This window comes from Croceicoccus ponticola (assembly GCF_004004515.1).
GTDB classification, from domain to species: Bacteria; Pseudomonadota; Alphaproteobacteria; order Sphingomonadales; family Sphingomonadaceae; genus Croceicoccus; species Croceicoccus ponticola.
The window spans coordinates 1,024,868-1,081,043 of record NZ_RXOL01000001.1; the positions used below are offsets into that span (position 1 = coordinate 1,024,868).

58 protein-coding genes (2 of these 58 cut by a window edge) are annotated in these 56,176 nt (G+C 63.0%); 32 read left to right on the plus strand and 26 right to left on the minus strand.

Going from position 1 to position 56,176, the window contains the following annotated elements:
* The 3 genes in view from rpsF to rplI are tightly spaced (at most 12 nt apart) and all read left to right on the plus strand, a layout consistent with a single transcriptional unit that may run on beyond the window.
* Nucleotides 1-169, plus strand: partial view of a 30S ribosomal protein S6 gene (rpsF, locus tag EKN06_RS04875; RefSeq protein ID WP_127611692.1) — the final stretch only. It extends 188 nt beyond the left edge of the window; only the last 169 of its 357 coding nucleotides appear in the window; the start codon falls outside the window, past its left edge; it ends in the stop codon at nt 167-169.
* Nucleotides 169-393, plus strand: coding sequence for a 30S ribosomal protein S18 (rpsR, locus tag EKN06_RS04880; RefSeq protein WP_066554477.1), 225 nt, complete (start codon nt 169-171; stop codon nt 391-393). The genes rpsF and rpsR overlap by 1 nt, the downstream gene beginning before the upstream one ends.
* A gap of 12 nt (nt 394-405) precedes the next feature.
* Nucleotides 406-1,014 (plus strand): 50S ribosomal protein L9, encoded by a 609-nt coding sequence (gene rplI, locus EKN06_RS04885; RefSeq protein ID WP_127611693.1) that lies wholly within the window; start codon nt 406-408, stop codon nt 1,012-1,014.
* Nucleotides 1,015-1,113: 99 nt separating this feature from the next.
* Here the strand turns inward: rplI and EKN06_RS04890 are convergent, their stop codons facing one another.
* From EKN06_RS04890 to EKN06_RS04915, 6 genes are all read right to left on the minus strand, one after another.
* Nucleotides 1,114-1,620 carry a nuclear transport factor 2 family protein gene (locus tag EKN06_RS04890; protein ID WP_127611694.1) on the minus strand — a complete coding sequence of 169 codons (507 nt, stop codon included), beginning with the start codon at nt 1,618-1,620 and terminating at the stop codon, nt 1,114-1,116.
* Nucleotides 1,617-2,666: an NADP-dependent oxidoreductase gene (locus EKN06_RS04895; protein WP_127611695.1), complete on the minus strand. Its 1,050-nt coding sequence runs from the start codon at nt 2,664-2,666 to the stop codon at nt 1,617-1,619. Before EKN06_RS04895 ends, EKN06_RS04890 begins: the two co-directional genes overlap by 4 nt.
* A 40-nt stretch (nt 2,667-2,706) precedes the next feature.
* The gene (locus tag EKN06_RS04900) at nt 2,707-3,006 is read right to left on the minus strand and encodes a putative quinol monooxygenase (RefSeq protein ID WP_127611696.1); all 300 of its coding nucleotides are present in this window, start codon (nt 3,004-3,006) and stop codon (nt 2,707-2,709) included.
* 14 nt (nt 3,007-3,020) lie between these two features.
* Nucleotides 3,021-4,205, minus strand: coding sequence for an aromatic ring-hydroxylating oxygenase subunit alpha (locus tag EKN06_RS04905; RefSeq protein WP_127611697.1), 1,185 nt, complete (start codon nt 4,203-4,205; stop codon nt 3,021-3,023).
* Nucleotides 4,206-4,260: 55 nt separating this feature from the next.
* Nucleotides 4,261-4,899 (minus strand): Dabb family protein, encoded by a 639-nt coding sequence (locus EKN06_RS04910; RefSeq protein WP_127611698.1) that lies wholly within the window; start codon nt 4,897-4,899, stop codon nt 4,261-4,263.
* Nucleotides 4,900-5,035: 136 nt separating this feature from the next.
* On the minus strand, nt 5,036-5,623 hold the full coding sequence (locus EKN06_RS04915; RefSeq protein ID WP_127611699.1) for a TetR/AcrR family transcriptional regulator: 588 nt from the start codon (nt 5,621-5,623) through the stop codon (nt 5,036-5,038).
* Nucleotides 5,624-5,744: 121 nt separating this feature from the next.
* Here EKN06_RS04915 and EKN06_RS04920 point away from each other — a divergent pair, with 121 nt between their 5' ends.
* A complete protein-coding gene (locus tag EKN06_RS04920) occupies nt 5,745-7,184 on the plus strand; it encodes an AMP nucleosidase (RefSeq protein WP_127611700.1) in 1,440 nt (479 codons plus the stop codon).
* A gap of 8 nt (nt 7,185-7,192) precedes the next feature.
* On the opposite strand, the gene EKN06_RS04925 is transcribed toward EKN06_RS04920, so the two are convergent.
* From EKN06_RS04925 to EKN06_RS04950, 6 genes are all read right to left on the minus strand, one after another.
* Nucleotides 7,193-7,942, minus strand: coding sequence for an alpha/beta fold hydrolase (locus EKN06_RS04925; protein WP_127611701.1), 750 nt, complete (start codon nt 7,940-7,942; stop codon nt 7,193-7,195).
* Nucleotides 7,942-8,967: an aspartate-semialdehyde dehydrogenase gene (locus EKN06_RS04930; protein WP_127611702.1), complete on the minus strand. Its 1,026-nt coding sequence runs from the start codon at nt 8,965-8,967 to the stop codon at nt 7,942-7,944. The genes EKN06_RS04925 and EKN06_RS04930 overlap by 1 nt, the downstream gene beginning before the upstream one ends.
* Nucleotides 8,968-9,101: 134 nt before the next feature.
* Nucleotides 9,102-10,100, minus strand: a complete 999-nt coding sequence (gene egtD, locus EKN06_RS04935; RefSeq protein WP_127611703.1) for an L-histidine N(alpha)-methyltransferase — start codon at nt 10,098-10,100, stop codon at nt 9,102-9,104.
* Between the two features lie 14 nt (nt 10,101-10,114).
* On the minus strand, nt 10,115-11,344 hold the full coding sequence (gene egtB, locus EKN06_RS04940) for an ergothioneine biosynthesis protein EgtB (protein ID WP_127611704.1): 1,230 nt from the start codon (nt 11,342-11,344) through the stop codon (nt 10,115-10,117).
* A gap of 73 nt (nt 11,345-11,417) precedes the next feature.
* On the minus strand, nt 11,418-12,791 hold the full coding sequence (locus EKN06_RS04945) for a class II 3-deoxy-7-phosphoheptulonate synthase (RefSeq protein ID WP_127611705.1): 1,374 nt from the start codon (nt 12,789-12,791) through the stop codon (nt 11,418-11,420).
* A 168-nt stretch (nt 12,792-12,959) separates the two neighbouring features.
* The gene (locus EKN06_RS04950) at nt 12,960-15,908 is read right to left on the minus strand and encodes a M16 family metallopeptidase (RefSeq protein ID WP_127611706.1); all 2,949 of its coding nucleotides are present in this window, start codon (nt 15,906-15,908) and stop codon (nt 12,960-12,962) included.
* 176 nt (nt 15,909-16,084) lie between these two features.
* Between EKN06_RS04950 and EKN06_RS04955 the strand changes: the two genes are divergently transcribed.
* The 12 genes from EKN06_RS04955 to EKN06_RS05010 all read left to right on the plus strand — a co-directional run bounded on the left by EKN06_RS04955 (nt 16,085) and on the right by EKN06_RS05010 (nt 25,629).
* Entirely contained in the window at nt 16,085-16,660 is a 576-nt protein-coding gene (locus EKN06_RS04955) for a NifU family protein (protein WP_127611707.1), read from the plus strand.
* A 22-nt stretch (nt 16,661-16,682) separates the two neighbouring features.
* Nucleotides 16,683-17,309, plus strand: coding sequence for a tRNA (adenosine(37)-N6)-threonylcarbamoyltransferase complex dimerization subunit type 1 TsaB (tsaB, locus tag EKN06_RS04960; protein WP_127611708.1), 627 nt, complete (start codon nt 16,683-16,685; stop codon nt 17,307-17,309).
* 26 nt (nt 17,310-17,335) lie between these two features.
* Nucleotides 17,336-17,779, plus strand: a complete 444-nt coding sequence (locus tag EKN06_RS04965) for a GNAT family N-acetyltransferase (RefSeq protein WP_164843931.1) — start codon at nt 17,336-17,338, stop codon at nt 17,777-17,779.
* Between the two features lie 209 nt (nt 17,780-17,988).
* Nucleotides 17,989-18,423, plus strand: coding sequence for a Ros/MucR family transcriptional regulator (locus EKN06_RS04970; protein WP_127612003.1), 435 nt, complete (start codon nt 17,989-17,991; stop codon nt 18,421-18,423).
* Nucleotides 18,424-18,536: 113 nt separating this feature from the next.
* On the plus strand, nt 18,537-18,956 hold the full coding sequence (locus EKN06_RS04975) for a Fur family transcriptional regulator (protein WP_127611710.1): 420 nt from the start codon (nt 18,537-18,539) through the stop codon (nt 18,954-18,956).
* Nucleotides 18,957-18,960: 4 nt separating this feature from the next.
* Nucleotides 18,961-19,686, plus strand: a complete 726-nt coding sequence (locus EKN06_RS04980) for a lysophospholipid acyltransferase family protein (protein ID WP_127611711.1) — start codon at nt 18,961-18,963, stop codon at nt 19,684-19,686.
* An 85-nt stretch (nt 19,687-19,771) separates the two neighbouring features.
* Nucleotides 19,772-21,100 carry a tRNA (N6-isopentenyl adenosine(37)-C2)-methylthiotransferase MiaB gene (gene miaB / locus EKN06_RS04985; RefSeq protein WP_127611712.1) on the plus strand — a complete coding sequence of 443 codons (1,329 nt, stop codon included), beginning with the start codon at nt 19,772-19,774 and terminating at the stop codon, nt 21,098-21,100.
* Between the two features lie 62 nt (nt 21,101-21,162).
* Nucleotides 21,163-22,065: an META domain-containing protein gene (locus tag EKN06_RS04990; RefSeq protein WP_127611713.1), complete on the plus strand. Its 903-nt coding sequence runs from the start codon at nt 21,163-21,165 to the stop codon at nt 22,063-22,065.
* Between the two features lie 238 nt (nt 22,066-22,303).
* Complete coding sequence (locus tag EKN06_RS04995) at nt 22,304-23,254, plus strand: PhoH family protein (RefSeq protein WP_127612004.1); 951 nt, start codon at nt 22,304-22,306, stop codon at nt 23,252-23,254.
* Nucleotides 23,251-23,748, plus strand: a complete 498-nt coding sequence (gene ybeY, locus EKN06_RS05000; RefSeq protein WP_127611714.1) for an rRNA maturation RNase YbeY — start codon at nt 23,251-23,253, stop codon at nt 23,746-23,748. Before EKN06_RS04995 ends, ybeY begins: the two co-directional genes overlap by 4 nt.
* A gap of 46 nt (nt 23,749-23,794) precedes the next feature.
* Nucleotides 23,795-24,745 carry a hemolysin family protein gene (locus EKN06_RS05005; RefSeq protein WP_127612005.1) on the plus strand — a complete coding sequence of 317 codons (951 nt, stop codon included), beginning with the start codon at nt 23,795-23,797 and terminating at the stop codon, nt 24,743-24,745.
* On the plus strand, nt 24,745-25,629 hold the full coding sequence (locus EKN06_RS05010) for a LysR substrate-binding domain-containing protein (RefSeq protein ID WP_127611715.1): 885 nt from the start codon (nt 24,745-24,747) through the stop codon (nt 25,627-25,629). The genes EKN06_RS05005 and EKN06_RS05010 overlap by 1 nt, the downstream gene beginning before the upstream one ends.
* Here the strand turns inward: EKN06_RS05010 and EKN06_RS05015 are convergent, their stop codons facing one another.
* Nucleotides 25,630-26,508, minus strand: a complete 879-nt coding sequence (locus EKN06_RS05015; RefSeq protein ID WP_127611716.1) for an alpha/beta hydrolase family protein — start codon at nt 26,506-26,508, stop codon at nt 25,630-25,632.
* Nucleotides 26,509-26,577: 69 nt separating this feature from the next.
* A complete protein-coding gene (locus EKN06_RS05020) occupies nt 26,578-27,042 on the minus strand; it encodes a peptidylprolyl isomerase (RefSeq protein ID WP_127611717.1) in 465 nt (154 codons plus the stop codon).
* Nucleotides 27,043-27,330: 288 nt separating this feature from the next.
* Here EKN06_RS05020 and mgtE point away from each other — a divergent pair, with 288 nt between their 5' ends.
* A complete protein-coding gene (gene mgtE, locus EKN06_RS05025) occupies nt 27,331-28,827 on the plus strand; it encodes a magnesium transporter (protein ID WP_127611718.1) in 1,497 nt (498 codons plus the stop codon).
* A 23-nt stretch (nt 28,828-28,850) separates the two neighbouring features.
* Entirely contained in the window at nt 28,851-29,243 is a 393-nt protein-coding gene (locus EKN06_RS05030; protein ID WP_127611719.1) for a DUF1489 family protein, read from the plus strand.
* On the opposite strand, the gene nudC is transcribed toward EKN06_RS05030, so the two are convergent.
* Nucleotides 29,240-30,103: an NAD(+) diphosphatase gene (gene nudC, locus EKN06_RS05035; protein ID WP_240654602.1), complete on the minus strand. Its 864-nt coding sequence runs from the start codon at nt 30,101-30,103 to the stop codon at nt 29,240-29,242. The genes EKN06_RS05030 and nudC overlap by 4 nt on opposite strands.
* Nucleotides 30,104-30,175: 72 nt before the next feature.
* Nucleotides 30,176-31,189 carry an A/G-specific adenine glycosylase gene (mutY, locus tag EKN06_RS05040; protein ID WP_240654603.1) on the minus strand — a complete coding sequence of 338 codons (1,014 nt, stop codon included), beginning with the start codon at nt 31,187-31,189 and terminating at the stop codon, nt 30,176-30,178.
* A gap of 57 nt (nt 31,190-31,246) precedes the next feature.
* Between mutY and EKN06_RS05045 the strand changes: the two genes are divergently transcribed.
* From EKN06_RS05045 to EKN06_RS05070, 6 genes are all read left to right on the plus strand, one after another.
* Nucleotides 31,247-31,804: a DUF721 domain-containing protein gene (locus EKN06_RS05045; protein ID WP_240654604.1), complete on the plus strand. Its 558-nt coding sequence runs from the start codon at nt 31,247-31,249 to the stop codon at nt 31,802-31,804.
* A 98-nt stretch (nt 31,805-31,902) separates the two neighbouring features.
* Entirely contained in the window at nt 31,903-32,502 is a 600-nt protein-coding gene (locus tag EKN06_RS05050) for a thioredoxin domain-containing protein (RefSeq protein ID WP_205693807.1), read from the plus strand.
* A gap of 113 nt (nt 32,503-32,615) precedes the next feature.
* Nucleotides 32,616-33,380 (plus strand): DsbA family protein, encoded by a 765-nt coding sequence (locus EKN06_RS05055; RefSeq protein WP_127611723.1) that lies wholly within the window; start codon nt 32,616-32,618, stop codon nt 33,378-33,380.
* Nucleotides 33,381-33,423: 43 nt separating this feature from the next.
* Entirely contained in the window at nt 33,424-36,849 is a 3,426-nt protein-coding gene (locus EKN06_RS05060; RefSeq protein WP_127611724.1) for a chromosome segregation SMC family protein, read from the plus strand.
* Between the two features lie 10 nt (nt 36,850-36,859).
* Complete coding sequence (locus EKN06_RS05065; RefSeq protein WP_127611725.1) at nt 36,860-37,324, plus strand: PH domain-containing protein; 465 nt, start codon at nt 36,860-36,862, stop codon at nt 37,322-37,324.
* Nucleotides 37,325-37,392: 68 nt separating this feature from the next.
* The gene (locus tag EKN06_RS05070; protein ID WP_240654631.1) at nt 37,393-38,853 is read left to right on the plus strand and encodes a PH domain-containing protein; all 1,461 of its coding nucleotides are present in this window, start codon (nt 37,393-37,395) and stop codon (nt 38,851-38,853) included.
* On the opposite strand, the gene soxR is transcribed toward EKN06_RS05070, so the two are convergent.
* Nucleotides 38,854-39,294, minus strand: coding sequence for a redox-sensitive transcriptional activator SoxR (gene soxR, locus EKN06_RS05075; protein WP_127611727.1), 441 nt, complete (start codon nt 39,292-39,294; stop codon nt 38,854-38,856). It abuts the gene before it with no gap.
* Nucleotides 39,295-39,434: 140 nt separating this feature from the next.
* Between soxR and EKN06_RS05080 the strand changes: the two genes are divergently transcribed.
* Nucleotides 39,435-39,812, plus strand: a complete 378-nt coding sequence (locus EKN06_RS05080; protein WP_127611728.1) for a VOC family protein — start codon at nt 39,435-39,437, stop codon at nt 39,810-39,812.
* Between the two features lie 26 nt (nt 39,813-39,838).
* Here EKN06_RS05080 and EKN06_RS05085 read toward each other — a convergent pair whose 3' ends face one another.
* Complete coding sequence (locus EKN06_RS05085) at nt 39,839-40,447, minus strand: SOS response-associated peptidase (RefSeq protein ID WP_127611729.1); 609 nt, start codon at nt 40,445-40,447, stop codon at nt 39,839-39,841.
* Nucleotides 40,448-40,453: 6 nt separating this feature from the next.
* Nucleotides 40,454-41,362 carry a 4-hydroxybenzoate octaprenyltransferase gene (ubiA, locus tag EKN06_RS05090; protein ID WP_127611730.1) on the minus strand — a complete coding sequence of 303 codons (909 nt, stop codon included), beginning with the start codon at nt 41,360-41,362 and terminating at the stop codon, nt 40,454-40,456.
* A gap of 185 nt (nt 41,363-41,547) precedes the next feature.
* On the opposite strand from ubiA, the gene EKN06_RS05095 reads away from it, so the two are divergent.
* Nucleotides 41,548-42,312: a 16S rRNA (uracil(1498)-N(3))-methyltransferase gene (locus EKN06_RS05095; protein WP_127611731.1), complete on the plus strand. Its 765-nt coding sequence runs from the start codon at nt 41,548-41,550 to the stop codon at nt 42,310-42,312.
* Nucleotides 42,313-42,370: 58 nt separating this feature from the next.
* Nucleotides 42,371-43,744, plus strand: coding sequence for a glutamate--cysteine ligase (locus EKN06_RS05100; protein ID WP_127611732.1), 1,374 nt, complete (start codon nt 42,371-42,373; stop codon nt 43,742-43,744).
* Nucleotides 43,745-43,846: 102 nt separating this feature from the next.
* Here EKN06_RS05100 and EKN06_RS05105 read toward each other — a convergent pair whose 3' ends face one another.
* The 4 genes from EKN06_RS05105 to EKN06_RS05120 all read right to left on the minus strand — a co-directional run bounded on the left by EKN06_RS05105 (nt 43,847) and on the right by EKN06_RS05120 (nt 48,257).
* Entirely contained in the window at nt 43,847-45,199 is a 1,353-nt protein-coding gene (locus tag EKN06_RS05105; protein ID WP_127612007.1) for an outer membrane protein assembly factor BamB family protein, read from the minus strand.
* Nucleotides 45,200-45,213: 14 nt separating this feature from the next.
* Nucleotides 45,214-46,023 carry a tetratricopeptide repeat protein gene (locus tag EKN06_RS05110; RefSeq protein ID WP_164843935.1) on the minus strand — a complete coding sequence of 270 codons (810 nt, stop codon included), beginning with the start codon at nt 46,021-46,023 and terminating at the stop codon, nt 45,214-45,216.
* Between the two features lie 146 nt (nt 46,024-46,169).
* Entirely contained in the window at nt 46,170-47,318 is a 1,149-nt protein-coding gene (locus EKN06_RS05115) for a glycosyltransferase family protein (RefSeq protein ID WP_127611734.1), read from the minus strand.
* A gap of 12 nt (nt 47,319-47,330) precedes the next feature.
* On the minus strand, nt 47,331-48,257 hold the full coding sequence (locus tag EKN06_RS05120; protein WP_127611735.1) for an alpha/beta fold hydrolase: 927 nt from the start codon (nt 48,255-48,257) through the stop codon (nt 47,331-47,333).
* Nucleotides 48,258-48,325: 68 nt separating this feature from the next.
* On the opposite strand from EKN06_RS05120, the gene EKN06_RS05125 reads away from it, so the two are divergent.
* Together EKN06_RS05125 and astD are read left to right on the plus strand one after the other, a co-directional pair.
* Nucleotides 48,326-49,762: a protein adenylyltransferase SelO family protein gene (locus tag EKN06_RS05125; protein WP_127611736.1), complete on the plus strand. Its 1,437-nt coding sequence runs from the start codon at nt 48,326-48,328 to the stop codon at nt 49,760-49,762.
* Between the two features lie 53 nt (nt 49,763-49,815).
* A complete protein-coding gene (astD, locus tag EKN06_RS05130; RefSeq protein WP_127611737.1) occupies nt 49,816-51,219 on the plus strand; it encodes a succinylglutamate-semialdehyde dehydrogenase in 1,404 nt (467 codons plus the stop codon).
* Between the two features lie 86 nt (nt 51,220-51,305).
* Here astD and EKN06_RS05135 read toward each other — a convergent pair whose 3' ends face one another.
* Complete coding sequence (locus tag EKN06_RS05135; protein WP_127611738.1) at nt 51,306-51,788, minus strand: glycine zipper 2TM domain-containing protein; 483 nt, start codon at nt 51,786-51,788, stop codon at nt 51,306-51,308.
* Between the two features lie 142 nt (nt 51,789-51,930).
* Here EKN06_RS05135 and rarD point away from each other — a divergent pair, with 142 nt between their 5' ends.
* A complete protein-coding gene (gene rarD, locus EKN06_RS05140) occupies nt 51,931-52,854 on the plus strand; it encodes an EamA family transporter RarD (protein WP_127611739.1) in 924 nt (307 codons plus the stop codon).
* On the opposite strand, the gene EKN06_RS05145 is transcribed toward rarD, so the two are convergent.
* Nucleotides 52,851-54,179, minus strand: a complete 1,329-nt coding sequence (locus EKN06_RS05145) for a dihydroorotase (RefSeq protein ID WP_127611740.1) — start codon at nt 54,177-54,179, stop codon at nt 52,851-52,853. The genes rarD and EKN06_RS05145 overlap by 4 nt on opposite strands.
* A 46-nt stretch (nt 54,180-54,225) precedes the next feature.
* Here EKN06_RS05145 and ygfZ point away from each other — a divergent pair, with 46 nt between their 5' ends.
* Nucleotides 54,226-54,987: a CAF17-like 4Fe-4S cluster assembly/insertion protein YgfZ gene (ygfZ, locus tag EKN06_RS05150; protein WP_127611741.1), complete on the plus strand. Its 762-nt coding sequence runs from the start codon at nt 54,226-54,228 to the stop codon at nt 54,985-54,987.
* 16 nt (nt 54,988-55,003) lie between these two features.
* Here the strand turns inward: ygfZ and EKN06_RS05155 are convergent, their stop codons facing one another.
* The gene (locus EKN06_RS05155; protein WP_127611742.1) at nt 55,004-55,600 is read right to left on the minus strand and encodes a TetR/AcrR family transcriptional regulator; all 597 of its coding nucleotides are present in this window, start codon (nt 55,598-55,600) and stop codon (nt 55,004-55,006) included.
* Between the two features lie 94 nt (nt 55,601-55,694).
* Between EKN06_RS05155 and EKN06_RS05160 the strand changes: the two genes are divergently transcribed.
* A protein-coding gene (locus EKN06_RS05160) for a metal-dependent hydrolase (RefSeq protein ID WP_127611743.1) crosses the window boundary here: on the plus strand, nt 55,695-56,176 show its 5' portion. It continues 343 nt past the right edge of the window; only the first 482 of its 825 coding nucleotides appear in the window; its start codon is at nt 55,695-55,697; its stop codon lies beyond the right edge, outside the window.

Below are 56,176 nucleotides of genomic sequence, written 5' to 3' on the forward strand. Positions count from 1 at the left end.
GAACATCGATGCCCCCGCCGGCGTCGTCGCGGAACTCGAACGCCAGACCCGCATCAACGAAGACGTCATCCGTTACATGACCGTCCGCGTCGACGAGCTTGAAGAAGGCCCGTCGGTCATGATGCGCAAGCAGGACCGCGAACGCCGCGGTCGGAGGGAGCAGCGCTGATGGCCCGCCCGTTTTTCCGCCGCCGCAAGTCGTGCCCTTTCTCTGCGAAGAACGCGCCCGCGATCGACTACAAGGACGTACGTCTGCTGCAGGGCTTCATGTCCGAACGTGGCAAGATCGTGCCGAGCCGGATCACCGCCGTTTCCGCCAAGAAGCAGCGCGAGCTGTCGAAGGCGATCAAGCGCGCGCGCCAGATCGGCCTCCTGCCCTACATCGTGAAGTAAGGAGCGGATATCATGAACATCATTCTGCTCGAACGTATCGAGAAGCTCGGCTCGATCGGTGACGTCGTCACCGTGAAGGACGGCTACGCCCGCAACTTCCTTCTTCCCGAGAAGAAGGCCCTGCGCGCCAATGCAGCCAACAAGAAGGTCTTCGAGGCCAACCGCGAACGCCTGGAACAGGAAAACTCCGAGCGTCGCTCCGAAGCCGCGAAGGCCGGCGAAAAGCTCGACGGCACAGAGATCGTCCTGATCCGCGCATCGTCGAACGCCGGCCAGCTTTACGGCTCGGTCAGCGTCCGCGACGTGACCATGGCGCTCGCCGAAAAGGGCTTTGAAGTCGACAAGAAGCAGGTCATCCTGGGCTCGCCCATCAAGACCATCGGCATGTTTGACGTGATCATCGCCCTGCACCCCGAAGTGCGCGTTACCGTAAAGGCCAACGTCGCCCGTTCGGACGACGAAGCCGCATTGCAGACCGAGGGCGTCGACGTCCTTTCCGCGATGTTCGAAGAAGAATCGCAGAATCAGGGCGGCTTCACCGAAGCGTTCAATCCGAATGCGGAACCTGGCGAAATCGCCATGGAAGACGACGCTGAAGACGAGGGCGAAGAGGAGGCCTGAGCCGACTCAAGCTTATCGAGCGACCAATAGAAAAGGGCGCGGCAGGGAAATCCCGCCGCGCCCTTTTTTGTCGTCCGCCGTCAGTGTGGCAGCAGGTTTTCAGATTCGGGCCAGCGACCGGAACGGGTGAGCGGCGTCCAGTCCGTCGCCGAAATTGACCGGCATCGCCGCGTCATCGTCGCGACGCTCTGCCCGTTCGTAAAGATTGAGCACATAAGTCAGCTTGGAAAAGCGCCACTCGCCATTCCGACGCTCCGCCGAAAAAAGGTAGCGGCCCCAGAAGGTCTCATCCACGCCCGGCGCCGGCTCCGCCGTTCGGCATTTGATGATCGATCCCGCATCGATGCGCGCTTCATCTCCGGCGATGGTGATAACGGGTATACCGCTAAGGTGGAGCCTTCGAAGATATCCCGATTCCAGATCGCGAACGAACACTTTGGTCTCGGTCAGGTCGCCCTTGAACATCCCGTAATCGAACTGCGCTTCCGGCCAGAACAGGGTGTCGAACAGGTGGAGGTCAAGCCAGTCGTTGATGCCCGAATAAGCAGCGACCATGTCCTGCAGCCGTACCCGACCGCGTAATTCTTCCACCGAACCCCTGTTCATTCCCGCGCCTGCCAGTCCGCCAGTGTCGACACGCTCTCGTCGAGCCGCACCAAAGTCTTGCCTTGCGTCTGCCCGCTCATCAGCCGGATAAAGGCATCGGGCGTTGCGTCGAGACCGGTCGCGACATTCTCGGTCGCGATCAGTTTGCCGTGGCGCACCCAATCGGCCAGCGCGTCTTCGGCTTCATGCAGCATGTCCGCCGCCTCGTAAGCGAGGAAACCGCGCATGGTTATGCGATTGACCAAAACCTGCCACATGTTGCGGATCGGGTAAGGCTCAGTCTGGTTATTGTAGTTCGCGATCATGCCGCAGACCGGGATCCGACCGAAAGCCTTCATTCGCGGCAACACGGCATCGAGCGTCGCGCCGCCGACATTTTCGAAATAGAGGTCGATGCCTTCGGGGAAATGCTTGTCCATTTCGGCGCCAAGGTCTTCGCAGTGGCGGTAGTCAATCGCACCGTCAAAACCCAGTTCCTCGGTAATCGCTCTCGCCTTGTCGGCCGACCCGACCGTACCGACGACGCGACAACCCGATAGCTTCGCGACTTGCCCCGCCACGGAACCCACAGCGCCGGCTGCCGCGCTGATGAGGACTTCATCGCCTTCGCGCATTTCGCCATATTTCTTGAGCCCGACATAAGCGGTGATCCCCGACCATCCGCATGCGCCCATATATGCTGTCAACGGCAGGTCTTCGGCGATGCGCACGTTTTCGAACCCGACCGATCCTGGTGCGATGACCGAGTGGGTTTCCCAACCGATGAAGGCGCGGCCATAGTCGCCTTCCTTGAAATCGGGATTGCGCGATTGCATGACGCGGCCCAACACCATGGTCGGGATCAATCCGCCGATCGGCACGGGCGGAAGGTAGCTTTTCACATCGTCGAGCATGCCGCGCACCGCCGGGTCGATTGCGAATACACGATTTTCGAGCAGGACCTGCCCTTCCTCCAGCTCCGGGATTTCCACTTCCTCGATCCGGAAGTTGTCGTGCGTCGGCACGCTGGTCGGTCGCGATTCAAGAATGATTCGCCGATTCTTCATGAACTCTCTCCGATGCGATGATGCAGGTGGCCGATTTGGATCAGTCCATCAGCCCGCGCGGATTGACCGCGTCGAACTTGGTTACGTCCATCTCCACCTTGTCGCCCCAGTCGCCCAGCAACGTGCCGACGTGAGGAGCCGACAGGTGCGCGGTCAACGCGTCCTGGCTGGCCCAGCGTTCGTAGACCAGAATGGTGCCGGCAGCGGGATCGTCGATGGCAAAGTGGTAATCGATGCAGCCTTCTTCCTGCAGCGTAGGCCCTTTCAGCGCGCTCAGCGCCTTGTGCAGATCCTCGACCTTTGTAGGGTCGGTCTTGATGTGTCCGGCGATGACAATCATGTTGTATCCTCTCTTCAATCTTGTCGCAGGGTCGGTTCGGGCAGCTCGCCTTGCGCGAGATAATAATCGACCCACTTGTGAAAATACTGGTTGCCGAGCTCGTTGCACCCGAATGTGATGTGCCCGGTGCCCATTGCCTCAAGCCCCTGCTGCACACGCATCCCCATGAGATAATCCTCTTTCTCGACCACGTCGAAGAAGAAGTCGCTCATTTCGTCGAGCCGGGCGAGATCTTCGTCGGACTGCGGCGCGTTGGGAAAGATGTAGTTCATCACAGTCACGTTCCGGCCCGGCGCGTCACCGGGCCAGAGCTGCGCGACCTGGCACATTTCGGGCGCGAGGAAGAGCGCGAAATTGGGAAAGAGCATGCGGATGAAGTCGTAGTTCAGGTTCTCCCGCTCACCCCATTCATTACGCGGCAGATCCTTTAGCTCGACGATGCGGTGCTGCGGATAGCTCAACCGGATGTGCGGGCCGAACGCTTCATAGAACGCGCGATTGGATGGCGTGCGCGGCATCACAGTTTCGGGATGCGCGGCCTGAAAATGATAGCCTTCGAGATAGCCGTCATAGGCGACTTTCCAGTTCGCACCCTCCATCTTGCGGGACTTGTGGTAGTACCAGTTTTCCAGCTTCAGTGCGGCCAGATCGTCCAGCATACCGCCGAGGAAGGCCGGAACATCGATGGCGAGGCCCGGCGTGAGGATCGCGAAGATCATCCCCGCCACTTCCTCGCACGGCAGTTCGGTCAACGACATCGCCGCCTTGTCCACGTCGCCGAACGTCGACGCCTCGGTCACCCCGATGAGGCGCCCGTCATTGGCATAAGTCCAGCCATGATAGGGGCAGGAAAACCGTGAACAGTTGCCCTTGCCCTCTTCCGTCAGCTTCATCGCGCGGTGGCGGCACACGTTGAGGAATGCCCGCGCCCGGCCCTGCCCGTCGCGCGTAATGAGCACCGGGATGCCCATCGGCTCCATCGCCTTGTAATCGCCGTTCTTCGGCAACTCGATGGAGAACGCCATCATCAGCGGCAGGCGGCGAAAGATCAGGTCGATCTCCCGCTGCCAGCGCGCCGGGTCGAGATAGGCCTCGATCGGCACATCCATCGTCGCGCCGGTCTGGTCGGTCGTGCGGCCTTCCACAAAATCGAGCAGCTTTTCGGCCACGTCGCCATAGGCGTCACGCATCTGGCTCATCGCATCGCTCCCCGCTCGGGAATCGTAGCCAATCCGGAGCTCACCAGGCCGGCCGTCACCAAGCTGGTCCGTCACCTCCCGGCGTGGCGGGGCCAGTCAGCCAGTCGCCGGTGATGCCGATCCTGACTTCTGTCCCCTTGGCGACTTCGGCTTCGGGTTCCGGTGTCTGGAACATGATGCGGTTGGGTGCCCAGACCGAACCCATGATCTCGTCTTCGTCCGACGACAGCTTCAGGCCGACCGTCTCCAGCATTTCCTTGGCCCGTTCGCGGGTCTGACCGCGGATTTCGGGGACGTAGGCCTTGGCTGCGTCGTCGTGCAGCTTGATGACGCGAGCCTTTTCCTTGACGGCCTCTTCCCTCGCCGCTTCCTCGTCGAAAGCCGGACCTTCGTAATCGATCACCCAATCGAACGAGATCATGTTTTCCAGAATGTCGGGCAGGAACGGCGTCATCCGCAAATGCGCCCAGTGCGACATATAGCGGTCCATCGCTTCGTAGGTGTCGATGTCGCAGCAATTGGCGAAATCGAAATCGCCCGAATGATAACGCGGCTCGCGAACACACAAGCCGTGGCTGTAGTCGCGAATTTCCTTATTGAGATGCGGGAGCTTCTTCACTTCCTCAAGGAAGATGTCGATCTTGTCCTGCGGTGCGTCGTCCTTGAACTTGATCATCACAACATGGCGAATCATGACTTGCTCTCCATCGCGTTGGGGCCACTCGGCCGGGGCCCTTTCATCGTAGCAGAGGCTAGCACCGCATTTTTGTATATCGACTGTCAGATTAAACAGGTGCCGGTGCTGAAGCCGGTGGTCGCAGCGCGCCGGTTCAGGCGGCCTCAGGAAGTCCGATGGCAAGAAATTGCGCCTCCAGAACCTCTCTCATCCTAGGCACGGTCCAATCGTCGGGTGCAAAGACGGCCTCAAGTGCGATGCCCGCCACCGCGGCGATCAGGCAGCGAGCCCGAAAAGTCAGCAGATCGGCATCGACCGGCACGGCATAACGCGGCGCGATGATGTCGCGATAGAGAGCGAGGCTTTCTTCCGCTGCTCGGCGACGCTCCTCAAGATATTCGGGGCTGAGATGAGCTCGCGCCCAGAACGCGATCCACACCTGCCAATTGCGGCGCGCATCCGCGCTTGTCGGCAAGATTTCGGCGAAACAGTCGAACAGAGGCGCTTGCGCAACGACAGCGGCCATCAGCCTTTCGCGCGCGCGCCGGTTGGCCAGCTGATACACGTTGAACAAGAGTTCGTTCTTGTTGGCGAAATAGTGCGAAACGATCGACGTGCTGCAATCGCAGGCTGCCGCGACCTCGCGTGTCGTGACCGCCTCGATCCCGCGCTCAGCCACCAGATCGAATGCGACAGCCTCGACCTCGGCACGGCGCCGTTCCTTGTCTACGACGATTGGCATGGGGTGACTGTCCGAACGGCGGCCGCTCCTGTCAAGCTGGCGGCCCGACGATTTCCGATTTCCACACACGTATCGGCAACGCGCCTTTGTATTGTCATGCACGCGGCGCTAACTTTCCGTCATGAAAAACACCTCTGAAATCATGGCCCAGATCACGCGCATCTATGATGAAGCGCGCAACGCCCTGCGCAGCGATCTGCTCGCCTTCGCCACCGGCAACAGCCGCCCGCCGGCATCGCGCCGGGCTGACGGCACCTATGCCTATCCCGAACTGCGGCTGAAATTTCGCGAAACCGACGCCCCGGCCCCGGTAAGCCGCGCATTCGGTCGCCTCACCCGGCCCGGCACATATGCGACCACGGTTACCCGCCCTCGCCTTTTCGCGACCTATCTCGAAGAGCAGCTCTCGCTTCTTATCGCCGACTACAACGTCGAGATCGAGGTCGGTCGTTCGCGGCAGGAAATCCCGTTTCCCTACGTCGTCGATGGTGAAGCGGGCGCGGTGCTCGCAGGGGTAAGCCCGCTGGAGCTGGCGCGGCATTTTCCCGCAACCGAACTGTCGCTGATCGGCGACGAACTGGCCGACGGCATCGACGCCTTCGAACCTACCGATCCGATGCCCTTGTCGCTGTTCGATGCTTTGCGCACCGATTTCAGCCTGGCCCGGCTGGAACACTATACCGGCACCAACCCCGAACATTTCCAGCGTTTCATCCTGTTCACGAACTATCACCGCTATGTCGACGAATTCGTGGACTGGGCGGGAGCGAACCTGGGCAAAGGCGAATACACCGCGCTGGCCGGCGCGGGCGGCCTGATGGTGACGGAACATACGCCCAACGCCCGCGCGCGACTATCCGACACCGCGTGGCGGCGACACCAGATGCCAGCCTACCACCTCGTCGCGCCCGACCGGGGAGGGATCACGCTCGTCAACATCGGGGTGGGGCCATCGAATGCGAAGACGATCACCGATCATCTCGCCGTTCTGCGCCCCGAAGCATGGCTGATGATTGGCCACTGCGGTGGTCTGAGACCCAGCCAGAAGATCGGCGATTACGTCCTCGCCCACGCCTATTTGCGCGACGATCACGTATTGGACGCGGTTCTTCCACCCGAAATCCCGCTTCCCGCCATTGCCGAAGTGCAGCAGGCGCTGGCTGGCGCGGCCGAAGAAATCAGCGGCACGGCGGGTGCGCATCTGAAAATGAGAATGCGTACGGGCACCGTCGTCACGACAGACGACCGCAACTGGGAATTGCGCGTGACAAAGACGGGGCATCGCCTGTCGCTGTCGCGCGCGGTCGGCATCGATATGGAAAGCGCGACGATCGCGGCGCAGGGCTATCGCTTCCGCGTACCATATGGAACGCTGCTGTGCGTTTCGGACAAGCCGATTCACGGCGAACTCAAACTGCCAGGACAGGCCAATCGCTTCTACGAAGAAGCCATCGCCAGTCACTTGCAGATCGGCATCCGTGCCTGCGAAAGGCTGAAGGCAGAGGGCGACCGGTTGCACAGCCGCAAGCTGCGCGCGTTCAATGAACCCCCGTTCCGATGACGCGCTGATCAGCCCGCGAAGAAGCGGACCAGTTCATCGCCCAGTGCCGGTTCGGAAACGCAGCTCATGTGGGTGCCCGGTATTTCGGCGAAAGTCGCATTGGGCAGCTTTTGGACCAGCGTTTGGGCAGAGCCGTTGTCATGATCCTTGTCGCCGTTGATGACCCGCGTCGGCATCCTCACTGCGTCGAGGTTGGATAGATCGGTTCCGGTCATCGACAAGAGCAGCGCGCGCATCGCGACACGGTCGACCTTCTGGGTTTTCATGAACGATTTGGCAAAGAATGCCGGGTCGCCCATGCGGATGTCGTCGTAGCGGTCGATAGCGTCGATGAAAAAAGCGATGCGCTTGTCCCAATCGACGAGCCCTTCCCAACCCATCCCGACGAGCGCAAGCCGTTCGGGCGTGACGCCTGCCAACACCGCATTCAACGCCGTGCGCGCACCAAGCGAAAAACCCGCAAGGTCGAACTGTCGGAGTCCGAAATGGGCGAGCACATCTTCGAGATCGCTGACGAGCACGCCAGCGCCATAGGAGTCGTGCGGGGCATCGGACATGCCATGGGCCCGCAGGTCGGGCATGATGACGTCGAACCCCGCATCAGCAAGCTTCTGCGCCGTACCGAACTTGATCCAGTTGACCTCGGCACTGGAAAACAGCCCATGGAGCAGCACGATCGGCTTGCCCGCGCCAAGGCGGTGGACGGCCAGCCTGGTGCCGTCCGCAGCCGTGACGTAGGTCATTAGCGGCGCTGTCATCAGCCCTTCTTGAGGTGGCGGCGGCCCAGCAATTCCGCGATCTGCACCGCGTTCAGCGCCGCGCCCTTGCGCAGGTTGTCGCTGACGCACCACAGCGCGATGCCGTTGTCGACCGTGGAATCGTCGCGCACGCGGCTGATGTAGGTAGCGTAATCGCCGACGCATTCGACCGGCGTGATATATCCGCCGTCCTCACGCTTGTCGATGAGCATGATACCCGGTGATTCGCGCAGGATGTCCTGCGCCTGTTCGGCCGAAAGCTCGTTCTCGAATTCGATGTTCAGCGATTCCGAATGGCCCACGAACACGGGTACGCGCACGCAAGTGGCGTGAACCTTGATTTTCGGGTCGAGGATCTTCTTGGTCTCGGCGACCATCTTCCACTCTTCCTTGGTGGAACCGTCGTCGAGAAACACGTCGATGTGCGGGATGACGTTGAAGGCAATCTGCTTGGTGAACTTGCGCGGCTCGACCTGATCGCCGACGAAAATCGCGCGGGACTGTTCGAAAAGTTCGTCCATGCCGGCCTTGCCCGCGCCGGAAACCGACTGGTACGTCGACACGACCACGCGCTTGATCCTCGCCGCGTCATGCAACGGCTTGAGCGCGACGACCATCTGCGCGGTCGAGCAGTTGGGGTTCGCGATGATGTTTTTCTTCTTGTACCCGTCGATAGCCTCGGGATTCACCTCTGGCACGATCAGCGGAACGTCGGGGTCCATGCGATAAAGCGACGAATTGTCGATCACCACGCAGCCAGCTGCCGCCGCCTTTGGCGCATATTCCGCAGTCGGTCCCGATCCGGCCGCGAAAAGGGCGATGTCCCAACCGGTGAAATCGAAATGCTCGATGTTCTTGCATTTGAGCATCTTGCCAGTGTCGCCAAGCTCGACCTCGGTCCCGTGCGAGCGCGAGCTGGCAACAGCCGCGATCTCGTCAATCGGGAACGCGCGCTCTGCCAGGATGGCGAGCATTTCGCGACCGACATTCCCGGTCGCACCGACGACGACTATCCGGTAACCCATTTCGATAACTCGCTGCATGTGTTCACGCGGAAACAACCGCAGGATCGCGGGTCCGCTAGGGGAGCGGTGCCGTTAGCGCCGGTGAGCCCGGATCGCAAGGGCTCGCACATGCAAACCGGTCAATATTGCGCCCATCACGGCGCCATGCGAAACTCACTTGCGTCGGCGAGGATCAACATGAAACGATCGTGCGCGTCACGCCAATGATGCGTCGGCGTCCAACCACCCGCCAGCAACAACGCATTGGCGCTGCGCCGGGTATATTTGTGGCTGTTCTCGGTGTGGATGGTCTCGCCGCGCGCCATGTCGAAGCGTTTGTCGCACACGGTGAAGGACATGTCGCGCTGCGCCTCCAGATGCATTTCGATCCGTGCGATCCCATCGTTCCACAGGGCCCGGTGCGCAAAATAGTCGACAGGAATCGTGCCTGCCAGTTCGCGATTGATCCTGTGCAACAGGTTCAGGTTGAAAGCCGCCGTAACACCCTGCGCATCGTCATAGGCAGACTGAAGCACGGCTGTGTCCTTCACCCGATCCATGCCGATCAGCAGTTTTGCAGCCCGATCGCGACCATCGCACAGCGTTTCACGCATTTCGCGCAAAAGATCGACCGCGGTTCGGGGCACGAGGTTGCCGATGGTCGAGCCGGGAAAGAAACCGAGCCGCGGCAGTCCGTCGATCGCGTCGGGCATCGCCACACGCTTGGTAAAATCTGCTTCCACGGGACAGACCGGCAATCCGGGAAACTTGGCAGAAAGCTGTTCGGCCGATGCGCGCAGGAAATCGCCGGAAATGTCGATCGGAACATAGGCGGCAGGCGCGATAGCCTGAAGCAAAAGCGGCGTTTTTGCCGAACTGCCGGAGCCGAATTCGACGACTGCTGCACCTTTGCCGACAGCGTCCGCAAATTCCGGCCCATTGGCCTTCAGAATTTCGGTTTCGGCACGGGTGGGATAATATTCATCGAGTTTCGTGATATCTTCGAAAAGCTCCGATCCACGCTCGTCATAAAACCATCGCGCCGGAATGGCCTTTTGGCGCTGCGACAGCCCCAAAAGCACGTCAGTGCGAAATGCGCGGTCGATCCCGCTGTCGTCTTCGTCGACGATCCTCATGGCTTCGGTAACGGGCATGGGCGATCCTTGGCCTAGGTGTCTTTGGCAAGGCGCAGGGCAGTGAACTGCCAGCGCTGATGCGGGTGAAAGAAATTGCGGTAACTGGCGCGTGAATGACCGCGCGCAGTGGCGCAGGATGCGCCTTTCAGCACGAACTGGCCCGACATGAACTTGCCGTTGTATTCGCCCACCGCGCCGGCGACGGGCTTGAAGCGTGGATAGGGAAGATATGCGCTTCGCGTCCATTGCCAGCCCGAACCGAACAGCGAAGTCGTCGCACGCGGCATGATCGCCGCAGCTTGGTCCAGCTGGTCACCCCCAGACGGATCTGCCTGCGACGCCAATGCTTCCCATTCGAACTCGGTCGGCAGGCGATGGCCCGCCCAAGCAGCAAAAGCATCCGCCTCGTAATAAGAAATGTGCGTGACCGGAGCATGCGGAACGCGCGACTCCCAACCGGCATGGGTGAACTGATCGTCATCATGCCAATATAGCGGCGCTACAATGCCTTCGGCCTGCACCCAGGCCCATCCATCGGATAGCCAGAGCGACGGTGTACGATAACCCCCGTCAGCGATGAATTCGGCCCATTCGCCATTGCTGACGAGGCTGCGCGACAGGGCAAACGGTTCGAGCAGAACACGATGGCGCGGGCCTTCGTTGTCGAACGCGAATGGCGCGCCGTTATGACCGATCATCGCGATGCCGCCGGGATGTTCGAGCCAACCTGTTGCAGTGTCCTGAGAAGCATGTGCAGCATGGTCGAACATCCCCGGGCCCAGCGGGTTTTGGAACAACGCGTGCTTGATATCGGTCAGGAGCAGTTCTTGATGCTGCTGTTCATGCGCGATGCCAAGGGAGATCAGTTCGGAGCAATCCTCGCGATCGAGCAGCACCTCCATCGCCTGATCGATCGCATGGCGATAAGAAATGACTTCTTCGAGCGTCGGGCGCGACAGCATGCCGCGCGAAAAGCGACCGATGCGCTGGCCCTCTGCTTCGTAATAGGAATTGAACAGGAACGGAAAGCGCTCGTCGTGCAAGCGGAAATCGTTCGATCGATCCCGCAGCAAGAATGTCTCCCAGAACCATGTCGTGTGGGCGAGATGCCACTTGGTGGGACTCGCATCCTCCATCGACTGGATCGTCGCGTCGGCGTCAGACAGGTGCGCGGCTAGCGCCTCGCTCAGCGCGCGGGCATGGCGAAAGCGTTCCGCCAGGGTATAGTCGGCACCGTCGAACGGGCGGTGGGCATGCTCCATGCCCGGTATAATGCACGAAGAGCGTTACAGTTGCGATGCGGGAAAAATTAACCCCGCAGCATGGTACACTGATTCAAGCTGCTTCCGCCTTGCGAACCGCGGCTTCGGCGTTGAGTTCTTCGGCCAGAAGGAACGCCAGCTCGATCGACTGCGCGCCGTTCAGGCGCGGATCGCAATGGGTGCGATAACGGTCTGCAAGGCCTTCGTCCGTGATGGCGACTGCACCGCCGGTGCACTCGGTCACGTCCTGTCCGGTCATCTCGATATGGATGCCGCCGGCGTGCGTACCTTCGGCGCGGTGGACGGCGAAAAAGCCCTTCACCTCAGACAGTATGCGATCGAACGGACGGGTTTTCAGCCCCGATTCCGCCTTGATCACGTTTCCGTGCATCGGGTCGCAGGACCAGACGACGGGGTGTCCTTCGCGCTTCACGGCGCGAACAAGCGGGGCCAACCCAGCTTCGACATTTTCATAACCAAACCGGCTGATGAGCGTCATGCGCCCGGCTTCGCGCGATGGGTTCAAAGTGTCCAGCATCTTGAGCAACGCATCGGGATCGAGGCTCGGCCCGCATTTCATGCCGATCGGATTGCCGACACCGCGCAGGTATTCGACATGGGCCGAACCGTCGAAACGGGTGCGGTCGCCGATCCACAGCATGTGAGCGCTGGTATCGTACCAGTCGCCGGTCAGGGAATCGCGACGGGTCATTGCCTGTTCGTAAGGCAGCAGCAGCGCTTCGTGGCTGGTGTAGAAGCTGGTGCCCTGCAGCTGAGGCACAGTGCGCGGGTCGACGCCGCAGGCTTCCATGAAATCCATCGCTTCGCCGATCCGGTCGGCGGTCTGTGAAAAGCGTTCGCCCCACGGGCTGCGGTCGATATGGTCGAGCGTCCACTGATGCACCTGCCGCAAGTTGGCGTAACCGCCGTTCGCGAAAGCGCGCAGCAGGTTCATCGTTGCTGCGGATTGGCCATAGGCGCGGACCATCCGCTCAGGATCGGGCTTGCGGCCTTCGGCCTCGAACTGGATGTCGTTGATGATGTCGCCGAAGTAGCTCGACATCTCGACATCGCCCTGCTTTTCGGTCGCAGCCGAACGCGGCTTTGCGAACTGGCCGGCGACGCGACCCACCTTTACGACCGGCTGCTTGCTGGCAAAGGTCAGGACGACCGCCATCTGCAACAGGACGCGGAACGTGTCGCGGATATTATCGGGATGGAATTCGGCGAAGCTTTCCGCGCAATCGCCGCCCTGCAACAGGAAACCGCGACCGTTGGCGACTTCGCCAAGATCATGCTTCAACGCGCGCGCTTCACCGGCAAAGACGAGCGGCGGGTAAGTCGACAGGCGCTGCTCGACATCGGCCAGAACCGATTTGTCCGCATATTCCGGCAGATGCCTTCCTTCGAAGGACTTCCAGCTGTCCGGGCTCCAGTTGCTCGCCAATTTACCTGCTCCGCGTGAATTCTATCGGGGTGGTTCCGCGCCGCCGTCCCGAAAGGCGGCGTTCGATATCGTCCGAAATGTCGGAATGGGTGGCCAATACGACCAAGAACCGCGCATTGCAAAGGTTTCAGCCGTAAACAATGCGATCACGACAATCGGCAAAAGCGCTTATCGGGCGACGGTACCCTCCATGCCTTCGGGCACGACCGCGATCTCGAACGCCCGCGAATTGTCGAGGAACGCCTTGGCGAGGATCTGCATCGCTTCGGGTGTCGTATCCGAATAGTCATTGAGGATCGTGCGCACGTCCTTCAATCGTTGGGGATCGCGCGCGCTGCCGGCAAGCTCGCGCAGCCAGAAACCGTTTCCGCTCGACGCGCGACTTATCATCTGGCGCAAAGGCTCGGTTACGCGGGTCAGTTCCTCTGCCGTGGGCGGCGCGGCAACGAGAGCCGCCGCGATCTTGCGCGCCTCTTCATAGAATGCGGGCACGTCCTTGGGCTGCAATTGCGCGTGGGCGAGTATCATGCCGCCGCTCCGCCGGTCGAGCGGCCAGCGCGACCCGACGTTTGGGGCATAGCTTGCTCCCAGCCGTTCGCGCATCGCATCGAACAGCCGGTTGTTGAATACCTCCGTCAAAATCGACAGCTGGCGCGAAATCTGGATTCGGTCGCGGCCCGCGCTCGTCGGCCAGCCGATCACAGCGGCGGCCTGGTTCGCGTCGCCGCGATGAGTCAGCACGACAGGCTTGTCCGAAGGGGCCGGAATCTTCGACAGGTCAGGCTGCAACGGCGCAGCTTCGCGCGGCGGCAAGGCGCCGAACGTGCGGTTGAGCGCGGCGATGCCCTCTGCCCGGTCGAAGTCGCCGAAAATCTCGACCTGAATCGGACCGCTGGCCAGGATCGGCTCCCAGACCCGGCGGAAACCGGCCATGTCGGCTTTTGCCAGCATCGCCGGTGTCGACGTCCCGAAACGCGGGTCCTTGCCGCGCAGCAGGTAATCCAAATCGCGTTCGAACACGCCTTGAGGGTTGGTGCCGAAACTGTCGTAGCCCGATGCCATCGCGGCCTTCGTGCGTTGCAGCGGGCTTTCGTCCCAACGCGGCGTCGCAAGCTTGGCGGCGAACAGGTAAAGCTGGTCGGCAAGGTCCGCCGCGCGCGTCTCGGCGCCGAACACGAAGGTGCTATCCTCGATCCCGAAATCGAGACCGAGCTTGCGGCCAGTGGCCAGTTGGTCGAGATCGTTTTGCGTCAACGGCCCGATGCCCGCCCCCATCAGCGCGAATTCGCCCAGCTCGATATAGGGTGCATCGCCTGCCTTGAACGCACCATATCCGTTGCCGAAACGCACGCGAACCGACACGCGGCCGGGTTCGGCATCGCTGGCCCAGACTAGCGCCTTCACACCGTTGGACAGGGTCAGGGTGTCGATTTCCAGAATTCCTGACGGTTCGGCGGACACGACTGTCCCCGGCGTGCCCAGAGAAGGCAGGTCGGCAAAGGCGATCTGCTTTTCCTCCACCCGCGCCGAACCGTCGGCCTCGACCGGGGCCAGCATCGCGGCGCGGAATGCCGCGACGTCCCCGTCGCTCGCCTTTGGGACGTTAAGTATGCCGCGCAGGACCGAACCGGTGAACAGCTCGCGCGTACGCTTCTGAATCACGTCGGGCGTTACCTTGCCCTTCAGCCCGTGCAGAACGGTCAGCACGGTATCCGGCGCGGCGACGGTTTCACGGATGTCGACCGCTTCGACGATGTTGTTCGACAAGTCCGACGCCTGCTGCACCGCTTGCGTTTCGACGCCGATCGAGAACGCGTTTTCGAATTCCGAAAACTCGCGCGCGATCTCGGCCTCGCTCGGCGGCGTGGCCAGCGCATCGGCGATGACCGCGCGAACGTCGTCCAACGCGGCGCGCCAGTCACCGTCCAAAGGACGGATCGAAACGAACGTCATTTCGGCAGACCGGCTGACGCTGTCCTGCCCGACTTGCGCGGCAAGGTAGCTGCCGCCTGCCCGCGCCCGCCCTTCGAGCCGTCGGTTTACGATCGCCATCGCCAGCTGATCAGTCAGCCGACCCTGATTGTAAACGATGGTGTCGGCCACCTTTTCCCACGGTCGCATGACGACATAGCTGATGTTGGTCGGCAGATCGGGCTCGACCAGCACGTTCAGCCTGTCCACCGGCGCCAGCGCGCCTGCGGCCTGTTGGGCATTGGGGCCGGCCACGGGGTCGCCATAATCTGGCGAGGGTTCAGCTTTGCCCTGTACTTTCCAGCTGCCGAAATGTTTTTCCAGCATCTGGATCATGACCGCCGGATCGGCGTCGCCCGCGACGGAAATGACGGTATTGTCAGGCCGATACCAACGCTTGTGGAATGCGCGCACGCTCGCTTGCGTTGCGCCCTCCAGCGTCGCGACGGTGCCGATGGGCGACCGGTCCGCCAGCCGCATGCCTGCAAAATACGTCTCGCGCGTCGCATCGCCGACACGCTTGCCGGCACCGCCGACTTCGCGCATTTCGGCTAAGACGATGGGCACTTCGGCGCGCACGCCCGCTTCGGACAATGTCGGTGCCGCGACCATGCCTGACAGCAGCTTGAAGGTTTCCTCGAGCTTTGTCGGGTTCATGTCGGGCACGTCGAGCTTGTAAACCGTGTGGGTCGGCGTCGTTTCGGCATTTGTGTCCGACCCGAACGTCGCGCCCAGTTCCTGCCATCGCGGGATCGTCTCCCCGGGCTTGAGATACTTTGATTCGCGAAATGTCAGATGCTCGATCAAATGCGCAAAGCCGCGCTCGCTATCGGTCTCATTCAACGATCCGGCATCGACCCTGACGCGGATCGACAACTGATCCTGCGGCACTTCGTTGAAACGCACGGCATAGCGGATACCGTTGGACAATTCGCCGAACTGCCATTCGGGATCGGGCGGAATGTCGCTGCCGCGATAGATCCATGGCCGATCCAGCTGCACCTTGGGCCATTCGCGCACTGCTTCGGCGGTGGGGGCCGGCTGCGCGAAAGCGGGCGGGGCGAAAACGGGCAAGGCGAAAACCGTTGCGGCAAGAGCAGCGATGATCAGCGCGCCAGCGGGCGCAACGCGGTTCAGGACAGTCATGTGCGGCATATATGGCCGCGATGGGTGAAGCGCCAGTGAACACGCCATCAAACCCGCCGCTTACGCTAATTCCCAAGCGTCAATCCGCTTCGCGATAGCCTCGTCCACGACGCTTGCCCGGTCAGTTTGCGAAATGACCGCTTGAACGGCGCGCCAAGGGGCCTAAATCGGCAGCCATGTTCATTGAAACCGAAACCACGCCCAATCCTGCCACGCTCAAGTTCCTGCCCGGACGGCAGGTCATGACATCCGGCACGCGCGAATTCACCGATCCCGAAGCGGCGGAGATTTCGCCGCTCGCCTCGGCACTTTTTTCGGTTGGAGACGTCACCGGCGTATTCTTTGGCGGCGACTTCATCTCTGTCAGCGCCGCGCCGGGTACCGACTGGTCGCAGTTGAAACCGCAGGTCGTTGCCGTGCTGCTCGACCATTTCGTGACCGAATCCCCGCTGTTCACGGGGGGCGATGCTGCCGGTATCGCGGTCCCGGACGACGATGACGAATTCACCGACGATCCGGCCGATGCCGACGTCATAGCGCAAATCCGCGAACTCATCGAAACGCGGGTTCGCCCCGCTGTTGCCGGCGACGGTGGCGACATCATTTATCGCGGGTTCCGCGAAGGGGTCGTTTTCCTGACGATGCAGGGCGCCTGTGCCGGCTGCCCATCCTCTTCGGCAACGCTGAAGCAAGGGATCGAGGGGCTGCTCAAGCATTACGTCCCCGAAGTGAACGAGGTGCGCGCGGCCTGATCGGTCGCAGCATTCCGTCACGATGAACCGCACGCTTGTCATTGATAGCGCGACCGACGCCTGTTCGGTCGCGCTGTTTCAGGATGACGAACTGTTGGCGGGAGAGTGGGTTCGCCTTGGTCGCGGCCATGCCGAACGTCTGATCCCGATGATCGCCGAACTGCCCGGACGGGGCATGGCAAACCGTATCGCGGTCGCGCTTGGCCCGGGCAGTTTTACTGGCATTCGCGTCGGGCTTGCGGCGGCAAAGGCGCTTGCGGTCGCATGGAATTGCGAACTCGTCGGCTATCCCACGCTCGCGCTCCTTGCCGCGCAGGGACAGAAATTGCACGGCAAGCGCGAACTCGCCGTTGCCAACACCGGCGGCCACGGTGAATGGTTCGTCGAAGAATTCGGAGCCGATGGGGCGAGCCTCGCGCCGGTAAAGTCGCTCACCCCACAAGACGCCGCCGGACTTGTCCGCGCGGACCTGATCGTCGGCAGTCAGGCGGAGGCGTTGGTGGCAAGTCGCGGGCGTGGCACGGCAGCCCCCCTATCGCCCGACGCGCGCCAATTCGGGTCTCTGGCGGAAGCCGCGCTGCTCACTGATTTGCGCCCTCTCTACGGCCGCGGCCCCGACGCCAAGCTGCCAACGAAGCGAGCGTCATGATGGCCACTCGCGCCGAGATTCGCGGCATGATGGACGTGATGCTCGCCGCCTTCGACCCGAAATACGGCGAAGCGTGGAACGAGCAACAACTGACATCGTCGATGATAGTGCCGGGGACGCGTTTTGCGATTATCGACAGCGCTGGTGTCGTTGGTCCGCCGTCCCCATCTGTGCGGACCGCAGGTTTTTATCTTGTTCGGCAGGTAATCGACGAGGAAGAATTGCTGTTGATCGCGGTAAATCCCGAGTATCGGCGCAACGGTCTGGCATCGCAGCTTATGCGGCACCTTTTCGCGAGTGCGGCAGAGCGGGGCACGAGAAGAGTTTTTCTAGAGATGCGCGCCGATAACGAAGCTGGTTATTTCTACGAGAACTTCGGGTTCGAAACCGTCGGCCTGCGCAAAAGTTACTATCGCGGAGCCGATGGCAACATGCGCGATGCAAAAACGCTTTCGGTCCCTATTTCGTAAATGCCGCGAGGTAAAATCAAACAAGTTTGTCTTTTGCTTAAATTTCAAAAAAAAGTTATTAATTTCTCGTCAGTTACTGCGAAAAAGAAGTGGTTGTTGCGACTAGCAAGAGCCTCTATACGGCGAGATAGCCAAGTGTTCGCTCAATTATCCCCCAATCGCTCCCCCGGCGAAAAGCGACCTTGGCCATCAAGACGAGGTATTTGGCAATGGAACAGTCCGAAATGGACATCAAGGAAACCCTGATTACGCTGACGTCCGACATCGTCGCGGCTCATGTGAGCAATAATCCGGTTTCCGTCGATGAAGTGCCGGCTTTGATCAGCAACATCTTCAACGCTCTCGCCGGTCTCGGCACCCAGACCGGCGAGCCCGAGGCACCGCCAGAACCCGCAGTTTCGGTGCGTTCGTCGATCAAACCCGACTACATCGTATGTCTCGAAGATGGCAAGAAGCTGAAAATGCTGAAGCGCCACCTGATGACGCACTACAACATGACTCCGGATGAATATCGTCAGCGCTGGAATCTGCCTGCCGACTATCCGATGGTCGCCCCCAATTATGCGGAAAAGCGTCGCGAATTGGCAAAGAAGATCGGCCTGGGTCGCAAACCCGGTAGCCGCAGGCCTGCAAAGAAGTCCTGATCCCCGACCCAATGGCCTGAATTCGGGTCACGGGCGGTTGCACAATGTGGCGGGCGATCTATGATCGTTCCGCTCAAGGCATCCGCCCGTGACCCGAAGGTTTTTTGCAAACCGTGCCCAATCGTATCGATATCGAAGCCATCTGCGCCGAGCGCGGCCTGCGTATTACGGAGCAGCGCCGGATCATCGCGCGCGTACTTTCCGATAGCGAGGATCACCCCGACGTCGAACGCCTGCACGAACGCGCTTCCGCGATAGATCCACGCATCTCGATCGCCACGGTCTACCGCACCGTTCGCCTGTTCGAGGAAGCAGGCATCCTCGACCGCCACGATTTCGGCGATGGCCGCGCCCGGTACGAAGCATCGCCGGAGGCGCATCACGATCACCTGATCGACGTCGAAACCGGTAAAGTCGTCGAATTCGTCGATCCCGAACTCGAAGCGCTACAACGCCAGATCGCGGAACGGCTGGGCTTTCGACTGGTCGACCACCGGATGGAACTTTACGGCGTTAAGCTGGACCGAGACTGACCTTATGATGCGCCGCTTGCGGATCGGCATAAGGCTGGCCGCGATGGCGGCATGGTTGCTGGTCTGCATTCCGGCCCACCTCGTCATCTATGGCATTTTGCGACGCCGGATCGTGCCGCCAGTTTTTCTGGGCGGCATTGCTCTCATTGCCGGTGTCCGTATCGACACGGCCGGAAAGTTGGCCCGGCCCCGCGCCATCCTGCTTGCCAACCATGTCAGCTGGCTCGACATTCCGGTTCTGGCCGCCACAACCGGGGCGGCATTCGTCGCACATGACGGGCTGGCCGACAGCAAGTTCCTGAAATGGCTGTGCGAGATGAACGATACCGTCTTCATCGCCCGCACCCGTCGCGCCACCGTCGCGCATCAGGTTTCGCAAGTGCGCGAGGCGCTGGACACGATGCACATGCTGGTCCTGTTCCCTGAAGGAACGACCGGCGACGGCAGCGCGCTGCTGCCGCTGAAAAGTTCTTTGTTATCGGCCATCGAACCCACGCCGGAACATGTGAATGTGCAACCCGTACTTGTCGACTACGGCACTGCGGCACGCGAAATCGCATGGGTGGGTGACGAGCCTGGCTTGGAAAATTTCTTCAGGTTGCTTGGCCGTCCACGCGCTTTGCCGGTGACCGTCCGCTTCCTGGAGCCTTTGGCCGGGACCGACCTTGCGGGACGCAAACACATTGCGCGGGCCGCACAGCACGCGCTGACGCGGGCGATTGCCGGGTAATCGCTATCGCGGGCATGGCGCGCACCGCCTGATCCTGGCGCGGCCGATCTTCTATTGTGTGGCGAAAGCGCGTAAGGGCCCGGCCATGACCACAATTCCCACTCCCAAAAGCTTCCGCGTCAAGAATTTCGGCTGCCAGATGAACGTCTATGACGGCGAACGCATGGCGGAATTGCTCGGCGCGCAAGGGATGGAGGCCGCTGCCGACGGCGAGGATGCCGATCTTGTCGTGTTGAACACCTGCCACATACGCGAAAGGGCAGTGGAAAAGGTGTATTCCGAAATCGGACGACTGCGCCGCGACGATGGCAGCGCGCCCATGATCGCCGTTGCCGGCTGCGTCGCTCAGGCCGAAGGCGACGAAATCATGAAGCGCGCCAAGGACGTGCGCATGGTCGTCGGTCCTCAGGCTTATCACCGCCTGCCGCAAATGATCGAGAAGGCCAGTGCCGGCGAGCGCGTGACCGACACCGACATGCCGGCAGAAGCGAAATTCGCCGCCCTGCCCGCCCGCCGCAAACGCGCGCCGAGCGCGTTCCTGACTGTGCAGGAAGGGTGCGACAAATTCTGCACCTATTGCGTCGTTCCCTATACTCGCGGGGCCGAAATCTCACGACCGTTCGCCGACTTGGTGGAAGAAGCAAAGCGGCTGGTCGATCAAGGTGCGCGCGAAATCACGCTATTGGGCCAGAACGTCAATGCCTGGGACGGGGATGACGATCGCGGGCGCGCCGTCGGCCTCGACGGTTTGATCCGCGAACTGGCGAAGCTGCACGACCTCGCCCGCATCCGTTATACCACCAGCCATCCCAACGACATGAGCGACGCACTGATCGACGCTCATGGCGAAATCGACAAGCTGATGCCCTACCTCCACCTTCCGGTTCAGGCGGGGAGCGACCGGATACTGGCCGCGATGAATCGCAGCCACAGCGTCGACAGCTATTCGCGCCTGATTGAACGCGTGCGGGCGGTGCGGCCCGATATTGCGATCAGCGGCGACTTCATCGTCGGATTTCCGGGCGAAAGCGATGCCGATTTCGAAGCTACGCTCCGCCTCGTCGAGGAAATCCGCTACTCCGCCGCCTACAGCTTCAAATATTCGCCCCGGCCCGGCACGCCAGCCGCGACGATGGATGGGCAGGTGGCGGCCGATGTGATGGACGAACGTCTGCAGCGGCTGCAATCGACGATCACGCGCGGTCAGTTGGCCTTTAACGCGGCCAGCGTCGGACGTGTCTGCGACGTGCTCGTCGAACGCACCGGCCGACGCAACGGACAATGGCTCGGCAAGACGCCTTGGCTTCAGTCGGCGCACTTTGTCGGCGATTGCAAGGTGGGAGACCTGCTGACGGTCGAACTGGTCGAAGCCGGCCCGAATTCGCTTTCGGCTCGCGTCGTCGGCCCGGTTTGAAGTTTGATCGCGGACGCCAGCCGACCTTGCTTCAAAGTGGCATGGGCGGAATAACTGCCGCCATGTTCCCTTGGTCAGTCCGCCCGAACCTACTTGCCCTTGGCGCCTGTTTCGCGCTGGCCGGCTGCGATGCGCCGCCTGCGGCAAAGGCCGATGCAGATCCGGTTGCCGCCTCGCCAACCCCCGCCCCCGCGCCATCGGCATCAAATTTTCCGGGCGCGCGGACGGAGGGTACGAAGCAGCTCGACTACGGCTTCGCGCCCATCACGTTCGATATGGCGATGACGAGCTGGCTAGTCGTGCGGATCGACGGCAAGCCGATGAACGAGATGTGGGACGATCCGGTGACCGTCCAGTTCGGGACATCCACGCTCAGCTGGAACGGCTGCAACGCCCATCGGGGGCTTTACGTGCAAAGAGGCGGCACCTTTGCGACCGGACCGCTGACCGCCACTACGACGCGCTGCGCGCCGATGCCGGATGGGGTGATTGCCTCGGTGTTGGCAGGCCAGCCGATGATCGCCCAGAATGCCGAGGGTAAGATCATGCTTGCCACTGCCGCCCATCGGCTGACCTTGTCCCAAATCGACGGTTCGCCTCGGGAAAGCGCCGCCCCGGCCATCGACCGGGCGCCTTTTCGGTTGCTGACCGAAGACGGCGGCGCGCGTCCGCCGATCCTGTCGTTTGAAAAGGGCACTTTTGCCGTTTGGGTCGATTGCCCCGGTGCGATCACCGGCAAGGTTTCCGTTTCGCAAGGCCGGATGAAAACGGCGCATGTCGCAATGCGCGCGTGCGATACCCATCGGCCTACCGCGACGAACGCGCTGAAGGAATTTTTCGCCGCTTCCCCAGCCATTTCGCGCGGCCCCGATGGCGAATTGCTGTTGAGCGATGGAGACACGGTAATAGGCGGAAATCAGTGTTATACCGACACGAAACCCTGCGCCCACGCCGTGGCGAAGTAACCGTCCGACGCGCCATCCGTGCATAGCGGCGTTCGCCGTCTTGTCAGCGCGCGGCGGCGACCTATCTTCGAACCATACCCGAGTCGCGTGGGGCGCGCCCCCGCCCGACGCCGATAAAGGATATCGAGTGAGCCGCAAACAAGCGCGCGTACCAGCATCCCATTCCGGCAACGGCGATGAGCCCGTTGCAAGCCATTCCGGTGGGGCCATCCTTGGCCACGGACGGGCAAGGACCGAGATGGATTTCGAGAACCAGGAAGTTCTCGGCACCCTGTTCGGCCAGTTCGACGCCAACCTCGTCCAGATCGAAAACCGGTTGGGCGTTTATATTTCGGCTCGCGGCAATCGTATCCAGATCGAAGGGCCCGAAGACGCCGTCGCGCGCGCGCGCGATGTCCTGTCGGGCATGCATACCCGGCTGAAAGAAGGGTTCGAGCTGGATCAGGGCGCCGTAGAATCGCTGATCGCGATGTCGAGCGAGCCGACGCTCGAAGGCATCATCACGGGCACCGACAAACGCCCGCCAGTGATGATCCGCACGCGCAAGAAAACGATCGTGCCGCGTTCCGCCGCTCAGATCGACTACATGCTCGCCCTGACCAGCCACGAGATCATTTTCGCGCTCGGTCCCGCGGGGACCGGCAAGACATACCTTGCCGTCGCGCAAGCGGTGGCGCAGCTCATCACCGGCAGCGTTCAACGGCTGATCTTGTCGCGCCCCGCGGTGGAGGCCGGCGAACGGTTGGGCTTCCTGCCGGGCGATATGAAGGACAAGGTCGACCCTTACCTGCGCCCGCTTTACGACGCGCTTTACGACTGCCTTCCGGCCGAACAGGTCGAACGCCGCATCGCCAGTGGTGAGATCGAGATCGCACCGATTGCCTTCATGCGTGGTCGGACGCTGGCCGACGCCTTCGTCATTCTCGATGAAGCGCAGAATACCACGCCCGCCCAAATGAAGATGTTTCTCACCCGATTCGGTCAGAACAGCCGGATGGTCGTGTGCGGAGATCCGCGACAAGTCGACTTGCCCGGTGGCGATGCCCATTCGGGCCTTGCCGACGGGGTCCGGCGGTTGGAAGGCGTGGATGGTATCGCCGTCAGCCGCTTTACCGCAGCGGACGTCGTGCGGCACCCGATCGTGGGCCGGATCGTCGACGCATACGAAGGTCCCGACGCCATCCCATGACCGCGCCGACGCTTGAACTGGATATCGACCCGGTCTGGGGCGATACGATCGATTGGGAAGACTTGGCCGCCAGCACGGCGGAAGCGACTGCAGTCGAAGTGCCGCAGATCGCCCATGCCTCGATTCTCGTCAGCGTCGTGCTGGCAGATGATGACGAAGTCCATGCCTTGAACCGGCAATGGCGGGCCAAGGATAAGCCGACCAATGTCTTGAGTTTTCCCATGATTGCGCCCGAAGAGCTGGACGACATCGACGACCGTTCGCCCACCATGCTGGGCGATATCGTCCTCGCGCACGGGGTCTGCATGCGCGAGGCGAGTGAGAAATCTGTTGCACTTGCGAACCATGCAACCCATCTGCTGGTGCACGGCCTGCTCCATCTTTGTGGTTACGATCACGAGACGGGCGAGACGGAGGCCGAGGCGATGGAGGCGTTGGAAACGCGCATTCTGAAACGCCTCGGAATTTCCGATCCTTACGGGGAAACCGCCTGAAGTTCAGGACGGGCCGTACGAGCGGGAAGGATTGGTGGAGCCGACCATGTCGGACGGCGATTTCAGTGGTGACGCGCGCAACCCGGAGCCTGAGCGACGGGGGGAAAAGCGATTCTTGTGGAACCGTATCCGCGATTTCTTCGACGGTAACGAAGGCGACCTGTCGCTTCGCGCCCAGATCGAAGAAGCGATCGACGAGCACGAGGAAGAAGAGCAGCGCGACGGATCGCCGCCCGAAAAGGGCGATCTCTCCGCGATCGAGCGCCAGATGTTGCGCAATCTCCTGCATTTCAGCGAACACGATGCCGACGATGTCGCCATTCCGCGCGGCAAGATCGTGGCGATAGACCGCTCAGCCTCTTGGGAAGAGATGGTCGAGACCTTCAGCGAACACGGCCATTCGCGCATGCCCGTTTACGCCGATTCGCTCGATCACGTGATCGGGATGATGCACATCAAGGACGTCTTCCCGTTCCTTGCCTGTGGCAAAACCCCGCCCACCGACTGGACCAAGCTGATGCGCCAGCCGCTTTACGTGCCGCAAGCGCGCGGAGCGCTCGACGTGCTGGCCGATATGCGCGCGCGTCGCGTTCATCTTGCGATCGTAGTCGACGAATACTCGGGCACCGACGGGATCATCACGATCGAGGATCTGGTCGAGGAAATCGTCGGCGACATCGAGGATGAGCACGACGATGCCCCAATCGACCTGCTGGTTCCGCTGGATGCAGGTATGTGGGACGCCGACGCCCGGGTCGAATTGGACGAAGTGGCGCGCCGTGTCGATCCGCGCCTTGCTGAGGTCGAAGAAGCTGTCGACACGCTTGGCGGATTGGCCTTCGTGCTGGCCGAAAAGGTACCGATGGTCGGCGATATAATGCATCACGCCAGCGGCTGGAAGCTGGAGGTCATCGCAGGCAACAAACGGCACGTCGAACGCCTGCGACTGCACCCGCCCATGCGCGACGACGAGATCGAGGGCGAGCAAGCCGACTGATGGTTGCCCGCAGACTGCCCCCCTTGCGCTCGCTCGAAGCGTTCGTGCGCATTGCCCGGCTCGGTTCTGCCAAGGCAGCAGCCGAGGAACTGGCGCTAAGCCCGTCCGCGCTTTCGCGCAGGCTTTCGGCGCTCGAGGATTTTACCGGCAAAAAGCTGTTCAACCGCAAGCATCAGGCCATGTCGCTGACCGACGATGGACAATCACTGTTCGATGCGATCGCGCCCGTGTTGGAAGAACTGGCCGAAAAGATCGGGCAGCAGATGGCAGACAGCAAAGTGATGCGCTTGAGGCTGAGCGTCATGCCCCTGTTTGGCGGGCAGCGGCTCGTGCCGCGACTGCCCGAACTGCGACAGTTGTATCCGTCGCTTCACATCGACATGGATTCGTCCGCTCACCCTGTCCCGAAGCTTGGCGACACGTTGGATGCCGCGATCATGTTGGCGGATGAACCCGACGCGCGGCTGCATTGCGTCAGGCTCGATCACAATCGCGTCCATGCCATCGCCTCACGCGAACTCGTCAGGGAGTTGGGAACGACGCCGAACCCTGCGCTGCTGGCAAAGCAGAGTTTCCTGCTTCATTCCGAAATGATGAAAAGCTTCGATGCGTGGCGCGCCGCGACGGGGCTGGATGCGCGGTTTGAACCGACCGTCGATCACTATGACAGCGGGCCTTTGCTGCTGGAGGCTGCGGCACAGGGTCTTGGCATCGCGATCATGCATGGCGATCACCTTGCGCGATCCAACGACGACCGGCTGGCCACGCTTTACGACCTGGAGGTTGAAAGCCCATACAGTTACTGGTTCGTCTGCAAGCCACGCGCGCTTGAAAGCAGACCGGTGCGCCTGTTCCACGACTGGCTGGTCAACGCCGGACTGTAATCAGGGCGCGGAATTTACGGCTGCGCCCTCTCCGCCCGTGGTCCGCGGCGGATCGATCTCGTTACGCCGCGCCGAAATTGCTGCTGCGTCGTCGTCGATTGCGGCCACCCACGTCAGGCAATCGGCCAGCCGCCGCATGTAGTGCTTGGCCACCGGGTCGATCGTCGTCTGGCAGTCGATGACGTATCCGTCCCATGCCGCGTCGGATGAAAGCGCGCGGACCCACGCCGCGATCTCTCCCGATTCCGTTACCGCGATGTGTACCGGGCCGCTCCAGTCATCGGGCTTGGCCAATGCCGTTCCGCTTGCATTGGGGTTGAAGAGGTAGGACGACAATGTGGGCGGGCCCTGCCCGTCCTCAGCCTCCAACGTCTTCATCACATGGTCGGTTATCCGTCCGCCCAGCGAATGGCCGGCAATGGCGATGGGCACAGTCGCATATCCCGCATCGTCGAGACCCTTGCGCACCAGTCGATACGTTTCCAGTCCGCGCGGACCCTGTCGCCCCAGCAAAGTGCCGTGCCACCAATCCTTGGGCCCCTCGGTCCCGCGATAGACAAGGACGACTTCGCTCAACCGACCGGCATCGTCGAACCGGTCGAACAGCGAATAGGCATAGCCGTAACGATCGTCGACCGTGGCGTAACGTTCCTTCAGTTCCGGCCGAAGGACATACGCGCGGTCGAGATAGGCGTCGCTTTGCTCCGCTTCCTGCCAATAGGCGTTCTGCGCCAGCTGTGCATATTCCCATGTTTCGGCAGCCACGGCGCGGGATTGCGGACACCAGCCCCCCGGCCCGCCGCAATCATGCGGCAGCCGGGTGACGTCATGGGCACAGCCGCCCACAAGCGCGGCCGCGAACAGGATGGGGAGCGCCACAAGGCGTCTCCCCAAAATCGATGGCATGCGGGTCACTGGGCCTGCCCCGATCCGCATGCCAAAGTCGGATCAGCCAACGGTGGCCTTGACGATCTTGCCGGGCTTTGCCGGCGGTTCGCCCTTAGGCAAGGCATCGATCACGTCCATGCCGCTCTCGACTTCGCCCCACACAGTGTACTGGCGATCGAGGAAGCCGGCATCGTCGAAGCAGATGAAGAACTGCGAATTCGCGCTGTTCGGCGCGCTGGTGCGGGCCATAGAACATACGCCGCGAACGTGCGGGTGATCGTTGAATTCCGCCTTCAGATCAGGCTTGTCCGAACCGCCCATGCCGGTGCCGTTGGGGCATCCGCCCTGCGCCATGAAGCCTGGGATGACGCGGTGAAACTTCACGCCGTCATAAAAGCCTTCGCCAGCCAGTTCCTTGATGCGCGCGACATGGCCGGGAGCGATATCCGGCAGCAGCTTGATCACGACATCCTTGGGGTTGCCGTCACCGGTATCGATCGAAAGCGTCAGTGTATCGTCGGACATGAAATCTCCGTTTCAGTAATGATCGCATGACACCGACCCGATTGATCGGCGGATCCATTGCCGGGCGGATATAGGGATTGGGCGCGCAAAGTCATCCCCGCGCTATGCCCGAAAAATCCCCAGACCTGTCCACAACGATGTCCACAACCCATCCACAGATGCGCAACCGCGCGCGCCGAGGCCGGTTGGCAGTTGCTTTTGCGGCGCAGCAATCTAGACACGGCGGCACGGCGATGAAGCGACAGGGGGCCATGCGCCCTCCCCACCCAAAGCGAACGATAGGGCATCATGGACCGCAACGATCCGACCCTGCAGGATGACGAACGTCCCGACGGCGGCCCCGTGCACGGTGCCGACGACGACGGCGTGGACGAAGCCCCGCGCCACGGGGACCGGCGCGGTGACGAGGCCAAGCCGGCCGAAATCGAGCATCTCGACGAAGACGACCGCCTGACCCGTGAATTCGTGGAGGCGGTCCGCGAGGCTGTCCACGCAGACGACGACGACCGCGTCTACCAATTGGTCGAACCGCTGCACCCTGCCGACATCGCCGACCTTATCGAGCTTGTCCCCGCCGAGGAACGCGTAGGGCTGGGCAAGGCCATCGCCGAATTGATGACCGGCGAGGTCATTTCTGAACTGAACGAACACGTCCGCGACGCTCTGTTCGAACAGTTGTCGCCCGATGCGGTCGCGCAGATCGCGGAACAGCTGGAAACCGATGACGCGGTCGCGCTGATCGAGGATCTTGACGACGCCGACCAGCGCGCCGTCCTTGCCGAGCTCGACCCCGAAGACCGCGCCGCGATCGAAGACGCACTGTCCTTCCCCGAAGAATCGGCAGGCCGGCTCATGCAACGCGATCTGGTCGCGGTGCCCGAACACATCACCGTCGGCAACCTGATCGATTACTTGCGCGACAACAGCGACTTGACGACCGAATTCTGGGAAGTCTTTGTCGTCGACCCGGCACATCGCCCGGTTGGCGCGTGCCAGCTGTCGTGGATTTTGCGCACCCCGCGGCACATTCCGATTTCGGACGTGATGAAGCGCGATCAAACCCTGATCCCGGCGACGATGGATCAGGAAGAAGTCGCCCTGCGCTTTCAGAAATACGCGCTGATTTCCGCAGCGGTCGTCGACAGCGCGGGCCGCCTGATCGGCCAGATCACCGCCGATGACATCGTCCACATCATCCAGGAAGAAGCGAGCGAGGACGCCCTGCTGATGTCGGGCGCGGGCGAAGGCGACATCAACCAGCCGATCCGCGAATCCTATACCGAGCGCGTACGCTGGCTGATCGCGAACCTTGGTACCGCTTTGATCGCATCGTTGATCATCGCAGCGTTCGGCGCGGCGATTGAAAAGCTGGTCGCGCTGGCCGTGCTGATGCCGGTCGTCGCATCCATCGGCGGTAACGCGGGTACGCAGACGATGGCGGTGTCGGTCCGCGCGCTGGCGATGAACCAGCTGACGCAATCGAACACCTTGCGCGTACTGTGGCGCGAAATGCGCGTCGCAATGCTGAACGGCGTGACGGTCGCGGCGCTGATCGGTGGGGCGACGGCGTTCATCTTCGAACCGATGCTGGGCCTCGTGATCGCGACAGCGGTCGTCATCAACATCATCACCGCCGGTTTCGCAGGGGTCGCGGTGCCGGTCATTTTCGACAGGCTCGACCAAGACCCGGCGGTCGCGTCATCGGTCTTCGTGACGATGATCACCGATTCGATGGGCTTTTTCGCGTTCCTCGGTCTTGCCGTCGCGTCAGGACTGGTGGGTTAGGGTAAAGCGCCCATATCGGTGCGATGCCGCTGCACCTGACCAAGATCGCCTTTGGCGCGAAATCCTATGCCGACATCGAAAAGTGGTTCGAAAACCGGCCCCGCGTTTCGCTAACAACTCGCTACTGCCCCACACGTGTTGCGGAGATGGAGGGCGGATCGCTGTACTGGGTCCACGAACACGCCATCGTCGCGCGCAGTCCGATCATAGGGTTCGAGCGGTTGGAGACCGGGCGCTGGTCTATCGACCTCGAACCGCGCCTCATTCGGGTGCACAGCCGCCCGAAACGGGCCCATCAGGGCTGGCGATACCTGAGCGACGCCGACGCTCCGCCCGACATGGCAGAGGGCGACGATGCGGGCGATGTCCTGCCCGGTCGGCTGTTGGGCAAACTTTCGAAGCTGGGGCTGGTCTAGCCCGCGTCTAGCCACATGCGGATCAGCCGGTGCGCGATGGCATAGCGCGGAGGCGGATTGAACGAAGCGGCACGCCCCGACATCGCGTCGCGCACTTCGCCTTCGTCGAACCAGCGCGCGTCGGCGAGTTCGGTACGATCGATCACGATCCTGTCATGGAACGTCACCGCCGCGCATCCGATCATCAGCTGCGACTGCATCGGCCAAGGCTGGCTGGAAAGGTAACGCACTTGCGCGACGGGCAGGCCGGCCTCTTCCATGACTTCGCGCCGCACCGCCTCCTCGATCGTTTCGCCCGGCTCGACGAAGCCGGCCAGTGCCGAATACAATCCTTCGGGAAAGCCCAGCCCGCGGCCCAGCAACAGGCGTCGGCTGCCATCTTCGGCGCGGTGTTCGACGGTCATGATCGTGACCGGATCGACGCGTGGAAAGTGTTGCGCGCCGCAAGTGTCGTTCAGGCACATCCGCTGCCATCCGCCTTTGGTCAGGCTGGTATGCGATCCGCATTGGGCGCAGAAACGATGGCGTGCGTGCCAGTCGACGATGCTGCGCGCGCCGGCGAATATGCCGAACTGGCCGTCGTGCATCGACATCATGGCAGCCATGAACTGCCGCCGCTCGTCCCGCACCGGCATGCGAGGCACAGTGGCGAAACAACCGCGATCGCCGTCGATGCCCAAAAACACGAGCTCCGCATCGTCGTCCGCATCGGCGAGCGAGTCCCAAGTCAATCCGCCATCGTCGGCCAATACCGGCAGCAGCCCTTCGAGCCGTAGCAGCCGGGCGCGCATTCCCATGTAGCTGGCCAGGGCATCGGGGTCGGCGCGGATATGGTCGGCGCGGTCAAGTTGCGTGATCATGGTTGTCATCTTAAAGGCAACTACCCGCGCCAGTTAAACCGCGCAACGTGGCATCGTTCAACTCTCGTCAGCTTAAGCCAACGCGGTCTGCGCGGCACGAGCGAACAGCGTCGGCAGTCCCGCCTCGCCAATCTGCGAAATTGGCCACCACTCGCCTTCGGGTTCCGATCCCGCCAGCTCGGCGCGAAGTACCGACAACGTCAGCGTGAAATGGGTGAACCCGTGTGTAACCGCGCCCAGCGGATCGCCTTGCCTGACAGCAAACTCAGCCTTCCCGTTACCGTCGGCACGCGCGTTCCAGCCATCGTCGGGCAAAGCGCGCATCCCGCCCAGCATTCCCTTGCCCGGTCGCTGTACCAGCAAGACATGACTGTCTCGCTCAATCCAGAAGGCGGTGCCGGTCCGCGCAGGCCGCGCCTTTTTCGCGATCTTGCGCGGAAGATCGCCTGCGATACCCATCGCGCGCGCTTCGCAAACATCGCTCAACGGACACAACAGGCAGCGCGGTTCGCGCGAAGTGCAGATCGTTGCGCCCAGATCCATCATCGCCTGCGCAAAATCGCCTGCCCGGCGTTCGGGCGTAACGCGGTCCGCCGCTTCGCGAATGGCAGGCCGCGATGTCGGCAGCGGCTCGGTTATAGCGAACAGCCTCGAAATCACCCGCTCGACATTCGCATCGACAACGACAGCCCGACGATCGAACGCGATCGCAGCGATCGCGGCAGAGGTATAGGCGCCGACACCGGGCAACTCGCGCAGATCTTCCTCGCTATCGGGAAAGAGCCCACCCCTGTCGGCAACAACGCGAGCACATGCAATCAGGTTGCGCGCCCGCGCATAATAACCGAGGCCAGCCCATGCCGACAGCACGTCCGCCTCTTCCGCCGCCGCCAGTTCCGCCACCGTCGGCCAGCGTTCGGTAAACCGCGCGAAATAGTCCTTTACCGCCGCGACGGTCGTCTGTTGCAGCATCACTTCTGACAGCCACACGCGGTAGGGGTCGGGCGTTGCGCGGTTGTTCGGCGGCACGCGCCAAGGCAGCACACGGGCATGTTCATCGTACCAGGCAAGTAGCCTTTCCCTCACATCCGCTATCTTGCTACTGGCCACCACGCCTGCGCCTATGGCATGGCCGCCCGCACGATGGGAAGTGCAAGCGACAAGAAGCCGAAGCCGAACAAGGCGACGGCGAACAAGGGGCCAAAGCCCTATGAACGTCCGCGCGGTGGCGAGGCGAAGGCGATCGCCGACCTGATGCCGCAAGTGGGCCGCACGGCTTTCCGCCGTTTCGGCTTCGTGCAATCGAGCGTCGTGACCCGTTGGCCCGAGATCGTCGGCCCGCACCATGCGAAGGTTTCCGCCCCCGAATCGATCCGCTTTCCGCATGGCGAAAAATCGGATGGCACGCTCCACCTCGTCGTCTTGCCCGCTCATGCCCCGTTGATTCAGCATGTGATCCCCGAGATCATAGAGCGGGTGAACCGATTTTTCGGATATAGTGCGGTGGCGAAGGTCAAGATGCGGCAAGGGCAGGTTCAGCCGTCCCATGCTGAAGAACCTGCCAAATCGCCGCCCTCGCTGAAACCGATCCCGATGGAACTGGGCGATTCGCTGCGCGATATCGGCGATCCGGAACTGCGCACCGTGCTGGAATCGCTCGCACGGTCGCTTGGAAAAAACAACGGGGAGCGGAAACGATGAATGCCATGCGTCGATTGAAAGCGATTGTGACCATGCTTTGCGCTGGCCTCGCCCTTAGCAGCATTGGCCTAACCGCCCCCTTGGCGGCCAAAAGCGTGATGACGGTGACGCAGCCGGAACCGGGCGTTCATGTGATGGGCAATCCCGGCGCGAAAGTGAAACTGACCGAATACGTCAGCTACACCTGCCCCCACTGCGCGCATTTCGAGGAAGAGGCAGGCGATCCGCTCCGGCTGTTCTATGTCGCGTCGGGCAAAACCGAACTGGAGGTCCGCCACCTGGTGCGCGACTCGTTCGATCTGGTGGCCGCGATGCTGGCGAATTGCGGACCCATCGCGCGCTTCGATCGCAACCACGCGATGTTCATGAAGGAACAGACGGTGTGGCTGGGCAAGCTGATGAAGACGACACCGGCGCAGAAGAACCGGTATGGCGCCGGCACACAGGTCGCGCGCCGTATGGCGATCGCCAAGGATGCGGGCTTCTATCCGATGATGCAGCGCCGAGGATACGACGTGACGACGGTCGACCGATGCCTTGCCGATGACAAGATGGCTGAAATGTTGGCGAACAAGACGGCGTCCTACATCCGCGACAAGGGCGTCGCTTCGACGCCAGCCTTTGCCATCGACGGGGTTCTTTTGGCGGGCACGAATTCGTGGGACAGCCTCAAATTCCAGCTCGACCTGCGGCTTTGATCCACGGCGCATCGGCGACATTTCGCCGCGCCTGTGTAAAAGATTAGCCGCGCTCTCCCCGCCGACCGTCCCGCTGCGCTAGCTTCCCCTCTTACAGGAGTGAACCCGATCCCATGACCCGTACCGCATTTCGCACCGCACTTGCCCTTTTTGCCGCGCCGCTGACGCTGACCCTTGCCGCCTGCGATGGTGGCAAGGATGCTACCGTGCAGGGCAGCGGTCCGCAGGGCGAGCCGGTGGCAGCGGTCGCCGCACCCGCCGGGACGCAGTGGTCGGAAGTTGTAACCAAGACCGAAGCCGACGGATATCTGATGGGCAACCCCGATGCGCCGATCAAGCTGGTCGAATTCGCATCGCTGACATGTCCGCACTGTGCCGAATTCTATAAAACGGCGGAGCGTGATCTGGTCGAAAAATACGTCAATACCGGCCGGGTCAGCTTCGAATTCCGCAATTTCGTGCGTGACCCGATCGACATCACCGGGGCTATCCTGACGCGCTGCTCCGCGCCTGAGAGCTTCTTTGCGCTGACCGGTCAGGTTTTCGAGAACCAGACGGCCTTGTTCGAAAACCTTCGCGCCACGGGTGAGGAAAGCTATAACGCGGCAATCAGCCTGCCGGTCGATCAGCGGTTCACCGAAATCGCGAACCTGACCGGCATGACCGAGTTTTTCGCTGCGCGCGGGATCAGCCGCGATCAGGCCGTATCGTGCCTCAAGTCCGCGGACGCAGCGCAAAAGCTGGCTGACGGCACCCAGAAAGCCAGCACCGAATTCGAGATCACCGGAACGCCCACGTTCCTTATAAACAATTCAAAGCTAGATGGATTGGCCTGGCCGCAGGTCGAAGCCGCGCTGCAACAGGCCGGCGCCCGGTAATGTCGGCGGGGCTCGGCTCTGCGACAAGCTCCGGGAGGGGCTGATGCGGTTCCGGCGGCTGCGCCTTTCGGGCTTCAAAAGCTTCGTCGAGCCGGCCGACCTGTTGATCGAACCGGGGCTGACCGGCGTTGTCGGCCCCAATGGTTGCGGCAAGTCCAACCTGCTTGAAGCGATCCGCTGGGTCATGGGCGAATCGAGCGCCAAGTCCATGCGCGGCGCGGGGATGGAGGACGTGATCTTCGCGGGCACCGCCACCCGCCCTGCCCGCAGTTTCGCCGAAGTCGTCCTGTCCACCGAAACCGATGCCGGACAGGAAATGGAAGTCACTCGCCGCATCGAGCGCGGCGCGGGATCGGCCTATCGCCTGAACGGCCGTGACGTGCGGGCCAAGGATGTTTCGCTGGTTTTCGCCGACGCGGCTACGGGCGCGCACAGCCCCGCGCTGGTGTCGCAGGGCCGCATCGCCGCCGTCATCGCGGCCAAGCCGACCGAACGGCGACAGATGCTGGAAGAAGCGGCAGGCATCGCTGGCCTGCATGTCAGGCGCAAGGATGCGGAACAGAAGCTGCGCGCCACAGAAACCAATCTGGCGCGGCTTGACGATCTTTTGTCGCAACTCGACACGCGGATCGGGGCACTGCGGCGGCAGGCGCGCGCAGCCGAAAAGTACAAGGAATTGTCCACCCGCATCCGCACGGCCGAAGCGCGGGTGCTTTTTGCCCGCTGGCGCGAAGCGGCCGCTGCCGCCAATGCCGCCCGCGCGCAAGCAAAGATGGCCGAGGCCGCTGTCGCCGAAACGCAGGCCCGGACCGATGCGGCACAGGCTGAACAACGCGCTGCGGCAGAGGCATTGGCAAAGACGCGCGAAGAAATGGCCGACCGCCGCGACGATCTGGGCGCGCAGGCGAACATGCTCGCCGTGCTGACCGGGAAGCTGGAGGCGGCAGAGGAAAAACTCGCCGATCTGGACCGTCAGCGCGCCCGTCTCGATGCCGACGAAGGCGACGCCAATCGGACCACCCGCGACGCCGCCGACGCGCTTTCCCGGCTCGAACGCGACGTCAAGGACGCGGTACGGTCGCTGGCAGAGGATGAGGCGCGCCGCCCCACGTTGGCCGCGCGGCAGGACGACGCCGAACGCGCGCAGCGTGCAGGCGAACTGGCGCTGGCACAGGCGACGGCAGAGCTGGCCCGGGTCGAAGCGGACTGGCGCGTGGCCGAAGCCGCCGTCGGACAGGCGCGTGGGAATCTTTCTCGTCTGGAACAGGAATTGGCCAGTCGCGAGGCGCAGGGCAATGCACTGGGCGACCAGCGCGAACTCGAACTGGCGCTGACCGCCGCGCAAGCCCGCTGCGAAAAGACCGCCGCCGCACTCGTCGCCGCACGCAACACGCTGGAGTCGGCGCGCACAGCACGCGAAACCGTGTCGGCTCGCCGTGACGAGGCATCGAGCGCGCTGTCCGCCGCCAAGGCTGAACTTGCCGGGGTGGAGCGCGAACACGATGCGTTGGACCGCGACAGGCGCGCGCGGGAAAAGGCCGATAAAGGCAGCCAGACCCGCACTCGCGCCATCGATGCGGTGAAGGCCGAACCTGGTTACGAGCGCGCGCTCGCCGCCGTGCTGGGCCGTGACGCCGTCGCGCCGTTGGGTTCACCCACAGAAGGGCAGGACGGACGCTTCTGGACAGGGGCCGACGCGCCCGCGCCGGTTGCCGACAGCATCACCGCCCATGTACGCGACGCACCTGTCGAGCTCGCCGCGCGGCTGGCCATGGTCCGCGTCGTCGATGCCGACGATGGACAGTTGCTCGCCCCCGGAGAATGGCTCGTTACCCGCGCCGGTGCGCTGCGTCGGTGGGACGGTTTCGTGGCACGCGGCGAAGGGGCGGCAGAAGCGGCACGGCTGGAGGCAGCGAACCGGTTGGAGGCGCTGACCGAACAGCTGCCCGCGCTGCGCGAAGTCGTCGGCGCGGCTGAAAACGAAGTCGGCACTGCCAACTCCGCGCTGTCGGATGCGACCGACGCCCGCATTGCCGCCGAACGCGCGGTCAATACGGCATCCGAAGAGGAACGCACCGCACTTCGCGCCCGAGACCAGGCCGAAGCCGCGGTCGAACGGCTGGCGCGCGCGCGTGAAGAGCTCGCCGAGCGTCTGGAAGAATTGCACGATCGGCTCGCCATCGCTCAGCAGGACGTGATGCAGGCCGAGAGCCAGCGGCGCGCCCTGCCCGATCCGTCCGCCCAGCGGACCGCGCTCGAAACCGCCCGCTTACGCAACGACACCGCCCGCACCGCGCTGCAATCGGCGATGGCAGAACTTGCCGCGCTGGATCAGGGGCTCGCCGTGGGGCGCGAACGAGCCAAGGCGTTGCAGGCCGACATGAAGGGCTGGGAAGGTCGCGCTGGCGATGCGGCCAAGCGGCTGGCCGACATGACCCGCCGGCGCGAGGAAATCGACGAAGCCCGCATGATCACCGCCGCCCGGCCGGAAGCGCTGATGCGCGAGATCGAGTTGGCCGGAACCTCGCGCGACAGGCTGGCGGGCGAACTGGCCGAGGCGGAGGCCGCGCACAATGCCGCGCAAGTTGCGGGCAAAGCGGCTGACACCGCCTTTGCCGCCGCGAACGAGGCGCTCGCCACCGCCCGCGAATCGCGCGCAGGATTGGCCGCCCGCGCAGAGAGTGAGGAAGCGCGCCGCAGCGAATTGGCGCGTTCGTCAGGCGACAGGTTCCATTGTCCGCCTCCCCTGCTGCCTGAACGGTTGGCATTCGAAGCCGAAACCGTCGCCAGCGCGGAAGCCGAAAGCGCCGAAATGGAACAGGCAATCGCCCAACGCGAACGGCTTGGGCCGGTCAATCTGGTAGCGTCCGACGAATTGGCCGAGGCGGAAGAGCAGCATGGCACCTCGCTCACCGAACAGCTTGAGCTGGCCGAAGCTGTCAATCGTCTGCGCGGTTCGATCGGGAGCCTCAATCGCGAGGGGCGCGAACGTCTGCGTACTGCCTTCGAATCGGTCGACACCCATTTCCAGAGCCTGTTCACCACCCTGTTCGGCGGTGGTCAGGCGCATCTTGCGCTGATCGACAGCGACGATCCGTTGGAGGCGGGGCTGGAAATCTATGCCCAGCCGCCGGGCAAGAAGCTGCAGTCGCTCACGCTGCTTTCGGGCGGGGAACAGGCGCTGACGGCCGTGGCCCTGATCTTTGCGCTGTTCCTCACCAATCCCGCGCCGATCTGCGTACTCGACGAAGTGGACGCCCCGCTCGACGATGCCAATATCGAACGATTCTGCGATCTGCTCGACGCGATGTGCCAGCAGACCGACACCCGATATTTGATCGTTACGCACAACGCCGTGACGATGAGCCGCATGCACCGCCTGTTCGGCGTGACCATGGTCGAACAGGGCGTCAGCCGCCTCGTCAGCGTCGACCTTGGCGCGGCAGAGGAAATGCTGGCGGCAGAGTGACCGAGAACGAATGACCGACGATGACCTGAGCCGGCTGGACCGGCGCCACGCGACCGTGCTGCAGATCGAAACCGCGATCGGCATCGCGCCACTCATCGTCGGGGCGATCGTGGCCGAACTCGTCCTTGGCTGGCCGACCGGCATCGTGATCGGCCCCATCGCGGTGGTGGCACTGGCCCTGATCCTGAGCCTGCCGATGCGGCGCTATCGGCGCAAGGGATATGCCACGACGGGCGACCGGCTGCGCTATGTGCAGGGCTGGATCCGCCATTCGGATACCGTCGTGCCGTTCGGGCGGGTTCAGCACATCGACGTGAAGCAGGGGCTCATCGAACGCTGGTTCGGCCTGGCGACGCTGGTCGTCCACACGGCGGGAATGCACAATGCCTCGGTCGCGGTGCCCGGACTTTCGCGCCAGACGGCGGTCGACATACGCGAGGCGATTTCCGCCCGCATCCGCCGCGAAACGATGTGATAACCCTTCCGCCCCGCCCGACAGCGATCGACGATCCGGAAGCTTTTCGCCGCACCGATTCGTTGAGCATGCTGGTCGGCACGATAACCCAGTTGCGCCGCGCGATCCTGCCCGTGGTCGCATTGTCGTTCGGTGCGTCGACGCGCGATGTTGGGACCGGCATCGTCCTAGCCGCCGCGTTGCTGGCCATATTCGTGCTGCCCCCGCTGGGCGCGTTCCTGCAATGGCATTTCACCCGCTATCGGACCGGCGCAGAGGATATCCGGATCGAGCGCGGCGTCCTGTCGCGCGAAGCCCGTTCTATCCCTTATGAACGGATTCAGGACGTGAGCATGAGCGAGACGCTGTTTTCGCGCCTGTTCGGTCTGGTCGAAGTCCGGTTTGAAACCGGATCGGGCGGCAAGGACGACCTGACCTTGTCCTACGTGACACGGCCCGAAGGCCAGCGCCTGCGCGATCTGGTGAGAGAGCGGCGCGACGACGTGCCCACAGGTGCTTGTTCGGGCGCGCAGGAAAGTGAAAGCGACAGCGAGGGCGTGCCCATCTTCACGATGGCCCTGCCGCGGGTGCTCCTGTCCGGTGTCTTCAGCTTCAGCCTCGTCATCTTCGCGGTTCTGTTCGCGATCGTCGACCAGTTCGATTTCCTCATGCCCTTCGACATCTGGGATAAGGATGTCTGGGAACAGCTTGCTTCAGAACAGGGCGCCCGCATCCAGTCGCTGGGCCGACTTGCGCAGTTCTGGGGCGCGCTCGTGGCGGTGATCATGCTCGTCCTCGTCGGCATCGCCAGCGGCGTGGCCAAGACGCTGCTGCGCGACTATGGCTTTCGGCTTGATCGCACGGCCAAGGGATTTCGCAGGCGGCGTGGATTGTTGAGCCGCACCGACGTCGTGATGCCCGCCCACCGGGTACAGGCCATCGCGACCGAAACTGGCGTGATCCGGCGCCTGTTCGGCTGGCATTCGCTGTCATTCGTCTCGCTTGCCAGTGACGGGGCAAAGGCTTCGCACGAAGTCGCCCCTTTTGCCAAATTGAACGAAATAGCCCGCATCGCCGCCGAGGCTGGGATACCCCTGCCCGCAGATGGTATTGCATGGCATCGGACCAGCCCGCGCTTCTGGATCGATCGTGCGGCATTCTGGCTGCTTGCCGGAACCGTGGCGGCGATCGTCGCAACATGGTTGGGGCAACCGCTGTCCGCCGTTGCAATCGTGTGCGTCGGACTGATCCTCGCCGGTCTTTCGTTACCGGGATACTTGCAGCACCGTCACGCGACCGAAGGTGGGCGCATCCAAGGGCGTGCGGGATTGCTGGCCCCGCATGTCATGATCGCGCCTCAAGTGCGGCTGCAATCTGCTGAACTGCGGCAAGGGCCGATCGCGCGCCTGCGCGGATATGCGGCGCTGCACTTCGGGTTACCCGGCGGACGGCTCAGCTTTCGCGGGCTGCCGACGGACGAAGCGCTGGCCTTGCGCGCAGCGGTTCTCGCCCGGATCGATGCGGTCGACTATTCCGACCTTCCGCGCTGATCAGCCCAGCACGAAACGAGGTCCGCTCCCGCTCTCACCGGCTTCGTCGTTGGGATTGTAGAGGCGGCAGTTCTTCAGCGACAGGCAACCGCAGCCGATGCATCCGTCCAACTTGGCCCGCGTGCGTTCAAGCAGTGCGATCTTAGCGTCCAACTGGCTGCGGATCGACCGGCTGACCTTTTCCCAGTCGTGCTTGGTTGGCGTCCGCCCCTGCGGCAGGCGGGCCAGTTCGGTTTCGATCTCGGCCAGCCCCAGCCCCAATTTCTGCGCAATCAGGATGAAGCTGATGCGCCGGATGTCAGACCGCAGGAACCGGCGCTGATTGCCTCCGCTTCGCAGCGATTCAATCAGTCCCTTTTGTTCGTAGAACCGGATCGCGGACACCGAGACACCGGTACGTTCGGAAAGAGTTCCGATGGAAATCAACTGATTGCCGTTCATCTGCACGCCTTGCAACTGTACCGCCCAAATTGCTTGACCTCAAGTTAGCTTGAGGTTGTAGGATAGGGCAAGTGGTGATTCGGACGCTGGCGCGTCTGGATTGGCCACATCTTTGGAACCGCCCGCAACAGGAGCACGCAATGACCGGCATAGCCCGCATTGAACACGTCAACATCTCCACTTCGGACGCGCCGCGCATGGCGCAACTGCTCGAACGGCTGTGCGGCTGGCAACGCCGGTGGGAGGGGCCTTCGCTGAACGGTGGGCACACGATCCACTTCGGCACGAAGGACCAATACATCGCGCTCTATACGCCGAAGGATGGCATCGCTGCGGGCTTCGACAAGGGATTGCCCCTCAATCACATCGGGATCGAGGTGGACGACATCGCCATGGCCGAAGCCACCATCGTCGCGGCTGGTCTGGAACCGTTCAACCACGGCGATTACGCGCCCGGTAGGCGCTTCTACTTCTTCGACTGGGACGGCATCGAGTGGGAGGTCGTGAGCTATGGCTGAGCCGGCAACCATCCCGCCCGCAATGGTCAGGCCCGGCTGGCAGACCAGGCTTCGCCGGTATGTTGCACGCGCAGTCCGTGCGGCCAGGGCTGGCACAGCGACAGAGCTTCGTCACGATCACTGGTTTCCACCCAGCGCCGCCGGTCCGCTGGCGTGAGGATCACCGGCATCCTGTCGTGCAAGTCGCCGATATCGACGCAGGCCTCTGTCATCACCATCGCATAGCATGGTCCGAATTCGGCACTATTGCGCCACAGCCCGGCCACCGCGAAGACCGGCTGGTCGGGCACCGACAGCCAGCTTCGCGTCTTTGCACCCTGCGGTCCCGCCGCCTCGGCAAAGGCTTCGACCGGGATCAGGCAGCGACCGTGTTCGAACGAATGCCGCCAGAACGGCGATTCAAGCTTGTCGGCGCGGGCATTGTTGACCGGCTTGGGTTTGAGCGGCTGCCCCTTTGCGCCCTTCAGCACGAGCGGAAAGCCCCATGTCATGCCGGACAGCTTGCCCCCGGCGGCCACCCAGCCGGGATAGCCGGGAAACACCTCTCCGCCCGCGTTGCTTGCAACCTGCGCCTCCACCCCGAACAGGCGGGCAACCTCGTCAGCCGCTTTCGTCATGCGGTAAAGGTTGCACATGGCCGGTCAGGATCCCGCGTTGCCGACGACAAAACAGGCCAGCGCCACCAGCAATCCGGTCGTGCGGTTGGCGCGAAATCGGGCCAACGCATTGTCGCCGTCGTTGGGAACGAGCGTTGCGACCTGCCAAGCAAGATGGCCCGCAGCCGGGATCAGCGCGAGGAGCGCGACCCAGTCGCCGCGCAAAAGCCAGAACGCCACGGCCCATCCAGTTATGGCCAGCCCATAGAACGTCGCCACGCCCGCCTTGACATGTCCGCCCAGTGCCAGCGCGCTGGACCGCACTCCTACCAGCGCGTCGTCCTCCCGGTCTTGCAGCGCGTAAATCGTGTCGTAGCCGATGACCCAGCAGATCGCCCCTGCATAAAGCGCCGCCAGCACGGCCCAATCGGGTCGCCCGACCTCGACCCAGCCGACAAGCGCGCCCCAACTGAACACCATGCCCAGCCATGCCTGAGGCCACCAGGTGATGCGTTTCATCAGCGGATAGCAGGCAACCGGCAACAAGCTGGCCAAGGCGACGACCTGTGCTTGCCAGCGCAATTGCAGCAGCACGGCAAGGCCGATCAGGCACAGCAGCAGCAGCCAGCCCCACGCAGCCTTTAGCGAAACAACGCCGCTGGCCAGCGGGCGGGCGGCAGTGCGGGCCACTTGCCTATCGAGATCGCGGTCGAGAATGTCGTTATAAACGCAGCCAGCGCCGCGCATCGTGATGGAGCCGACCAGCAGCCACAGTACCAACCCCCACCGATCCGCACCGCCCGCAAGCCACACACCCCAGACGCAGGGCCAGAACAGCAGCCACCAGCCGATCGGCCGGTCAAGGCGGGCGAGCAAAGCAAAATGGCGCAAGCGGTCGGGCAGCCGGGCGACAAGCCCGCGATGTTCGCTGTCGGGAACGATGGCGTGGGTCATGGCCCCGATCTAACCATTCGGGCGACGATAGGCCAGCCGTTCAAAGGCCGTCACTGGCGGCGCGAAGCCGAAACGATTATGGGGCGATTTATGATTATCGCCGCAGCTGAACTATGGCAGGGGCCAGCCTGCATCGCTCCGAAAAACCTTAGGGCACGCGCCACCCGAATGGCGCGTGCCGTCTGATGCCCGCTACCCCCGCATGGCCCCCGCGCAGTGCACCGCGGCTGTTCGTGTCGCCCCCCTTGGCGCAGGGCGAACAACGCGTGCTGGAAGGGCCGCAGGCACATTACCTGTCGCGCGTCATGCGCATGGCACCGGGCGACGCCGTGATCCTGTGCGACGATGCCACTGGCGAATGGGCAGCGCGCGTCGTTACCGCGGGCAAGCGCGAGGTCGTGCTGGATGTCGCCGAACGCCTGCGCCCGCGTGAGGACGTGCCCGATTTCACGCTGTGCCCCGCGCTGTTGAAGAAACCGCGTTTCGACCAGGTGCTGGAAAAAGCGACCGAGCTTGGCGTCGCGCGTATTCGTCCCGTCATCACGCACCGTTGCGTCGCTGATTCGCTGAATTTGGAACGTGCGCGCACGGTTCTGAGCGAAGCAGCCGAACAATGCGCGAGGACCGCGTTGCCCGAACTGTTCGAGCCAGTCACCCTGCCGCGATTGTTGCGCGACTGGCCCAAGGATGCGGTGTTGTGGTTTGCCGACGAACAGGGCGATGCGCCGTCCGCCGCAGCCGCCTTTGCCGAGCGTCACCTGTCGGCCGGCATGCTGATCGGTCCCGAAGGTGGGTTCGACGACGGTGAGCGCGCGGAAGTTCGCGAATTCGTTCAGGCGCGCCCGGTCTCGCTCGGCCCGCGCATCCTGCGCGCGGAAACCGCGGCGATTGCCGCCACCGCCGTCTGGATGGCCGCGATGGGTGACTGGACGGCTGCCGATGACCGCTAAAATATGCGGTCCCAAAATTCGCTAGCGTCGGCGATCCGACCGGCCTAACGCGCGGCACATGAGCACGCGTACACAGTCGTCGAAAAGCGACCCCGTAATCGAAAGCCGCGACCAGCTCGTGGCCCCGATGGTCAAGGGCGAAAAGCCCGTCAGGCAATGGCGTATCGGCACCGAACATGAAAAGTTCGTCTACGCCAAAAGCGACTACCACGCACCCAGCTACGACGAGCCTGGCGGCATCCGCGACATCCTGATGGCGATGACCGAATACGGTTGGCAGCCGGTGGAGGAAAACGGGAACGTCATCGCCATGTCGGGGCCGGACGGCACGGTCAGCCTCGAACCTGCGGGACAGCTGGAATTGTCCGGCGCGCCACTGGTCAACCTGCACCAGACTTGCGCCGAAACCGGCCGCCATCTCACGCAGGTAAAGGCCATCGGCGAGAAATTCGGCATCGGCTTCATGGGTGCGGGCATGTGGCCCGACAAGACACGCCAAGAACTGCCGATGATGCCCAAGGGCCGCTATGGCATCATGAGCCGGTACATGCCCACGGTTGGCAACCTTGGCCTCGACATGATGCTGCGCACCTGCACGATCCAGGTGAACCTCGATTATTCGAGCGAGCCGGACATGGTGCAAAAGTTCCGCGTCGGCCTCGCGCTCCAGCCGCTGGCCACCGCGCTGTTCGCCAATTCGCCATTTACCGAGGGCAAGCCGAACGGCTTTCTTTCGTATCGCAGCCATATCTGGTCGGATACCGACCCCGACCGGACAGGCATGTTGCCCTTCGTTTTCGAAGAAGGTTTCGGATACGAACGATACATCGAATACATGCTCGACGTACCGATGTACTTCGTGTTCCGCGACGGGAAATACATCGATGCCGCGGGCCAGTCGTTCCGTGACTTCATGAAGGGCCAACTGCCCGCGCTACCCGGTGAACTTCCGCTCGAAAGCGACTGGATCGACCATTTGTCGACCGCCTTTCCGGAAGTCAGACTGAAAAGCTTCCTCGAAATGCGCGGCGCCGATGGCGGGCCGTGGAACCGCATTTGCGCCCTTCCCGCATTCTGGGTAGGCCTGCTCTATGATCAGACTGCGCTCGACGCGGCGTGGGACCTGGTCAAGGACTGGGACATGGCCGGGCGCGAAACCCTGCGCGAAATGGTGCCGGAACTGGGCCTGAGGGCGCCAACCCCGGGCGGCGGAACGTTGCAGGACATCGCGGGCGAAGTGCTGAAGATCGCGCGATCGGGACTGGCCGCGCGTGCACAGCTCAATTCCATCGGTGACGACGAAACCGGTTTCCTCGCCCCATTGCAGGAAATAGTGGCCGCCGGGAAAACGCCGGCCGAAGTCTGCCTCGACCATTATTACGGCGACTGGAACAAAGACGTCCGCAACATGTACGCGGTGAAAAGCTTCTGACGAATACGGGGCGAAAGGCGCGTTTCGCCTTCCGCCCCGCGATAGCACTTTTGGCTATGGTGACGAGGCGGAGCTGATCGCCCCGCCCCGCCGACTTATCGCTTACCTCCAGGCCGTGATCCGGCCCGAATCGTCCAGCACGTACAGGGTATTGTTGGCCACGACCGGCGCAAGGCTGACCGCTTTGCCAAGATCGGTAAACGGCGTCGCCGTCCCGCTGGCCGCATCGACCGCATAGACGTCGCCATTCGTGTTCGTCAGCCACAGCCGATCACCCGCCAGAACAGGTCCGGACCAGAACAGTTCGCCCTTTTCGTCTTCCACGTCGCGATACTTGGGCAGTTCCGCTATCCACCGGATACGGCCCGAACTGCGCGCGATGGCCAGAACTTGCGAATCGTCGGTCAGCACGAAGATCCACTCTCCCCCCACCGCGGGCGTCGAGATGCCGGCGATGTTGAGTTCCCAGATGCGCTGACCGGTGACCAGTTCATAAGCTGCCATGCGGCCGCCCTGACCCAGCGCATAGACCGCGCCGCCGTCGATGATCGGGTCGGCGTCGACATCGGTCAGCGTACCGACAGAGGTCGAAATGCTGGTCCGCGCAAGCGCGTCGGCCCAAAGGTTCCGGCCGTTCTCGTAACGATATGCGATAAGTTCGCCCGAACTGAACCCGGCAATGACCGTGCCTTGCGCCGCTGCCGGGGCCGCGACACCGAACACGCCCGACTGCCCCTGAGAGCCTGCCTCGGTCCACTGAGTGGCGCCATTGGCGATGTCGAGCGACACGACCTTGTTGTCCTGCGTCATCACGTAAAGCGCGCCAAACGCGATGGTGGGCGATCCGCGCAAGGGTCCGGGAAGCTGGACTTGCCACAGTTCCGCACCGGTTGCCGCGTCCACTGCCGCGACAAGGCCGGTGCCGGTGGTGACGTACAGCTTGCCGTCGGCAAAGCTGGCGCCGCCGCCGAAGACCGAGCTGGCGCCGTCCCCCTTGATCCTTAACGAACGTTCCCAGACGCGCGCGCCATTCTGTTCGGCGAAGGCGTGCACTACGCCCGCAGTATCGAAGGCATAGACGCGGCCCCCACCGATGACAGGCGCTGCGGCCAGCCGCTGCTTGTCGCTCGATCCCGCAATCGATGCCGTCCATGCGCGTACCGGGGTTGCCGCGAGCGACAGGTGGCCATAACTTTTCGAAGCCGCGCCGCCGGCCTGAGCCCATTCGGCATTGACCTGCTGCGCCGGCAGAATGACGGGCACCGCGGCCAAGGCCGGATCGATCTCCACCCCGGTCGCCACCTTGGAAAGGATGGGCACGCGATCGCCAAGCGTCGGCGTCTTTTCGGGGCCGTCGCCCTTCAGCGCGCCGCAGCCCGACAGCATGGCTGCCAATGCGGCGGCCGCAACTGCCGTGCGCAGGATGCCCCCGCGCGAAACCCGGTCATGCTTCATCTGGATCATGCTCCTTATTGCCCGGTCGGTTGCACAGCTTGCTGCTGTGCGGACTGCCGGGCAGCGCTGTTGCGCTCTATCTGTTCCATTAATTCCTCGACGTCGTCGATGGCGTCGGTACCCAGCAACCCGGCGATCTGCCGCGCCCGTGCGCGCAGAGCCTCTGGTGCTTTTTCGTCGCGCGAGATTTCCGCGAACAAGGGACCGGCAAGGTCCGTTTTACCTTGTTCGATATAGGCCATGCCGACCATCTCGCCGGCGCTGGCGAAAAATGCCTTGCCCGGAACGGCCAGCGGCTTGAGCTTGGCAATCACGTCGGCGGACTTCATGGTGTCGTATTGCAAGGACACGAGCCGGACGGTCGCAAGGTCGCGCATGGGTTGCGGCGCATCGGCATCGGCGGCGATGGCGGCGTAAAGCTTCGCCGCCTTGTCCGCTTCGCCCTTGCCCTGCGCGATCCCCGCCTGCAGCAATTGCGCGGGAACGCGCGTCCCGGCAAACTCGCTCGACGCGAGCGGCGCGATCTTGGTCAGCGCGGCGTCGGGCTGGTTCGCTTCAAGCCGGTCTACGGCAAGCGTCAGTTCGACGGCATCAGCCTCCGCCCTGGCGTGTTGCTGCGACTGCCAGAACAGGTACCCACCCAGCCCGGCAATGCCCAGCACGACCGCAATGGCCAGCGGGATGCCGAAACGGCGGGCCGCGGTCGCCATCTGGTCCTGGCGGACGGCTTCGTCCACCTCGCGCAAAAAGACGTCCTGCCGCGCTTCGTCCTGCACGGCTTTCTTGTCAGCGGGGGTGATCGAATTATCGGGGCGAAGCGCCAAGGAGCGGCCTTTCCGGCAAAGAAGGTTCGTAAACGCGTGCGGTTTAGGGGCGGAAAAGCACCTTTTCAACGGCAAAGCCCGCAGTACGGGAAAGACATCCCCCGCCATCAAGCAAATCGCGCGTTAACCGTGGCTGAAAGCGCGGCTCAGCGATCCTCCAGCGAAGCAAGGCCCAACATCCCAGAAAGCGCGGCAAGACAGGGCGCAGGGTCGGCATGCGCAGCGGCGAACTCCGCATTGACAGCGCCCGCCGCGGAGCGGCGCACTTCGTCGGTCGCCAACTGTTCGACCCGTTCCACAATAAGACCCAGAGAGGATGCATCGACCCGCAGATCGGCATTTTGTGGTGGCAATAGTTCCGCAAGGCCCGCAGGCCCCGGCGCGATCACCGGCACGCCCGCCGCCATCAGCGCGGGCATGTCGGGCGGCACGCGCCCATTGCGCCCATCCAGCACGGCCAGGTCGAACAGACCCGCGACGGGCGCCGGTCCGTGCAGGCGCGCCGTGACGTGCAGGCGCGCGAGATGGCCCACGCGATCCAGTACGGTGCGAAGTTCGGCCGCCTGACCCTCTGTGCCGAACACGACGAGATGCCATGCGTCGTCGAGCGAGGTCAGGATCGAGACGACCTCGTCAGACAGCGCCAGCGCATCGGTGGCGCGCATGGCGATCCACTTTTCGCCTGCACGCTTCATCAGTCGGGGAATGGCGTCGGGCTTGGGCTTTTTGGGTGCAGGCGGGAATATCGGCGGCAGGATCCGAACATGCGATGGCGGAACCTGCCAATCGGCGGTCACCGATTTCGCCGCGGCCACCGTTGGCACGATCACCAGCGGCGTGCGCGCCATTCCCAGTTTGTGCCGGAAACGGGCCCACCACCCTTTTGGCACTTCGTCGACGCCATCGTGAAAATGAGCGAGCGGCGGAGCTTTCACCGCCTGACCAAACAGTGTGTGCGCCATCGTCGCGGGCAAGGCCTGATCGCCGTGCACGATGACAAGATCGTAACCGCGCATCACCCGCGCCATCCGGTTCATCGGCCCCGGCCCCGCACGCGGCGTGATCGTCGGAAACTGCGGCCGGTGCAGTTGCAGCAATGAAGCTGTCGCATCGTCGGCGTGAGTGGCGTGGTTTTCGACGTTCGCGGGCATCGCGCGCACGAGCGTTCCCGTCCACGGCGATTGCGCAAGATCGATCCCGACATGCAGGGCCTTGCGCCTGCGAAGGACCTTGATCGCCTTCCGGGAGGTCGGCTTTTTCGGGGTCGCCAGTTTAGGTTTCTGCTTTTCGGCCATTGCGGCGACGATCTAGCGGTCTGCGCGCGCGCTGGGAAGCCGTTCGTCGAACAGGCGATCGATCGCCGCCAGCGCGTCCGCTTCGGCCAAGGTCGGAAGGTGGCCCACTCGGCCGATGCTGACCAGTTCGACATCGGCAAAGCGATCGACCATATCGCGCGCCGTGCGGCCCGAAAGAATATCGGAATTTTCGCCGCGCACGACAAGCACCGGCTTGCCGGCAAGCGCGTCGAACCCGTCCCAGAATTCGATCTTAGCCGCTTCGGCCATCTTGTCCTGTCCGCGTCCGCTGGCAAAGGCATCACCGATGCGCATGTCGTAATCGTACGTGATGCGCCCGTTGCCGCCCAGTTCCATGGCGCGCTTCGCCTCTGCCAACCAATCGGACAAGCCCCAGTCTGGGTAAACTCCCTTGCGCGTGTCCTGCATCGCGCGGGCGGCGTGCATCCACGTTGGATAGCTGCGCTGAAGCCCGACATATTCGGCGATCCGTTCCAGCCCGCGCAATTCAACCACCGGGCCGATATCGTTCAGCACCACGCCCGCGATCCGCTGCGGTTCCATCATGGCCAGCACCATCGTCACCAGTCCGCCCAGCGAACTTCCGACAAGCACCGCCTGCTCCATCCCTGCGGCGGGAAAGAGGCGCTGCACGTCCTGCGCATATTGCAGCGGAATATAAGTGCCGCTGTCCTTGGCATATTCGCTGTCGCCCCGCCCGCGCAGGTCCACCGTGACCACACGGCGGCGCATCGCGAGATGCATGGCCAGATCGTGGAAGTCGCGAACGTTGCACGTCAGACCGGGAACGCAAAGCGCCGGAATCTCGTCACTGCCTTCGGGACCGGCATAGTCGCGATAATGCAGTTGGAGACCGTCGTCGGTCTGCCAATGGCGGTCGCGCCAGCCGCTTGCCGCGGCGGCCTGTTGGTCGATCATGCTCGTGCTACCCCATAGACGCGCCCCCGCGACTTGCACCCGGAGCTTCACGCCCCCACTATCGCGGGATGAACGGTGAACCGCAACCTTCGACCTATCGTCCTGACACGCAAATCGCGCGAATCGCCGACTGGATCGCCGATCCGGTGCGCGCCGCCGATTTTCCGGACACCAAGCTGCGTTTTCGCAACGATCGTTGGGATGGCGCGGTCGGGCTCGATTCTGTGTCCGACGAAGATTGGTTGCGGCATTTCGGGCGCTTCGAACCGCTGCCCGACAACCTGCGAAAACCGCTCGCGCTGCGCTATCACGGGCACCAGTTTCGCAACTACAACCCCGACATCGGCGACGGGCGCGGGTTTTTGTTCGCACAATTGCGCGACGGGGCGGACCGCTTGCTCGACCTTGGCACCAAGGGATCGGGGCAGACGCCATATAGCCGTTTCGGCGACGGACGGCTCACGCTAAAGGGCGCGGTGCGCGAAGTGCTCGCGACCGAAATGCTGGAAGCGCTGGGCGTGCATACGTCCAAGACATTCTCGGTGATCGAGACGGGAGAGGCGCTGGATCGCAACGACGAACCTTCGCCCACCCGGTCCGCCGTGATGGTGCGGCTGAGCCATGGGCATATCCGCATCGGCAGCTTTCAGCGTCTTGCCGCGCTGGGAGAGGAAGATCACCTTGCGGCTCTGGTCGATTACGCGCTGCGAAACTATCCGGGCCCGCCCCCGCCCGACAATGCGCCGGGCCGCGACCTGCCGCCGGCGCAATTGCTGCATCTGGTCGTCGAACGGCTGGCCGATCTGGCCGCTTCGTACGTCGCCGCCGGGTTCGTCCACGGCGTGCTCAATACCGACAACATGAACGTGTCGGGCGAAAGCTTCGATTACGGGCCATGGCGCTGGCTGCCGCGTTGGGATGCGGGTTTCACCGCCGCCTATTTCGACCATTCGGGGCTCTATGCCTTTGGCCGGCAGGCAGAAGCGATCCACTGGAACTGCGCGCAACTGGCCATCGCCCTGCGCCCGATCTGCGAAGCGCCGCCGCTGGTTGCCGCGCTCGAACGCTTTCAAGAACTGTTCACGCACCATCTTGCGCGGCGGTTTGCGTGGCGACTCGGAGTTGCCGATGCGGGCGCGGAACAGGCGACCGAACTGGTCACGACCGGCGAATCTGCGATGGTCGCAACCGGGATGCAGCCCGATGCCTTTTTCCATGCGGCGCGCACGGGGCGGCTGGCCAAGGGCGAAGATACTGCCGCATTCCGGGCCGCACTGGGCGAAAGCCATCCACAAGGCGATGGTCACCCCTATTGGCACGACGAAGAGCCGCAATCGATGCTGATCGAAGAGGTCGAAGCGATATGGTCGCATATCGACCACGACGACGATTGGGGACCGCTTTACGACAAAGTTGCGGCGTTGCGGCGGATGGGCGACGCGCATGGCCCCGCCCCTGTCCAGGCTGGTCAGGCAAAGGTTTCAATTGCAACCGGTGTCGCCTAAATAACGCGAAAGCGAAAGGCGGCTCCGCGCCGCATGCAGAGGATTACCACGGCATGACCGACACACTCGTCTCTCACGAACCGGCAACTGGTGAAATCTTGTGGAGCGGTTCGCACGGCGATGTCGATGCTGCTCTTCGCCATGCACGCGCCGCCTTTCCGGCATGGGCGGCCCGCCCGCTGGCCGAACGTGTCGGCATACTGGAACGCTTTGCCGAATTAGTGAAGCAGGACGCCGATGATTTCGCCGAACTCATCGCACGGGAAACCGGAAAACCGTTGTGGGAAGCAAAGACCGAAGTAGCCACGGTCGCCGCGAAGGTCGCAATCTCGGTCCGCGCTCACGAAGAACGCACCGGCGAACGGGTCGATGCCGCACCGGGCGGGCGCTTTGCCCTGCGCCACAAGCCGCACGGCGTCATGGCCGTGCTGGGCCCTTATAACTTTCCGGCGCACCTGCCGAACGGGCACATGATCCCGGCGCTGATCGCGGGCAATGTCTGCCTGTTCAAACCGTCGGAAAAGACGCCTGCCGTAGGCGAACGGCTGGTGCAGTATTATCACCGGGCCGGCGTGCCTGACGATGTCGTGCAGCTGGTTATCGGCACCGCGGCAGAGGGGCGCGCGCTGACGTCCGACCCGCGTATCGACGGCGTGTTGTTCACCGGGTCTTCGACCACGGGCGTCGCCATCGGCAAGGCTTTGGCAGAGCGGCCGGGCACGATCTGCGCGCTGGAAATGGGCGGCAACAATCCGCTGATCGTGTGGGATACGGACCGTTTGGCGGACGCGGCTGCGATCGTCGTGCAATCGGCCTATACCACGGCCGGACAGCGCTGCACCGCGGCGCGGCGGTTGATCGTCAGGGATGATTTGGCCGACGCGTTGCTTGACGAGCTGCTGCCGCTGATCGACCGGATTCGCGTCGGCGCGCCGTTCGACGATCCGCAACCTTACATGGGCCCTGTCATCGACAACGACGCGGCCGACGGGCTTGAACGCGGATACGCGCAATTGTTGGAAATGGGTGCGAAAGTGCTGCGTCCGCTGCAACGGCCATCGGCGGACAAGCCGTTCCTGACGCCCGCGCTGGTCGATGTGACCGGGATCGACGGCCTGCCCGATCGCGAACTGTTCGGCCCTGTCCTGCAACTGCGCCGTGTCGCCGATTTCGATGCCGCCATCGCTGCGGCCAACGACACCGCATATGGCCTGTCGGCATCGCTGGTCGGCGGGACGGAGGGTGATTGGCAGCGGTTCTGGTTCGAAAGCCGCGCCGGGATCGTCAATCGCAATCGCCCCACCAACGGCGCTTCGTCGGCCGCACCGTTCGGGGGCACGGGCATGTCGGGCAACCATCGCCCGGGCGCGTATTATGCCGCCGACTACTGTGCCTATCCGGTCGCATCTGCCGAAGGGGACGAGCCGGAGGCCAGCATCGCGATTGGCCTGAACTGATGGAGGCCTGAACTGATAGCGGCCTAAAACGAAGCGCGCCGCGCCGGGAAACCCCGACGCGGCGCCTTCATATCATCGTGCCGATATCAGCGGCAGCGCGAACCGCCGCGGTCGATTTCCCGACCCAGCAAAGCGCCGCCCGCTGCACCAAGGATGGCGCCCAGCGTGCGATCGCGAGCCACTTCGTTACCGATCATGCCGCCGACCGCACCGCCGATAAGCAGGCCGGTCGTGCCGTTGTCCCGCTTGCAGTAATAACGACCGTCATCGCCGCGCCACACGCGAGTGTCGCGATTCACCCGATCGCCGCGATAGCTGTCGCGGGTATTGTACCGGCGCGATTCATAACGATCACGCGATTCGTAGCGGCCATACCGATCGTCATAACGACCGTAACGATCGTGCTCACGGTACCGGTCGCGATCGCGACTGTGCGACACGCTTTCATGCTCATAAGCGGCCGCGACAGGGGCGTCATAATGGGCGGCCTGAGCAACGGGAGCGCCAAGCGCGAGAGCGGGAACAGCGGCAGCCAGCAAGCCGGTACGGAACAGGAGGGAACGGGACATTGGGAAAACTCCGAAAATCTTGTCTTGATCGCCGTTCATAGTTACGCCGCTCAATCTGAACGCCAGAGTAATGGACATCACTATTTCGTCGCCCTCGATGCACGCTCTATCGGTTGGCTTCGCAACTGCCTAAGGCGCGCGCATGACATCGGTTGCAGAAAAGAAAAGCCACGGCCTGCCTTATGCGCTGGGTGCCTATGCCCTTTGGGGCACAATGCCGCTCTACCTGGTGATGCTGAACGGGGTGGATCCCTTTCGACTGGTCGCATGGCGGATCGTCTGGACGATACCGGTCTGCCTCATGGCGCTGGCCGCGATCGGCGGTTTCGCAAAATTGCACGCGGCTTTCGCCAATCGTCGGGCGCTGGCATTGTTGCTGCTAAGTTCCCTGCTCATAACGCTGAACTGGATCGTATATGTAGTCGCCGTTCAGGCCGGGCATTTCTATGCCGCCAGCCTTGGCTATTATATCAACCCGCTGGTCAATGTCCTGCTCGGCACGATATTTCTACGCGAACGGCTGTCGCGCCTGCAGTGGCTGGCCGTGGCGATTGCCGCATCCGGGATCGCGGTACTCGCGATCGAGGCGCGGGAAATGCTGGTCATCAGCCTGACCCTCGCGCTCAGCTTTGGATTCTATGGCCTGTTGCGCAAACGGGTCGCGGTCGACGCTCTGCCGGGCTTGACGGTCGAAGTTCTGCTGTTGACGATCCCCGCTATCGTGGCGCTGATGTTCGTGCCGCAGGGCGTACGCGATTTCGGTGACGGATGGTCGCTTTCGTTCCTGCTTGTCGGCGCGGGTCTGATGACCGGGGTGCCGTTGCTGTTATTCGCGGTGGCCGCGCGCCGGATGACATATTCGGCGTTGGGCTTCGTGCAGTTTCTCGCGCCCACGATGGTGTTCTTGCAGGGCCTTTTCCTGTTCGGGGAAAACCTGAAGCCCGTGCAGGCTATCTGCTTCGTCCTGATTTGGACGGCGATCGCGATCTTCTGCGCCGATATGCTGATGCGGATGCGCCGTAACGCCCAACCGCAATTCCATCAGCAACCCCAACCGCAGGATTAAAGCGCGCCGGCGAAGCGCAGCGGTTCGCCCACCGCCGCATCGCCAAGCTGCCCGTCCCACATCGCGACATGGCCGCGCACGATCGTGCCGACGACGCGACCCTTCAGGTCCATGCCGGTAAACGGCGACCAGCCGCAACGCGATGCGAGCCATTCATCGGTAATCGTGAAACTGCCCTTGCGATCGACGATGGTGAAATCGGCGTCGTAGCCAGCGGCGATGCGCCCCTTGCCGACAAGCCCGAAAATCCGCTGCACGCCCGAGCTGGTCATGTCTATCAGCCGGTCCAGCGTCATGCGCCCTTCGGCCACGTGGTTCAGCATCAGCGGCAACAGCGTCTGGACGCCCGGCATCCCGCTCGGGCTATCGGGATAGGGCTTCGCCTTTTCCTCCAGCGTGTGGGGCGCATGGTCCGATCCGATGACGTCGGGCACACCTTGCTGCAACCAATGCCACAGCCCTTCGACGTGTGCCTTGCTGCGGATCGGCGGGTTCATCTGCGCATGGCTGCCAAGCCGCGGATAAGCGTCTTCGGCCGCAAGCGTCAGGTGCTGCGGCGTGACTTCGCACGATGCGATATCGCGGTGGCGGCTGATGACTTCAAGCTCGGCGGGCGTCGTCACGTGCAGGATGTGGATCGGGCGCTTTGCCTCTCGCGCCAGCCGCAAGATCCGCCGCGTCGCCATCATTGCCGATTCGTCGTCGCGCCAGACCGGATGGCTGGACGGATCGCCCGCTACGCGCAAGTCCTTGCGGGCGTTCATCCGTGCCTCGTCCTCGGCATGGATGGCGACCCTGCGCCGACCGCTGGCCAGCACGCGGGCAAGGTTTTCGTCCTCTGCCACCAGCAGGCTGCCGGTCGAAGCGCCCATGAAAATCTTGACCCCCGCCGTGCCGGGGATCCGTTCAAGTTCGGCAAGATGGGGCGCGTTCTCCGCCGTCGCACCGACGTAGAAGGCGTGGTCGCACCACATCCTGTGACGCGCGCGCGCCAGTTTGTCGTGAACCCGTTCGGCGGTATCGGTATTTGGATTGGTGTTCGGCATTTCGAAAACCGCAGTGACCCCGCCCAGCACCGCTGCCCGGCTACCGGTTTCAAGGTCTTCCTTGTGCTCCAGCCCCGGTTCGCGAAAATGGACCTGGCTGTCGATGACACCGGGCATAACGTCTAACCCGGTACAATCGACCTTGCGAACGCCCGGATAATTCCCAATTCCAATGATGCGGCCGTTAGCGATGGCGACATCGGCATTCACCCGACCCGAAGGGGTGTGGACGGTGCCACCGGTCAGGACCCACTCGGGGCTTTCGTGCGTTTTGATCATGTTGCCCGCTCTAGGCCTCGGCGACGATTTTGGCAAAGGTGAGTTGATGACGAACAGCGCAGGCGGAACGCGGCTTTGCAAGCGGGCCATCATCCGCCTTTCGGGCGCGGCGGAAGGCAAAGGCGATGACGTCGCCGACTTCCTGCAAGGATTGGTCACCAATGACGTGACCGGCGCGCTGCCCGTCTGGACGGCGCTGCTGTCGCCCCAGGGAAAGGTGCTGTTCGATTTCTTCGTATGGCCCGCGCGCGATGCGATGCTGCTCGATTGCGAAAGTGAATTCGCGGAAGAACTCGTCAAGCGGCTGACGCTCTATCGCCTGCGTCGCAAGATCGAGATCGCCGTCGACAAAGGCGTCGCCGTGCACTGGACCGCGCATCGCGGCGACGGCGGGGCGGACGATCCGCGTCTTGCCGCTATCGGTCAACGCTGGCTTGCCCCTGTTGATGCGGCCCATTCGGACTGTGCGGATGCGGCCTATCTTGCCCATCGCCTGTCGCTCGGCGTGACCGAAGGGCGCGCGGAACTGGGCTATGACCGCACGCTATGGCTCGAATGCAACGCGGCGGAACTGCATGGCGTCAGTTTCAAGAAGGGCTGCTACATCGGGCAGGAAAACACCGCCCGGATGAATTGGCGGCAAAAAGTGAACCGGAGGCTGGTGGTCGTGCCGCTGGGCAATTCGTCGGAGGATCGCCGCCGTGCCGCCTATCCCGATCTCGACATCGCGGTGGATCAGGTGCGCATCGCCGATGTCGATCTCGATATTTTCCCGTGCTGGCTCGCCCCCGCCCTGCGCACCGAATAATGTCTGATGTACCGGGTCAGCCCGCCACAGTCTCCCCTTCGCCGCGTGGCAAAAGCGCCCGAAGCTGACGCGCGGCAAGCTCGCGCGCATGGCCGAACGGCAGATCGAGCGACGCCGCAAGTGTCCGACCGATCGTCGCCTCGCCCAAGGCTTGGAGGACCAGCATCATCGTGACTTCGCGGACGCGCTGCCAATCTTCGCCCTCCGGCCCGATTTCATCGACCAGCGTGTGGATCGCGTCAAAAATGGGATCCAGCGCATCCTCATTGCCGGACAGCGTCATCCACGCGGAAAGCGCCCCGGCACCCTCGCTGTCGAAAGCGTCGAAAACAAGGTCGACGACGTCGCGCGCCGTGCCCAATCCGGCCCGGCGTGCGGCCACCGCCTCTGCGATCGTTGCGCAAACCGTCTGGGCAAGATGCCCGGCAAGCGCTTTCTGCAACCCGGCCGCACTGCCGAAATGATGCAGCAGGTTCGAATGCGTCCGACCGACCTGTGCGGCTACGGCCTTCAACGTCACCGCCTGCGGACCAGCCTCGATCAGCAATTCGCGCGCGGCTTGCAGCGCCATCTGGCGGCTGTCAGCGGGGCTCAAACGCTTCCTTGTTGACATCAATGTTAGCTACCTCCACCATCCCCGGAATATGGCGCGTAGCACAAACAAACTCGCTTCGACAGGTGCGCTGCATCCCCAAACAGGCGCAAAAATGCCTCTTCGCGCAATAACCGTTCGCGATGTGCGTTTTGCGCGAAACCAGTCGACCGCGCGCTGGTGGCTAGGCGGTGATCCCTTCGCCACGGCCATCTTCAATTCCCTGTCGATCAGCTTCCCTCGCGGAGAGGCATACTTTGTCGAATCGGTGCGCTTTTTCCGTGACGGAACGGTCGAGCCACTGACCAGCGAAATTCGCGACTTCATCTCGCAGGAAATCAATCACAGCCGCGAGCACCTCGCCTTCAACCGCACCGTCGCGCAGTCGGGCTACGACACCGCAGTGCTGGAAGATGTCGTGAAGAGGGTGCTCGATGACGCCCGCGCGCGAAAGCCCATCGTCAGCCTTGCCGTGACAATGGCGCTCGAACACTTCACCGCAATGTTCGCCCATCAGTTGCTGGCCGACCCGTCGATCCTTGCCGGCGCCGATCCCGAACTCGCCGAGCTGTGGCGTTGGCACGCGATCGAGGAAAT

Coding starts and splice junctions, on each gene's coding strand:
- rpsR (WP_066554477.1), top strand. CDS start 169: ATGGCCCGCCCGTTTTTCCGCCGCCGCAAGTCGTGCCCTTTCTCTGCG.
- rplI (WP_127611693.1), top strand. CDS start 406: ATGAACATCATTCTGCTCGAACGTATCGAGAAGCTCGGCTCGATCGGT.
- EKN06_RS04890 (WP_127611694.1), bottom strand. CDS start 1,620: ATGAACAGGGGTTCGGTGGAAGAATTACGCGGTCGGGTACGGCTGCAG.
- EKN06_RS04895 (WP_127611695.1), bottom strand. CDS start 2,666: ATGAAGAATCGGCGAATCATTCTTGAATCGCGACCGACCAGCGTGCCG.
- EKN06_RS04900 (WP_127611696.1), bottom strand. CDS start 3,006: ATGATTGTCATCGCCGGACACATCAAGACCGACCCTACAAAGGTCGAG.
- EKN06_RS04905 (WP_127611697.1), bottom strand. CDS start 4,205: ATGAGCCAGATGCGTGACGCCTATGGCGACGTGGCCGAAAAGCTGCTC.
- EKN06_RS04910 (WP_127611698.1), bottom strand. CDS start 4,899: ATGATTCGCCATGTTGTGATGATCAAGTTCAAGGACGACGCACCGCAG.
- EKN06_RS04915 (WP_127611699.1), bottom strand. CDS start 5,623: ATGCCAATCGTCGTAGACAAGGAACGGCGCCGTGCCGAGGTCGAGGCT.
- EKN06_RS04920 (WP_127611700.1), top strand. CDS start 5,745: ATGAAAAACACCTCTGAAATCATGGCCCAGATCACGCGCATCTATGAT.
- EKN06_RS04925 (WP_127611701.1), bottom strand. CDS start 7,942: ATGACAGCGCCGCTAATGACCTACGTCACGGCTGCGGACGGCACCAGG.
- EKN06_RS04930 (WP_127611702.1), bottom strand. CDS start 8,967: ATGGGTTACCGGATAGTCGTCGTCGGTGCGACCGGGAATGTCGGTCGC.
- egtD (WP_127611703.1), bottom strand. CDS start 10,100: ATGCCCGTTACCGAAGCCATGAGGATCGTCGACGAAGACGACAGCGGG.
- egtB (WP_127611704.1), bottom strand. CDS start 11,344: ATGGAGCATGCCCACCGCCCGTTCGACGGTGCCGACTATACCCTGGCG.
- EKN06_RS04950 (WP_127611706.1), bottom strand. CDS start 15,908: ATGACTGTCCTGAACCGCGTTGCGCCCGCTGGCGCGCTGATCATCGCT.
- EKN06_RS04955 (WP_127611707.1), top strand. CDS start 16,085: ATGTTCATTGAAACCGAAACCACGCCCAATCCTGCCACGCTCAAGTTC.
- tsaB (WP_127611708.1), top strand. CDS start 16,683: ATGAACCGCACGCTTGTCATTGATAGCGCGACCGACGCCTGTTCGGTC.
- EKN06_RS04965 (WP_164843931.1), top strand. CDS start 17,336: ATGATGGACGTGATGCTCGCCGCCTTCGACCCGAAATACGGCGAAGCG.
- EKN06_RS04970 (WP_127612003.1), top strand. CDS start 17,989: ATGGAACAGTCCGAAATGGACATCAAGGAAACCCTGATTACGCTGACG.
- EKN06_RS04980 (WP_127611711.1), top strand. CDS start 18,961: ATGATGCGCCGCTTGCGGATCGGCATAAGGCTGGCCGCGATGGCGGCA.
- miaB (WP_127611712.1), top strand. CDS start 19,772: ATGACCACAATTCCCACTCCCAAAAGCTTCCGCGTCAAGAATTTCGGC.
- EKN06_RS04990 (WP_127611713.1), top strand. CDS start 21,163: ATGTTCCCTTGGTCAGTCCGCCCGAACCTACTTGCCCTTGGCGCCTGT.
- EKN06_RS04995 (WP_127612004.1), top strand. CDS start 22,304: ATGGATTTCGAGAACCAGGAAGTTCTCGGCACCCTGTTCGGCCAGTTC.
- ybeY (WP_127611714.1), top strand. CDS start 23,251: ATGACCGCGCCGACGCTTGAACTGGATATCGACCCGGTCTGGGGCGAT.
- EKN06_RS05005 (WP_127612005.1), top strand. CDS start 23,795: ATGTCGGACGGCGATTTCAGTGGTGACGCGCGCAACCCGGAGCCTGAG.
- EKN06_RS05010 (WP_127611715.1), top strand. CDS start 24,745: ATGGTTGCCCGCAGACTGCCCCCCTTGCGCTCGCTCGAAGCGTTCGTG.
- EKN06_RS05020 (WP_127611717.1), bottom strand. CDS start 27,042: ATGTCCGACGATACACTGACGCTTTCGATCGATACCGGTGACGGCAAC.
- mgtE (WP_127611718.1), top strand. CDS start 27,331: ATGGACCGCAACGATCCGACCCTGCAGGATGACGAACGTCCCGACGGC.
- EKN06_RS05030 (WP_127611719.1), top strand. CDS start 28,851: ATGCCGCTGCACCTGACCAAGATCGCCTTTGGCGCGAAATCCTATGCC.
- nudC (WP_240654602.1), bottom strand. CDS start 30,103: ATGATCACGCAACTTGACCGCGCCGACCATATCCGCGCCGACCCCGAT.
- EKN06_RS05045 (WP_240654604.1), top strand. CDS start 31,247: ATGGGAAGTGCAAGCGACAAGAAGCCGAAGCCGAACAAGGCGACGGCG.
- EKN06_RS05050 (WP_205693807.1), top strand. CDS start 31,903: ATGACGGTGACGCAGCCGGAACCGGGCGTTCATGTGATGGGCAATCCC.
- EKN06_RS05055 (WP_127611723.1), top strand. CDS start 32,616: ATGACCCGTACCGCATTTCGCACCGCACTTGCCCTTTTTGCCGCGCCG.
- EKN06_RS05060 (WP_127611724.1), top strand. CDS start 33,424: ATGCGGTTCCGGCGGCTGCGCCTTTCGGGCTTCAAAAGCTTCGTCGAG.
- EKN06_RS05065 (WP_127611725.1), top strand. CDS start 36,860: ATGACCGACGATGACCTGAGCCGGCTGGACCGGCGCCACGCGACCGTG.
- EKN06_RS05070 (WP_240654631.1), top strand. CDS start 37,393: ATGCTGGTCGGCACGATAACCCAGTTGCGCCGCGCGATCCTGCCCGTG.
- soxR (WP_127611727.1), bottom strand. CDS start 39,294: ATGAACGGCAATCAGTTGATTTCCATCGGAACTCTTTCCGAACGTACC.
- EKN06_RS05080 (WP_127611728.1), top strand. CDS start 39,435: ATGACCGGCATAGCCCGCATTGAACACGTCAACATCTCCACTTCGGAC.
- EKN06_RS05085 (WP_127611729.1), bottom strand. CDS start 40,447: ATGTGCAACCTTTACCGCATGACGAAAGCGGCTGACGAGGTTGCCCGC.
- ubiA (WP_127611730.1), bottom strand. CDS start 41,362: ATGACCCACGCCATCGTTCCCGACAGCGAACATCGCGGGCTTGTCGCC.
- EKN06_RS05095 (WP_127611731.1), top strand. CDS start 41,548: ATGCCCGCTACCCCCGCATGGCCCCCGCGCAGTGCACCGCGGCTGTTC.
- EKN06_RS05100 (WP_127611732.1), top strand. CDS start 42,371: ATGAGCACGCGTACACAGTCGTCGAAAAGCGACCCCGTAATCGAAAGC.
- EKN06_RS05105 (WP_127612007.1), bottom strand. CDS start 45,199: ATGAAGCATGACCGGGTTTCGCGCGGGGGCATCCTGCGCACGGCAGTT.
- EKN06_RS05115 (WP_127611734.1), bottom strand. CDS start 47,318: ATGGCCGAAAAGCAGAAACCTAAACTGGCGACCCCGAAAAAGCCGACC.
- EKN06_RS05120 (WP_127611735.1), bottom strand. CDS start 48,257: ATGATCGACCAACAGGCCGCCGCGGCAAGCGGCTGGCGCGACCGCCAT.
- EKN06_RS05125 (WP_127611736.1), top strand. CDS start 48,326: ATGAACGGTGAACCGCAACCTTCGACCTATCGTCCTGACACGCAAATC.
- astD (WP_127611737.1), top strand. CDS start 49,816: ATGACCGACACACTCGTCTCTCACGAACCGGCAACTGGTGAAATCTTG.
- EKN06_RS05135 (WP_127611738.1), bottom strand. CDS start 51,788: ATGTCCCGTTCCCTCCTGTTCCGTACCGGCTTGCTGGCTGCCGCTGTT.
- rarD (WP_127611739.1), top strand. CDS start 51,931: ATGACATCGGTTGCAGAAAAGAAAAGCCACGGCCTGCCTTATGCGCTG.
- EKN06_RS05145 (WP_127611740.1), bottom strand. CDS start 54,179: ATGATCAAAACGCACGAAAGCCCCGAGTGGGTCCTGACCGGTGGCACC.
- ygfZ (WP_127611741.1), top strand. CDS start 54,226: ATGACGAACAGCGCAGGCGGAACGCGGCTTTGCAAGCGGGCCATCATC.
- EKN06_RS05155 (WP_127611742.1), bottom strand. CDS start 55,600: ATGTCAACAAGGAAGCGTTTGAGCCCCGCTGACAGCCGCCAGATGGCG.